We start from the raw sequence: 57130 nt of genomic DNA, 5'->3' as shown, positions 1-57130 counted from the left end.
GCGGCCGATCTGGGCGGTGCCGAAGCGGGCGTTGCCGCTCAGGTCCTCGCCGTCGATGACCAGACTGGTCGCCGTGACCTCGCCGGCCTCGCCGCCGGCGGTGAGCTTGAAGACGACCGTGCCGACCGGGGTGCCCACCTCGGCGGCCTGGCAGATGTCACTGAGCCGGGCGTTCCCGATGCCGAGCAGGGCGACCGGGTGGCCGCGGCCGTCGGCGGAGCGGTCGGTGTGGACGTAGGAGGCGAGCCCCTGGCTGGTCAGCTTTCCGGACGCGACCTGGAAGCTGGTGCCCGAGACGGCGAAGGAGGCGGCCAGCGCCCCCTCGGCCATCACGGAGGCCATGATCCCGACCGCCAGGACGGCCGGCGTCCCGATCACCGCGGTCTTCTTCCAGGACGTTCTGCCGGGCGCGGACGCCCCTGTCGATGCGCGCACGTGGACCCTCCCGAAGGTCTGCCATACTGCGGGCACTGTCCGTGGACGTCGGAGACTAGGGCTGAATTTGAATAATAGTCAACAGCGCGGAACGACCGAACGATCCCAGGTGCGGCGCTCCGAACTCCTCGCGGCCGGGCGGAAGTTGTTCGCGGACACCTCGTACGACGCGCTGTCCATGGACGACATCGCCCGGCACGCAGGCGTGGCGAAGGGCCTGATCTACTACTACTTCAAGAGCAAGCGCGGCTACTACCTCGCGATCGTCGAGGAGTCCGTCTCCGACCTCGTCGCCCGGGCCGCCTCCGACGCGGACCTCCCGCGCCGCGAGCGGGTGGAGCGCACCGTCGACGGCTACCTCCGCTACGCCCAGCACCACCAGGCGGCGTACCGCACGATCGTGACCGGCGGCGTCGGCTTCGACACCCAGGTCCAGGCGATCCGCGACAGCGTGCGCGAGGAGCTGATCGCGACGATCGCCGAGGGCGCCTACGGCCGCCGCGAGCTCCCGCGCCTCGCCCACCTCGCCCTTCTCGGCTGGCTGAGCAGCGTCGAGGGCATCACCCTCGCCTGGCTCACCGATCTCGATCCCGAGCGGGAGGCCGTCTGCGCGCTGCTGGTCCGTCTGCTCCGGGGCACGCTGGCGACGATCGAGGAGCAGGTCCCGGAGTGCCCGGCTCCGGAGCCGGGTCTTCTCTGACGAGATGGCGGGCCGGCGGGGTGGTGGGTCCGGGGACCCGTGGGCCCGCGGGAAGCGGACGGCGGCGGGCCATCGCCGCCCGGGCCGCGCGGCTTCCCGCGCCGGGTGAGGCGGGGCCGCCGAACGGGCATACTCCTCCCGCCACGGCCGTCGCTCGGCCCCCGGGGCGATCCGCCGGGGGCAGCATCGGCGCAGCAGTGACCACCGGCGGCCCGGCGCCATCCGCGCACACCGCCGCAGCGCCCGAGAGGGAGGAGTGCGCCGCCATGCCCGACCGCGCCCCGCAGACCGTGGAACGCCGGCTGCCGACCGAGGAGGCCGGGGACCTGTTCGCCCTGGTCCGTGAGATCACCGAACGGGAGATCGCGCCTCGCGCCGCCGAGGAGGAGGCCGCCGGCCACTTCCCCCGGGAGCTTTTCTCGCTGCTCTCCTCCTCCGGGCTGCTCGGACTCCCGTACGACTCCGAGTACGGCGGGGGCGACCAGCCCTACGCCGTGTACCTCCAGGTGCTCGAAGAGCTCGCCGCCGCCCGCCTCACCGTCGGGCTCGGTGTCAGCGTCCACTCGCTGTCCTGCCACGCCCTCGCCACGTTCGGCACCAAGGAGCAGCGAGCCGCGCAGCTCCCGGCGATGCTGGGCGGCGGCCTGCTCGGGGCGTACTGCCTCTCGGAGCCGGCCTCCGGCTCCGACGCGGCCTCGCTGCGCACGAAGGCTCTCCGGGACGGGGACGACTGGGTGCTCACCGGCACCAAGGCGTGGATCACCCATGGCGGGATCGCCGATTTCTACACGGTCATGGCGCGCACCGGCGGCGAGGGCCCGAAAGGGATCACCGCGTTCCTGGTCCCGGGCGACGCGGCGGGACTGAGCGCTGCCGCACCCGAGCGGAAGATGGGGATGAAGGGCTCGCCCACCGCCCAGATCCACCTTGACGGGGTGCGGATCCCCGACTCGCGCCGGATCGGCGAGGAGGGGCAGGGCTTCGCGATCGCGCTCTCCGCCCTCGACTCCGGGCGGCTCGGGATCGCGGCCTGCGCGGTCGGGGTCGCGCAGGCGGCCCTGGACGAGGCCGTCTCGTACGCGCGCGAGCGGCGTCAGTTCGGCCGCCCGATCGCCGACTTCCAGGGGCTCCGCTTCCTGCTCGCGGACATGGCGACGCAGATCGAGGCGGGCCGCGCGCTGTACCTCGAGGCGGCGCGGCTGCGGGACGAGGGCCGGGCCTTCGGGCGGCAGGCCGCGATGGCGAAGCTCTTCTGCACGGACGCGGCCATGCGGATCACCACGGACGCGGTGCAGGTGCTGGGTGGCTACGGGTACACCGCGGACTTCCCCGTCGAGCGGTACATGCGCGAGGCGAAGATGCTGCAGATCGTCGAGGGGACCAATCAGATCCAGCGGATGGTCATCGCACGCCACCTTGTCGGACCAGAGACCCGCTGACGAGTGTGCCGCTCACCCCGCTCACGCGCACGGTCCGGTCGGCCCACACGGGGGCAGCGGTCAGCCGGTTCCACTCCTGGTCGCTGCGGCCCGGCAGCGTCCGGCCATGGCTGGCCCACTGGCTGAGCAACGCCTTGTAGATGGGCGGGTCGGTGAGGTGCGCCGCATGCTGCGGAACCGATTCTTCAAGGCGCGGCTCGGCGAGGCGACGCCGCCCGCTGCCGACAGGAGTGGTGTACAGCGTGGTCATGCCTGTCCCAACGGGCCCGGCCGGGCGGGGGTCACCGTCGAGCGGAATCGAGCGGCAGTTCGGGAGCTACCCGGGATCGATCGGCCGCCGGACCGGGGCCGGGCGGGCCCGGACCGGGGTGGGGCGCGGCCGGACCAGGCCCGGACCAGGCCCGGACCGGGCCCGGATCAGGCCCGGACCGGGTCCGGCCCGGGATCGAATCGGGATCGAATCCGGGTCGAATCGGGCCCGGCCCGGCAGTCGATCGGATGGCGCACGACTCTGGCCCCCGGCCCACCTCCTGACTTACCGTCAGATCCCGCTCGCCGACCAGGAGGTCAGCCATGTCTGTGGATCGGCAGGATCGGCACGTCGACGACCGGCCCGTCGCGCTCGACGAATACCCGGTGCACCAGGCGCCGCTCTCGATGAAGCACCACGTCAGCGGCGACCGCAACGTCTACGACCGGTGCATCTTCCACGTCCTCGACCACCGGGGCCGCGCCCTGCTCGTCGCGGGGCTCGGCGTGTACCCCAACACCGGTGTCATCGACGCCTACGCCACCCTCCGCACCGGCGACCGGCTGCATGCCGTACGCGCCTCCGACGCCCTCGGCGAGGACCGCATGAACCTCGCCGTCGGCCCCCTGCGCATCACCGTCGACGAACCCCTGCGGGCCCTCACCCTGCACTGCGACCCCGATCCCGCCGACCCGGAAGGGCTCTCCTTCGACCTCACCTGGACCGGGGACTTCCCCGCCGTCTGGGAACCCCACCACACCCAGCGCCGCGGTGACCGGCTCACTCTCGAAGGCCGTCGCTTCGTCCAGGCCGGCCACTGCGCCGGGACCATCCGGGCAGGCGGCGAGGAGTTCGCCGTCACCCCGGGGGAGTGGACCGGCACCCGCGACCGGAGTTGGGGCGTCCGCCCCCTCCCGGGCGAAGAGCCGGGCCGGGCGGACGAGTTCCGACCCGAGGGCTTCCACTGGCTCTGGATCCCCATGCGCTTCGACGACCGCTTCCTCATGGTCATCGCGCAGGAGGACGCCGACGGTTACCGGACCCTCAACGAGGCCGTGGTCGTACGGAACGGGCAGCGCGACACCCAACTCGGCTGGTCCCGCACCGACATCACGTACCGCCCGGGCACCCGACGGCCCGAGCGGGCCGTCGTCCACCTCACCGACCCGACGGGCAAACCCCTGGATGTCCAGGTCGAGATCCTCGCCTCCTCCCCGCTCGCCGTCGGCGCCGGCTATCCGCCCGCGCCCGACTGGCAGCACGGCACCTGGCAGGGGCGTGACTGGACCGACCGCAGGATCTACGACCTCTCCGACCCGGCCGCCCACCCCATGGCCGCGTTCGGCGTCACCGACCACGCCGCCCGCTTCACCCTCGACGGGCGGACGGGATACGGGATCTTCGAGCACGGCTCCTTCGGCCGCCACGACCCCAGCGGCTTCACCGACCACTCGTCCGTCGCCCAGTAGAGGAGCTCGCGACCATGGCCACCGCGCCCCGCCCCCGCACCTCCACCCGCGACCCCGAGGAGCTCGGCCGTCGCCTGGCCGACTGGCTCGAACCCCGCCTGCCCGGCGCCCGGGTGACCGGACTCGCCGTGCCCGGCTCCAACGGCATGTCCAGCGAGACCCTGCTCTTCGACCTCGACCACCCCGACGCCCCCGTGCGCGGCTGCGCCCTGCGGCTGGCCGCCGACCCCGCCGCGTACACGATCTTCCCCGTGTACGACATGGAGCGGCAGCACCGGGTGATGCGTCTGGTCGGGGAGCACACCGATGTCCCCGTGCCGCGTGTGCTGTGGCTGGAGCGCGATCCGGAGCCGCTCGGCGCCCCGTTCTTCGTGATGGCCCGGGCCGAGGGGCGCGTCCCGCCGGACGTCATGCCCTACACGTACGAGGGAAACTGGCTCCACGCGGCCACCGACGCCGAACGCACCCGGCTGGAGGCCGAGACCGTCTCCGTGCTCGCCCGACTGCACGACCAGTTCCCGGCGAAGGAAGCGGAGTTCCTGCTCCCCGAGGGGACGGGAAGCCCGCTGCGACGGCACGTGGACGCCCAACGCGCCTACTACGCCTGGGTGGTGGAGGGTCTCGCGCCCTCACCGCTCATCGAGTCGGCCTTCGACCGGCTGGAGGCGCTCTGGCCCGCCGACGAGGGACCGGCCGTCCTGAACTGGGGCGACGCCCGCATCGGGAACATCGTCTACGACGGGTTCCGGCCCGCGGCCGTCCTCGACTGGGAGATGGCCGGCTTCGCCCCGCGCGAGGTCGACCTCGGCTGGACCGTGTACCTGCACCGCTTCTTCCAGGATCTGACCGTGAGCTTCGGCCAGCCGGGGCTGCCCGGCTTCCTGCGCAGGGACGCCGTCGAGCGGCGCTACGCCGGGCTGACCGGACACGCGCCGCGCGACATGGAGTTCCACACCCTCTACGCGGCGCTGCGGCACGCGATCGTGATGCTCAGGGTCGCGTACCGCCAGGCGCACTTCGGAGAGGTCGAACTGCCCGACACCCCGGACACTCTGATCCTGCACCACGCCACGCTCGCGGCGATGGTGCGGGGAAGCTACTGGTAGTCGTCGCTACGTCGTCGCTACGCCGCGCGCCGCATCTGCGGCACCTTGATCGGACGCGAGCCCGGACCGCCGACGTGCGAGAAGGGCTGCGTCCGCCAGTCGAGCCCCTGAGGGAGCGTCAGCAGAAGCGCGGTGTCCTGCTCCTGGACCTCGAGCGTCTCGTCCGCGGGGCGCGCCTCGGACGCCGCCCGGCCGGTGCCCGGGCAGACCGTCAGCACGAACGGGTTCCACGGAGTCGGGCACAGCGCGTGCTCGGGCAGCACGTCCTCGTCCGCGAGCAGCGCGATCGGCTGGACGCAGTCCGGGCAGATCACCCGGTACATCTCAAAGGTGTCGTAGGCGTCGAGCTCGTCGGTCGTCTCGACCGAATCAACAGGCTCCTGCATGGAGAATCTCCCCCTCGGGTGGGTCGACCAAGTACGTATGGCCTCGACCACAGCAAGCAATTCCCATACGGCCCGCCGCATAACCGTGAGGTGCGCAACGACCTGCCCGCAAACCTGTGGCGTTCGTCACATGCCTGCCGCAGGTGCCCCGAGGATGCCCATTGATGCCCTTGCGGATGCCTTCGCGGACGGTCCCCCGGCTGTGCCGATGGTGCCCCGGGGCAATAGGTTGACCGCATGGAGGAGCTGGATCGTCAGATCGTCGAGTTGCTCGTCAGGGACGGGCGCATGAGCTACACCGACCTGGGCAAGGCCACCGGCCTGTCCACCTCGGCCGTACATCAGCGCGTCCGCCGCCTCGAGCAGCGCGGGGTCATCCGCGGCTACGCCGCCGTCGTCGACCCGGAGGCCGTCGGGCTGCCGCTGACCGCCTTCATCTCGGTCAAACCCTTCGACCCCAGCGCCCCCGACGACACCCCGGACCGGCTCGCCGACATCCCGGAGATCGAGGCCTGCCACAGCGTCGCCGGCGACGAGAACTACATCCTCAAGGTGCGCGTCGCGACCCCGCTGGAGTTGGAGCACCTGCTCAGCCGCATCCGCTCCCAGGCCGGCGTCTCCAGCCGCACGACGGTCGTCCTGTCGACCCCGTACGAAGCCAGGCCGCCGCGCGTCTAGCGTCCCGGTCGATCCCGCCGCGGGCCCGGCGTTCGGCCGGGCCTCGCTCCGCATCTAGCCTGGTCGCATGAGCGAGACCCTCTCGGAGAACGAGCACCGCACCGTGCTGCTGCGCGGTGGAGAAGTCCACAGCCCCGCCGACCCCTTCGCCACCGCCATGGTGGTGGAGCGAGGACATGTCGCCTGGGTGGGCTCGGAGGGCGCCGCCGACGCCTTCGCCTCCGGGGTGGACGAGGTGATCGACCTCGAAGGCGCGCTCGTCACCCCCGCGTTCGTCGACGCGCACGTGCACACCACGGCGACCGGTCTCGCGCTGACCGGCCTCGACCTGTCCTCCGCCGCCTCGCTCGCCGAGGCGGCGGAGAAGATCCGTGCCTACGCCGCCGCCCGCCCCCAGGACCGGATCCTGATCGGACACGGCTGGGACGCCTCCCGCTGGCCCGAGCGCCGGCCCCCGCGCCGCGACGAGCTGGACGGGCTCACCGGCGGCCGCCCGCTCTACCTCACCCGGATCGACGTCCACTCCGCCGTCGCCACCACCGCCCTGCTCGACCTCGTGCCCGGCATCCGCGAGCTGACCGGCTTCCGCGACGGCGAGCCGCTGACCGCGGACGCCCACCACGCCGTCCGCCGCGCCGCCTATGCCGCCCTCTCGCCCGCGCAGCGCACGGAGGCCCAGCGCGCGGCCCGCGCGCACGCCGCCTCGCTCGGCATCGGCACGCTCCACGAGTGCGGCGGACCCGAGATCTCCTCCGAGGACGACTTCACCGGACTGCTCGACCTCGCCCGTGAGGAGGCCGGCCCGCGGGTCGTCGGCTACTGGGCCGACCTCGACGTCGAGCGGGCCCGTGCGCTCGGCGCCGTCGGCGCGGCCGGCGACCTCTTCGTCGACGGCTCGCTCGGCTCGCACACCGCCTGCCTCCACGACGCGTACGCCGACCACGCCGACGCCGCACACACCGGCATCGCCCACCTCGACGCCGGCGCGGTCGCCGCCCATGTCGTCGCCTGCACCGAGGCCGGTCTCCAGGCCGGTTTCCACGCCATCGGCGACGCCGCCGTCACCGCCGTGGTCGAGGGCCTGCGGGCCGCCTCCGAGAAGGTCGGCCTCGCCCGGATCCGCGCCGCCCGCCACCGCGTCGAGCACGCCGAGATGCTCACCCCCGAGACCATCGCCGCCTTCGCCGAACTCGGCCTCACCGCCTCGGTCCAGCCCGCCTTCGACGCGGCCTGGGGCGGCGAGGAGGGGATGTACGCCGAGCGCCTCGGCTCCGAGCGGGCCCGCACCCTCAACCCGTACGCCGCCCTGCTCCGCTCCGGGGTTCCGCTGGCCTTCGGCTCGGACAGCCCGGTCACCCCGCTGGACCCGTGGGGCACCGTCCGCGCGGCCGCCTTCCACCGCACCCCCGAGCACCGGATCTCCGTCCGCGCCGCCTTCACCGCCCACACCCGGGGCGGCTGGCGGGCCGTCGGCCGTGACGACGCCGGCACGCTGGTCCCCGGCGCCCCCGCCGACTACGCGATCTGGCGCGCCGAGGAGCTCGTGGTCCAGGCGCCCGACGACCGGGTGGCCCGCTGGTCGACCGATCCGCGCTCCGGAACGCCCGGTCTGCCCGATCTGACCCCCGGCCGCGAGCTCCCGGTCTGTCTGCGCACGGTGGTGTTCGGACAAACGGTCTTCGTACGGCCGAACGAGTGACGTAGGGACATTTCGTACGGCCGATGGATGCTCGACCGGCTCGGTCACGACCTGCGGATCCTCCCCGCTGACCTGGAAGGATTGGTCATCGTCGCAGGTCAAACGGGTGTTGACAGCGAGCGGCCACCGGCCGGTAGGTTCGGCGCGTCCACCACAGGACGTCCGACCGGTTTCTACCTCCATGCAGTCGTCGAACGCCGCTGGGTCAAGGAATGGTGTGCCGCACCGGCTCACCATCACCGGGAACCAGGTTCAGCGCCCGCGCCTCGGGGGCGAGGGAAGGTTTCTCCGGCGGAGGGTGCGACCCGGGTGGGGCCCGGACGTTCAGTAGACAACGGCTCTCGGTCGACCCGCAGCCAGCGGGTTCCAGGTCGGCCCGAAGGGCGCCGGGCCCCGATCCGCACGTCATGCGCGACGCCGGTGCGTACCGGCGCCCACCCCCCAACCTGCCCCGCCGCGCCCGAGCCGCGAGCGGGGCTCGCTATGGTGGGGGTTCGCGTATGTATCCGAAGGGGCAGCAGTGAACGACGGTGGCCAGAGGCGTTACGGCCCGCTCGGCAGAGCCTTGGTGATCATTCCGACCTACAACGAGGCGGAGAACATCAAGCCGATCGTCTCGCGCGTACGGGCGGCCGTACCGGAGGCGGACATCCTCGTCGCCGACGACAACAGCCCCGACGGCACGGGGAAGTTCGCCGACGAGATCGCGGCGGAGGACGACCAGGTCCACGTGCTGCACCGCAAGGGCAAGGAGGGGCTCGGCGCCGCCTACCTCGCGGGCTTCCGCTGGGGCATCGAGAACGGCTACGGCGTACTCGTCGAGATGGACGCCGACGGCTCCCACCAGCCCGAGGAGCTGCCCCGGCTGCTGACCGCCCTCAAGGGCGCCGACCTGGTGCTCGGCTCCCGCTGGGTGCCGGGCGGCCGGATCGTGAACTGGCCCAAGTCCCGCGAGTTCATCTCCCGCGGCGGCAGCCTCTACTCCCGCGTCCTGCTCGACGTGCCGATCCGAGACGTCACCGGCGGCTACCGGGCCTTCCGCAAGGAGACCCTGGAGGGCCTTGGCCTGGAGGACGTCGCCTCGGCCGGCTACTGCTTCCAGGTCGACCTGGCCCGCCGCGCCGTCGCCGCCGGTTACCACGTGGTGGAGGTCCCCATCACCTTCGTGGAGCGCGAGATCGGTGACTCCAAGATGAGCCGGGACATCCTGGTCGAGGCTCTCTGGCGGGTCACCGCCTGGGGTCTGACGGCCCGTGCGAACAAGGTCGGCAAGCTGCTCGGCCGCAAGTCCGCCGGTTGATCCCTTCCCACGCTGCCCCGGTCTCCCCTTTACGGCGTTCCTGCGACGCGCCAGGCACACTGGGGGGCATGACCAACGGCGCACCGCCTCCCCCCGCCCCCAAGCGCTCCCGCGCGCGTACGTTCCTCCCGCCGGCCCTCGCCGTGTGGCTGGTCCTCGAGATCTGGCTGCTCACGATCGTGGCGGGCGCGGCCGGCGGACTGACGGTCTTCGGCCTCCTGGTCGGCGGCGCCGTCCTCGGCACCGTGGTGATCAAGCGGGCCGGACGCCGCGCCTTCAAGAACCTCACTGAGACCTTCCAGCAGGCCCAGGCGGCGGCGCAGGCCGGCGTCGCGCCGACGGCGGCCGAGCGGGCCGGCGCGGGCGACCGCAACGGCTTCCTGATGCTCGGCGGTCTGCTGCTGATGATCCCCGGCCTGATCTCCGACGCGGCCGGCCTGCTGCTGCTCGTCCCTCCCGTGCGCTCCTTCCTCGGCCGGTACGCGGACCGAGTCGCCGAGCGCCGGATGAACGCGGCCCCTCCCGGCAGTCTCCAGGACGCCTTCCAGCAGGCTCGCATGCGTCGCCCCGACGGCAAGGTCGTCCAGGGCGAGGTCATCCGCGAGGACGCGCCCCAGGGGCCGCAGCGCCCCCAGGACCCCCGCCCGCCCCTGACGCCGTAGATCCGCTGACGCCGTAGATCCGCGAACGACGACAACGCCGCGGGGCCCGGTACACCAAGGTGTACCGGGCCCCGCGGCGTCGCTTCGGCCGTGCCGTCCGCCTAGGCGGACTTGCGGCTGTCTCGCGGATGTACGGCGATGTTCATGGCGCCGGAACGAAGGACCGCCAGCCTCTCGGCCAGGACCTCCTCCAGCTCCTCGCGGGTGCGCCGCTCCATGAGCATGTCCCAGTGCGTACGCGCCGGCTTGCCCTTCTTCTCCTCGGGGCCGTCCCCGTCCACCAGGAGTGCCTGGCTGCCGCAGACCTTGCACTCCCACTCCGGCGGAATTTCCGCTTCCACCGAGAAGGGCATCTCAAAACGATGGCCCTTCTCGCATGCGTACTCCACGGCCTGGCGCGGGGCCAGATCGATGCCGCGGTCGGTCTCGTAGCTGGTCACCACGAGGCGCGTGCCGCGAAGAGCTCGCTCACTCATGAATCGTGCCTCCCGGGCTTGTCGCCCACAGGACAGGTGTCGCTGTCGTCGTCATCCGGTCAACGTCCGGTCGGCGGTAAAGATTCCCGTTCCGGGTCATGCGTCGCCCGTCGTGCCGCCCCTTGTTCTACCCACCAGTGCCCGGTTTGTCACATCTGACAGTAGATGTCACCCAGCGTCTTCACTAAAGCAGCACGCAGTAACGGTCCGCCTGGCAGGCCAAAGGCGTACACTACCGGCCTTTTACTGCCGCGTCTAAATTCGCTCCGGAACCGGGTTGCCCGCGGCGGCCACGGCACGCCGCACCGGTACCCGCGCGAGCAGCACGAAACCGGCCGCGAAGAAGATCACCAGAGAGATGATGGCATCCCGGTAGCTCCCGGTCAGCTGATACGCGAGACCGAACACGAGTGGCCCAAGCCAGCTCAGGCCCCGGTCGCTCATCTCGTACGCCGAGAAGTACTCCGCCTCCTTGCCGCGCGGCACCAGATGGGAGAAGAGCGAGCGGGACAACGCCTGGCTCCCGCCGAGGACGAGACCGATCGCCGCCGCGAGACAGAAGAACGCCACCGGCGCGTCGGCCGGCAGGAAGTACCCGGCGGCCAGGATCAGCGTCCAGACGGCCAGGGACGCCAGGATCGTCCGCTTGGCGCCGTACGTACGCGCCATCCGGCCCATGCCGAGCGCCCCGACGACCGCGAGGACCTGGACCAGCAGCACCGCCGTGATCAGCGTCGTCTGCTCCAGGCCCAGCTCCTCCGAGCCGTAGATCGACGCCTGCGAGATCACCGTCTGCACCCCGTCGTTGTAGACGAGATACGCCAGCAGGAAGGAGAGCGTCAGCGGATGGCGCCGCATGTCCCGCAGGGTCTCCCGCAGCTGCCGCCAGCCGCTGCCGACCACACCCTCCCCGTGCGGCCGCACCCGGCGGTCGCGCAGCCGCCGCAGCGGTACGAGCGTGAAAGCGCCCCACCACAGCCCCGCCGAGGCCAGGCAGATCCGCACCGCCGCGCCCTCCGAGAGCCCGAAGGACTCGTGTCCTGAGTACAGGACCAGGTTCATGACCAGGACGAGGGCGCCGGAGGTGTAACCGAAGGCCCAGCCGCGCGAGGAGACCGCGTCCCGCTCGTCGGGCTCGGCGATCTGCGGCAGATACGCGTTGTAGAGCACCATCGAGACCGCAAGCGAGGCGTTCGCCACGATGAGCAGGAACGCCCCGAGCAGATACCGGTCACCGCCCAGGAAGAACATGCCCGCCGTCGCGGCGGCGCCGGTGTACGCGGAGACGGCGAGCAGCGGCTTCTTGCGGCCCGTACGGTCCGCCGCCGCGCCCACCAGCGGCATCACGAGCACCGCCACCACGATCGAGATCGAGACGGAGTAGGCGAAGAGCGAGCCCGCGCGGACCGGGATCCCCAGCGGGTGGACGAACCCCTCCGCGTCCGCCGCCGCCTTGGCGACCGACGTCAGGTAGGGCCCGAGGAACACCGTCAGCACGCTCGTCGAGTACACCGAGCAGGCGAAGTCGTAGAAGTACCAGCCGCGTTGCTCGCGCCTGCGGTCGGCCGGATCGGCGGTGTGCCCCTCCGGCTCGGTGGTGTCGGCAGTCACGGCCCCGGCCCCCTCGTTCGTCCCCGTGGTGGGACGCGCGTCAGACCCACGCGCCCCGGGCGGTCAGCACTGCGCGCAGCGCCTCCAGATGATCGGTCATGATGCCATCCACCCCCAGGTCCAGGAGGGCGTTCATCCGCTCCGGATCGTTGACGGTCCACACGTGCACCTGCAGACCGCGGGCATGGGCCTCACGGACGAAACGGCGGTCCACCACCGGGATGCCGCCCTGGCTCTCCGGGACCTGCGCGGCGACCGCGCCCACGCGCAGCGCCGCCGGGATGCCCCACGAGCGCAGCCGCAGGCCGAGGACCCCCTTCACGCCGTACGAGGTCGCCAGCCGCGCTCCCGCCAGGCGCTGCGCCCGGGCCACCCGGCCCTCGGTGAAGGAACCCACGCAGATCCGGTCCCACGCCCCGGTCCTGCGGATCAGGTCGACCAGCGGCACCAGGGACGACTCGGCCTTCAGGTCCACGTTCCAGCGCGCCTCGGGGAACTCCTCCAGGAGCTCCTCGAAGAGCGGCAGCGGCTCCTTGCCCGCCACGCGCGCCTCGCGGACGGCGTCCCACGGGAGGTCACGGATGCGGCCGGTGGCGTCCGTGACCCGGTCGAGCGTCGCGTCGTGGAAGGCGACCAGCGCCCCGTCCGCCGTGGTGTGCACATCGGTCTCGAAATAGCGGTAACCGGCCGCCGAGGCCTGACGGAAAGCGGCCGCGGTGTTCTCCAGGCCGTCCGCCGTGCCACCGCGATGGGCGAACGGAAGGGGGGACGGGTGGTCGAGGTAGGGGTGGCGTACGCGAGTCACCGCCGCAGTATCGCCTGCTCCGGTGTCCCCGAGGCGACCACGGTGCTGCGCACGTCCTGCTCGGGGATGGCGAAGCGGCGCAGGAAGAACTGCGCGAGCGGACCGATGCTCAGCGCGTACAGGACCGTGCCGACGCCGACCGAACCGCCGAGGAGGAAGCCGGTGGCGACCACCGCGACCTCGATGGCCGTGCGGACCAGGCGGATCGAGCCGCCCGTGAGCCGGTGCAGTCCGGTCATCAGACCGTCGCGCGGGCCGGGGCCGAACCGGGCGGCGATGTAGAGGCCGGTCGCCGCGCCGTTGACGACGATGCCGAGGACCAGCAGGACGATCCGCGCGGGCAGGCCGTGGACGTCCGGCACCAGCGCCAGGGTGCCGTCCATCGCCACACCGATGACGAAGACGTTCGAGACCGTGCCCAGACCCGGCTTCTGCCGGATCGGGATCCACAGGAGCAGCACCGCCGCCCCCACGACGATGGAGACGACGCCGATGGTCAGCCCCGTCCGCTCGGCGAGACCCTGGTGGAGGACGCCCCACGGCTCCAGCCCGAGCCCGCCGCGCACCAGCAGCGCCGAGCTGATCCCGTACAGCGCCAGTCCGACATACAGCTGCGCGAGCCGACGGCTCAGATGACGACCGGTGAGCCGGCCGCGGAGGCCGGAGGCGATGGACAAGGTGATGCCCCCTGTGTGTGGTGGGAGTGGACTGACTCATGACACTCTGTGGCGGGGGAACGTATGCCAACCATGGCCAATTCGATGAAGGCGGACTGACTTACATGGCTCAGTGGACCTCGGCCGTCGGGCCTGCCCAGCTGGCCCGGCAGCTTCAGGCGCAGCAGCCGCGCCCCGCCGGACCCGGCACGCGCAAGCCGCCCGCCTACCGCGCGCTGGCCGACGGCATCCGTCTCCTGGTCCTGGAGGGCCGCGTGCCCGTGGCGGCCCGGCTGCCCGCCGAGCGGGAGCTCGCCGTGGCGCTCACCGTCAGCCGTACGACGGTGGCGGCGGCGTACGAGGCGCTGCGCGCGGAGGGCTTCCTGGAGTCCCGCCGCGGGGCCGGCAGCTGGACCGCCGTACCGGCCGGGAACCCGCTGCCCGCGCGCGGGCTCGAACCCCTGCCGCCGGAGTCGCTCGGCTCGATGATCGACCTCGGCTGCGCGGCGCTGCCCGCGCCCGAGCCGTGGCTGACCCGGAGCGTCCAGGGCGCCCTGGAGGAGCTGCCGCCGTACGCCCACACGCACGGGGACTACCCGGCCGGCCTGCCCGCGCTGCGGCAGACACTCGCCGACCGGTACACCGAGCGGGGCATCCCGACGATGCCCGAACAGATCATGGTCACCACCGGCGCGATGGGTGCCATCGACGCGATCTGCCATCTCTTCGCCGGGCGCGGCGAGCGGATCGCCGTCGAGTCGCCGTCGTACGCCAACATCCTCCAGCTCATGCGGTCGGCGGGCGCCCGGCTCGTGCCCGTCGCGATGGCCGACGGGCTGACCGGCTGGGACCTGGGCCGTTGGCGGCAGGTGATGCGGGATGCGGCGCCGCGGCTCGCGTACGTCGTCGCCGACTTCCACAACCCGACGGGCGCCCTGGCCGACGACGACCAGCGGCGGCAGCTCGTCGACGCGGCCCGCTCGGCCGGCACGGTCCTCGTCGTCGACGAGACGATGTCCGAGCTGTACCTGGAGGACGACCTGGAGATGCCGCGGCCCGTCTGCGCCTTCGACCCGGCGGGTGCGACGGTGCTGACGGTCGGCTCGGCGAGCAAGGCGTTCTGGGCGGGCATGCGGATCGGCTGGGTGCGGGCCGCGCCCGACGTGATCCGCTCGCTGGTGGCGGCGCGGGCCTACGCGGACCTGGGCACCCCCGTCCTGGAGCAGCTCGGCGTCAACTGGCTGATGAACACCGGCGGCTGGGAGCAGGCCGTCACCATCCGCCGTACCCAGGCGCGGGAGAACCGCGACGCGCTGGTCGCGGCGGTACGGGCCGAGCTCCCGGAGTGGGAGTTCGAGGTCCCGCGCGGGGGCCTGACGCTCTGGGTCCGCACGGGCGGCCTCTCCGGCTCGCGGATCGCCGAGGTCGGCGAGCGGGTGGGCGTACGGGTGCCGTCGGGACCGCGATTCGGCGTGGACGGCGCCTTCGAGGGGTACGTCCGGCTGCCGTTCACGGTGGGCGGCCCGGTCGCGGAGGAGGCGGCGGCGCGCCTGGCGGCGGCGGCCCGCCTGGTGGAATCGGGCGCGGGGGCGGGCGTGGAGCCCTCACGGGCGTTCGTGGCGTAGGACGTCCCCGCCGCGTCGGCTGACGTCCCGCAGGACAGACCACCCGCCTGCCCCCCGGTGTGGGCACCCGCCCCCGTTCCTCCCCCCTGTTGTGGGCATTCGTTCCGCTGGGGCGATGGGGGTCCCCCCGGACGGAGTCTGGGGGAGGGTGGGCACAACGGACGGCGCCCTTGCGGGCGCCTCCGCCCCGAGCACCCACGCCCACCCCGAGGGCCCTGCACGCGTAACGGCCCCGGGGTGCGGGGACCCACGAGCGGAACGCGCCCGCAAAGGCGCCGTCCCGTGTACCCACCCGTCCCTCCCCCTAGGGCTTCGCCCTGGGGGGACCCCCATGCGGGACGAATGCCCACACGGAGGGGGTGGGCACGTGGGTGGTCAGCCCTCCGCTGGGACCGGGGTGTGGCGTGGGGGCGGTCCGTGACCCGCTTCGGGGGCGGGGGCGGGGTGTGCCACCGCGGCGCGGCCGGAGACGAGGTCCGTGACCGGAACCGGCACCGTTGCCGGGCCGGGGCCGGGGTCCGGGGCCGAGCCGGGGGCCGGCTCCACCGCAGTCGCCGTGGCGGTCTGCCGCTCCGGCAGCAGCGCCAGGACGGCCTGACGGTGCGCCTCGCTCGTCGCGTCGTCGTACGGATCGGGCGTCGCCGGCACCTGCAGGCGAAGCACCTGGCCGGTACCGAGCCGGGCGTAGCCACGGCCGGGCGGGACGACCGGCACCGGAGTGGTGTGCGGCCCGACGCCCAGCACCGACGCGATCTGCTCCGAGGAGGCCGGGCCCAGCACGACCCGGGCGCGGGTGTGCGTCCGTACCGTCTCGCTCAGCGCGTCCACGCTGTCGAACTGCTCCGCCACCACCACCGTGACCTGCGCGGCCCTGCCGTGCCGCAGCGGCACCTGCAGGAGGTCCTGGGGGTCGGGACGGCCGGCCGCCGCCGCCAGGTGGCCGAGGACGCTCGGCCGGTCGAGCAGGATCCACAGCGGGCGCCTGGTGTCGTCGGGCGCGGGACGGCCCGCCTGACGGGCCCGGTTCGCGGCGATCAGCCGCCGCTCGGTCTCGTGCGCCGCCCACTCCAGGCTCGCCAGTGCCCCCGTGAGGCCGCACTCGACGGCCAGCACGCCGGCGCGGCCGGTCAGACAGGCGTACTCGCCCGTGCCGCTGCCCTCGACGATCAGCACGTCGCCGTGCGGCAGGGCCTGCAGCGCGATGGAGCGCAGGAGGGAGGTCGTGCCGCTGCCGGGCTGGCCTACGGCGAGCAGATGCGGCTCCGTCGAGCGCGGACCGGTGCGCCAGACCACCGGAGGCGCGTCCTCCGCCCCGTCGGCGGCCTGGACCGGCACCGTCCGCTGCACGGCGTCGGCGTCGGTGAAGCCGAGGACCGTCTCACCCGGCACGGTGACGAAGCGCTGCGCGGCGATCGTCGTCGGGAGGGCGGGCAGCACGGTCATGACGAGCTGGTTGGCCTCCTCGTCCCAGTCGAAGAGGTACTCGCGGCCGCGACCGGACTTGGCGTGCAGCAACTGCTCGATCCGGGCGCGGGAGGCCGCCTCCCCGTCGGTGAAGTACGCGGGGTACGTGATGCGCAGGCGGGTGAGCCGCCCGCTGTCGTCGAAGGCGTGGTCCCCGAACGCGCCGCTCCAGTCGCCGCCGTGGGCGAAGAGCGGGGCCGGGTCCTCGGGGACGGAGAAATACGGCACCAGCGCCTCGTAGAGGCCCTTGAGCCGCTCGATCTCGGCGTCGTCGGGCCCGGTCCTCGCGACCGGGCGCTCCCGCCCCTTCCACGCTGCCGCGCCCATCACCGCGACCATGGCCAGCAGCGGGCCGTACGGGACGAGGGCGACGACGAGGACGCAGGCCGCGACCAGGAACAGCGTGGGACCGCGCCGCTCCTTGGGTGTCGCGGCCCACCTGGCGCGCGCGGTCGCGGCCAGCTTCCGCAGACCACGCGTGATGGTGATCAGCGGATGGAGCACATCGGTGGCGCTGTCGGCGGCCGTGCGCGCGATCTCTCGACTGCGAGCGATCCGGTCGCTGCCGCTGCTCAGAATGCGGGGGAGTGGTCGCCGGGCCACGTCGTACTCCTGAAGTTGTGGAAGGGGCTGAAGAGCGTCAGAACTTGATCCCGCCCAGAAGGCTGGCGAGGCTCTGGCCGCCCGCGGTGATGCTCGGGGCGATGGCGGTGCCGGCGAGGTAGAAGCCGAACAGCGCGCTGACGAGGGCGTGGGAGGCCTTCATCCCGTCCTTCTTGAAGAACAGGAAGGAGATGATGCCGAGCAGGACGACCATGGAGATGGACATGATCATGAGGAGTTCTCCTGGTTGAGGGGACAGTCACCATGAGTCCTTCCAGGTTCACAGGAAGTATCTATGCGATTAAAGGTGCAATAGGGTGAAAGACGGGCGATTTCACTTGACTGGCGGATGTGGGGGGCTTGTCCGAGTGGCGAAATGCGCGGAGCGCGCTAGGTGATCTTTGCCGTGGACGCGCCCCGTCATGTCGCGGGACGGGCAGTACCCTGTCGATTCACTCGTACGGCCTCGGCTGCCGTGCGCAGGTCACAGGCACGACGTACAGGTCGCGTGCACGAGGCATACGTCACGTGCGCGATGGAACGGAAAGGCGGACACGTCCGATGAGCGAGACTCCGGACCCCGAGGTCATCGAGCTGGCGAGCAAGGTCTTCGACCTCGCGCGTACAGGGGACGCCGAGACGCTGGCCGCATACGTCGACGCCGGCGTGCCGGCCAACCTGACCAACGACAAGGGCGACTCCCTCGTCATGCTCGCCGCCTACCACGGGCACGCGGAGGCGGTCGCCGCCCTGCTGGCCCGGGGCGCCGACGCGGACCGCGCCAACGACCGCGGTCAGACCCCGCTCGCCGGCGCGGTCTTCAAGGGCGAGGACGCCATCGTCCGCGCGCTGCTCGCCGGCGGCGCAAATCCGGAAGCGGGGACTCCGTCTGCCGTGGATACTGCTCGGATGTTTGGGAAGGCAGAACTCCTGGAGCTGTTCGGCACCCGGTGAAGATCCAGGTGAACGGGCACTGAACCCCAGGTGAGAGCGGTGTCGTAAATGTGGTCGCGGTGGCGAAATGGCTGGGTCATCATGACGTCGGGCCCGCAAGGGGTCACCGACGAGAGGCAGAGGAAGATGGTCAACACCAAGCGAAGGACGACGGGCGGCCCTCCATGTTGCTGCGCGGCCTAGGCGATCACCACTCCCCGGTACTCCCCGGTCGTGTCGACAGCTTGATGTGAGGCATCTTCCATGTTCGAACCAGTCATAGCGCCGAGCGGCACCCTGCTCGGCCTGTTGCAGAGGGGCCGCGGCGACGGCACCCTGCACGCACTCGCCGCGCCACGCGCCGAGGCCCTCGCGGCCCTCAACCACTGCGTTCTCCACGACCCCCGCCAGGACTGGCAGGTCGAGAACCGCTCCCTCTACTACGCACGCCTGTACCTCGATCTGCACGGCGGGCTCACCGAGATCGAGACCCACCTCTTCGGGGCCGAGGACCACTTCGACACCGAGGAGAACAGGACCGGGCTCGCGCTCGCCGTCCTGGGGCACCTCGCCTCCTACGGCCGCCAGGACGCCCTGGTACTGCTCCGGCGGTACGCCGCGACCGGCACCAACTGGGCGTGGGCGCTCGACGAGCTCGCCCTGCGCGACGACGACGCAGGACTGCGCGCGCTCGCCGTCCCGGTCCTCGCCCGATTCCCGGCCACCCCGGAGGGCGACGCCGAGCTGGCGAGCACCGTACGGGACGCCTTCGAGCCCCGGCCGTGGCGGCTGTGGGCCGAGGACCAGCGGGACGCCGTCGGTGCCCGCGTCAGGGCCGCCCAGGAACAGGGCTCCTTCGACCGCTGGCAGCGCCAGATGCGACCGAGCGGGCCCCGGCCCGGCTGGAGCGTCCAGGCGGTCTTCGACTGGGCCCAGGAGGGTCTGGAGCGCGGCGCCGTGCTGCACGGGCCCGCCGCCCGCTGCCTGACCGCCGTCGCCGGACCCGAGGACCGGCCCGTCATCGTCGAGGCCGCCCGCAGCGGACCCGACGGGGCGCGCTGTGCCGCCCTGCACTACCTCGCCGAATCGCGCGACCCCGTCGTGCTCGACCTCGTCGAGGCAGCCGCCGGCAGCGGCTCCCGTACCGTCGCCGAGGCCGCCGTCGCCGCGTTCGAGCGCATGTGCGGCGAGGCCGCCGTCGACCGGGCCCGCGGCTGGGTCCACCGGCCCGACGCGCTCGGCGCTGCCGCCGCGGGCGTCCTCGCCTCCCGGGGCGGCGCCCAGGACGCCATGCTCGTGCTCGGCGCCCTGCGTGAGACGGTCCGGGCCGAAGGCCCGGACGCGACCGCTCTGTACACGCTCGTCGACGGCGCCGGCCGCCTCGGCATCGCCTGCGCCGCCCCTGTGCTGCGCCACGTCTACCGAGAGACGGCCTCCTCCCAACTGCGCGGCCGCACGGCCCGCGCCCTCGCGGCCACCGACCCGACTTTTCCGACGGGTTTCGCCGTCGAATGCCTCTGGGACTGCGAGGAGACCACGCGCGAGGTCGCGGCGTTGCACGCCGAGACCGGTGACGTACGGGTCGCGGAGCGACTGCGCCGCCTGGCGGCCGACCCGGCCGAGGAGGCCGAGGTCCAGACGGCGGTCCGCAACCGCATAGGGCCGGACCTTCAGGTCTGAGCGAAGCTGCCCCGCCCCGCGCCACCGGGGGGGCGGGGCGGGCGCGTGGCGCCCCGTGGCGAGAGGTGTGGCGGGGTCTCCACCTCACCGACCCGCTCTGGACCGACGACCGGTCCCTGTGGAGCGCCGACCGGCTCCACCCCGGCGAGCGCGGCCACCGAGCCGTCGCCACACGATTCCACGCGCTCCTGACCGCCCGAGGCCTCGCCCACGGCACGGCTCCCACTCCCGAACCCGAGCAGCCCCCGCCGACCCGTACGGAGGCGCTGCGGTGGCTCGCCGCCGCAGGGACCGGCTGGGTCGCCCGGCGCTGCCACGACCTGTTGCCGCAGCTGCTGCACCTGGCGACCGCCGAGCTGCGCCACTGGGCGGGCGGCACCGGTGCCCGGCTCGACCGGCGGGCCGAACACGCCCTGGCCGCCGCCCTCGCGGCGGTGTCGCTGGAGGCTCCGGTGGCCACAATGGGGGAATGACCGGGCGCTGGGAGTTCTGGATCGACCGCGGCGGAACCTTCACCGACATCGTGGGCCGGCGGCCCGACGGGCGGCTCGTCACCCGCAAGCTCCTCTCGCACGACCCGGCCCGCCCCCACGACGCCGCCGTCGCGGGGATACGCCTCCTCCTCGGGCTCGGTGCCGACGAGCCGGTCCCCGCCGACCGGATCGACGTCGTCAAGATGGGCACCACCGTCGCCACCAACGCCCTCCTGGAGCGGCGCGGCGAGCCGACCGTCCTCCTCGTCACCGAGGGCTTCCGCGACGCCCTGCGCATCGCCTACCAGAACCGTCCCCGGCTCTTCGACCGCCACATCGTGCTCCCCGAGGCCGTCTACGAACGAGTGATCGAGGTCCCCGAGCGGGTCGACGCCCACGGCCGCGTCGTCAGGCCGCTCGACGAGGACGCCGTCGCCGAGGAGCTGCGGGCGGCCCACCGCGACGGCTACCGCTCCGCGGCGGTCGTCCTCCTGCACGGCTACCGGCACCCCGCCCACGAGACCCGGATCGGCGACCGCGCCCGCGCGCTGGGCTTCACCCAGGTCAGCTGCTCCCACGAGGTCAGCCCGCTCATCAAGCTCGTGCCCCGAGGCGACACCACCGTCGTCGACGCCTACCTCTCCCCGATCCTGCGCCGGTACGTCGACGAGGTGGCCCGCGAACTCGCCGGAATCCGGCTGATGTTCATGCAGTCCAACGGGGGCCTGCGCGAGGCCGCCCATTTCCGGGGCAAGGACGCCGTCCTGTCCGGACCGGCCGGCGGTGTCGTCGGGATGGCCCGCACCTCGGAACAGGCGGGGTTCGACCGGGTCATCGGCTTCGACATGGGCGGCACATCCACCGATGTGTCGCACTACGCGGGCGCGTTCGAACGTGAACTGGGCACACAGGTCGCCGGCGTGCGGATGCGCGCCCCGATGATGAACATCCACACCGTCGCCGCGGGCGGCGGCTCCGTCCTCCACTACGACGGGCAGCGCTACCGCGTCGGCCCCGACTCCGCGGGCGCCGTTCCGGGCCCCGCCTGCTACCGCCGCGGCGGACCGCTCACCGTCACGGACGCCAATCTGATGCTCGGCCGCGTCCAGCCCGACCACTTCCCGGCCGTCTTCGGGCCGGACGGCGACCAGCCGCTCGACGCCACCGTCGTCCGCGAGAAGTTCACCGCCCTCGCCGAGGAGATCGGCGGCGGACGCACCCCCGAGGAGGTCGCGGCCGGCTTCCTGGAGATCGCCGTGCTCAACATGGCCAACGCCGTCAAGAAGATCTCCGTCCAGCGAGGCCACGACATCACCCGCTACGCCCTCACCAGCTTCGGCGGCGCGGGCGGCCAGCACGCCTGTGCCGTCGCCGACGCCCTGGGCGTGGACACCGTCCTCGTACCGCCGCTGGCCGGCGTGCTCTCCGCGTACGGCATCGGCCTCGCCGACGCCACCGCCATGCGTGAGCAGTCGGTCGAGGCGGAGCTCGACGCGCCCGGGACGCACGCGCGCGTGACGGAGCTCTGCACCGAACTCGCCGGGAGGACCAGGGGAGAGCTGCGCGCCGACGGACTGCTCGACGGCGCGATCACCGCCCACGCGCGCGTGCTGCTGCGCTACGCCGGCACGGACGCGAGCCTCCAGGTCGACCTCGCCGGCGCCGAGGAGATGACGCGCGCGTTCACGGCCCTCCACCGCGCGCGATATGCCTTCACCATGGACAAGCCGCTCGTCGTCGAGGCCGTCTCCGTGGAGGCCGTGGGCACCACCGGGCCGCACGGTCCGGTGGCCGTCGAGGCGGGTGCACGCGAAGGCGCGCTCGCACCCCGGGCGACGGTACGGATGCACGGCGCGGGCCCGGGCAGCGACACGGTCACCGGCCCCGGCAGCGGCCCCAGCCCCGCCCCCGCCCCCGCCCCCGCCAACGACACCCCGCTGTACCGGCGTGAGGACCTTCGTCCCGGCGACACCGTCACCGGCCCCGCGATCCTCGCCGAGGCCGACGCCACCACCGTCGTCGACCCCGGCTGGCAGGCCACGGCGGGCGACGGCGGACACCTCGTCCTCACCCGCGCACGACCCCGCCCCGCGCGGGTCGCGGTCGGCACGGACGTCGACCCGGTCCTCCTGGAGGTCTTCAACAACCTCTTCATGTCGATCGCCGAGCAGATGGGCGTCCGCCTGGAGAACACCGCCCACTCCGTCAACATCAAGGAGCGACTCGACTTCTCCTGCGCCCTGTTCGATGCCGAGGGCAACCTCATCGCCAACGCCCCGCACATCCCCGTCCACCTCGGTTCCATGGGCGAGTCCATCAAGGAGGTGCTGCGGCGCGGCGGGGACTCCCTCCGACCCGGTGACGTCTACGCGATCAACGACCCCTACCACGGCGGCACCCACCTCCCGGACGTCACGGTGGTGACACCGGTCTTCGACGACGCCGGCGCCGACCTGCTGTTCCTCGTCGCCTCGCGCGGGCATCACGCCGAGATCGGCGGCATCACCCCCGGCTCCATGCCGGCGTTCAGCCGGACCGTCCACGAGGAGGGCGTCCTCTTCGACAACTGGCTGCTCGTACGGGACGGGCGGCTGCGGGAGGACGAGACGCGGGCCCTGCTGACCGGAGCGCGCCACCCCTCCCGCGACCCGGCCACCAACCTCGCCGACCTGCGCGCCCAGATCGCCGCCAACGAGAAGGGCATCGAGGAACTGCGCGCCATGGTCCGACAGTTCGGCATCGATGTCGTCCACGCCTACATGCGGCACGTGCGCGCCAACGCGGAGGAGTCCGTGCGGCGGATCGTGGCCGGGCTCAGGGACGGCTCGTACCGCTACGAGACCGACGGCGGCGCGATCGTCCAGGTGGCGGTCCGCGTCGACCACGAACGGCGTTCCGCGGTCCTCGACTTCGCCGGAACGTCCCCCCAGCAGCCGGGCAACGCCAACGCGCCGACCTCCGTCGTGACGGCCGCCGTCCTGTACGTCTTCCGCACCCTCGTCGACGACGACATCCCCCTCAACAGCGGTTGCCTGGAACCCCTGGAGGTGCGCGTGCCGCCCGGCTCCATGCTCGCCCCCACCTATCCGGCCGCCACGGTCGCCGGCAACGTGGAGACCTCCCAGGCGGTCACCGGCGCCCTGTACGCGGCCCTCGGCGTCCAGGCCGAGGGCTCGGGCACGATGAACAACGTGACCTTCGGCAACGCGCGCGTGCAGTACTACGAGACGGTCGCCAGCGGCTCGGGCGCGGGGAACGGCTTCGACGGGGCCGACGCCGTGCAGACCCACATGACCAACTCCCGGCTCACCGACCCCGAGATCCTGGAGTGGCGCCACCCGGTCCGGGTGGACTCCTTCGCCGTACGCCGGGACAGCGGTGGGGCCGGCCGATGGCACGGCGGCAACGGCGTCGAACGCCGCATCCGCTTCCTGGAACCGATGACCGTGACGCTGCTGACCGGCCACCGCAGGGTGCCGCCCTACGGCATGGCCGGCGGGCGGCCCGGGGTCCTGGGGGAGAACCTGGTCGAACGCGCCGACGGCACCGTCGAGCACCTCGGCGGCGTCGACACGACCGAGGTGGGCCCGGACGACGTCCTGGTCCTGCGGACCCCGGGCGGGGGAGGCTACGGCCCCGCCCGGGGTCCGCACACGGTCTAGCCCAGCGGCACGAATCGCACCGCGGTCCCCGGCACCGCCTGCGCCGCCGCCGCCAGGTCGGACTCCCGCACCACCGCCACCACCGGATAGCCGCCGGTCGTCGGATGGTCCGCGAGGAAGACCACCGGCCGGCCGTCCGGCGGCACCTGGAGCGCGCCCAGGACCATGCCCTCGCTGGGGAGTTCGCCGGTGAGGGCCCGCTCCAGGGGCGGGCCCTCGGTGCGCAGACCGATCCGGTTGCTCGACGGGGAGACGCGGTACGCGCGCGTGGCGAGGGTGTGGAGCGCCGCACTCGTGAACCAGTCGTGCCGCGGCCCGAGCCGGACCCGCAGGACGAGTTCGTCCGGCGGGCCCGGCCAGGGCGGAGCGTCGACCGGCACCCGTACGCCCGATTCCACGCCCAGCGGGAGCACGGCCCCGTCGGCCAACGGCGCCGGGCCGAGCCCGGACAGCAGGTCGGTGGAGCGGCTGCCGAGGACGGGATCGACGGCGATCCCGCCGCCGAACCCCACGTACGCGCGCAGGCCGCGCACCGCCGCGCCGACCTCGAGGAGCGCCCCGGCCGGGACCCGTACCGCCGTGCCCCAGGCGACCGCGCGCCCGTCGACGGAGACCGGGCACGGCGCGCCGCCCACCGCGACGGTCACCGCGCACCGGGGCCGCACCGCGCACCCGTTGACCGTGGTCTCCAGGACGGCCGCGCCCTCCGGATTGCCGACCAGTCGGTTCACGAGCCGCGCCGCCCCCGGGTCCAGCGCCCCGGAGCGGGGCACGCCCAGATGCGCGTGTCCGGTCCGCCCCAGGTCCTGCACGGTCGTCAGCGCCCCGGCCCGGACGACGGCGACAGCACGATCGGTCACCGGCTCCCCGCGCTCTCCACCACGAAACGCACCCGCGAGCCGGGCGTCAGCAGCGCGGCGGGCTCACGGCCCGCGTCCCACAGCACCGCGTCCGTGGAACCGATCAGCTGCCAGCCGCCGGGTGACGAGCGCGGGTACACGCCCGTGTACGGCCCCGCCAGCGCCACCGACCCTGCCGGGACGGCCGTGCGCGGGGTGGCCCTGCGGGGCACCTGGTACTGCTCGCCGAGCCCGGTCAGATAGCCGAAGCCCGGCGCGAACCCGCAGAAGGCGACCCGGAACTCGGTGCCCGAGTGGATCCGGACCGCCGTCTCCACGGACACCCCCCACCGCGCGGCGACCTCGGCCAGATCAGGACCGTCGTAGCGGACCGGCACCTCGACGGCCCGCTCCACGCGCGCGTGGAGGGGCGGAATCGACCATTCCCGCAGCTGCCCGGCCAGCAGGTCGGGCGCGTCGACCCCGTCGAGCAGCACCGTCCGCGCCGCCGGCACGATCTCCCGTACGGAGGGCAGCGCACCGCCCGCCCGCCGGCGCAGCAGCTCGGCGTGGAACGCCTCCGTCTCGCTCCCGCTCGTCAGCTCGACGAGCAGCGCCCGCTCGCCCACCCGGAACACCCGCCGCGCCTTCATACGAACGCCTCCACGCTCACACCGCTCGCCTCCAGCCGGGCGCGGACCCGACGGGCGAGGCCGACCGCGCCCGGGGTGTCGCCGTGCAGGCAGAGCGACCGCGGCCGTACGGCGACGGACCGCCCGCAGTGCGCGGTCACGACCCCGAAGCGGGCCATGGACACCGACCGTTCGACGACCTCCGCCGGATCGGTGACGACGGCCCCCTCCTGCCCCCGTGGCAGCAGGGAGCCGTCCGCCTTGTACGCCCGGTCGCCGAACGCCTCGGCGACGACGGGCAGCCCCGCCTTCTCGGCGGCCTCGTGGAGCCGAGAGCCCGGAAGGCCGAGCACGGGGAGCCCGCCGCCCGCGAGGAGCACCCCGTCCACGACGGCGGCGGCCTGCTCCTCGTCGCGGACCACCCGGTTGTACAGGGCGCCGTGCGGCTTGACGTACGAGACCGCCGAGCCGGCGGCCCGGGCGAAGACGCCGAGCGCGCCGATCTGGTACGCGACCTCGGCCGCCAGCTCGTCGGCCGGCACGTCCATGGAGCGCCGGCCGAAGCCGGCCAGGTCCCGGTACGAGACCTGAGCCCCGATCCGTACACCTCTCGCGGCCGCCAGCTCGCAGACGCGCCGCATGGTGACCGCGTCCCCTGCGTGAAAGCCGCAGGCCACGTTGGCGCTGGTGACCACGGAGAGCAGCTCCTCGTCGTCGGTCAGCGTCCAGCGGCCGAAGCCCTCTCCGAGGTCGGCGTTGAGATCGATCGAGGCCCAGGTCATGGTGACGGTTCCTTCCTTCCCGGGACGTGCGGTGGTGCGGACGTGCGGTGGTGCGGATGTGCGGTGGTGCGGATGTGCCGTGGTGCGGACGTGCCGTGGTGCGGCGGTGCGGGTCAGGCCGCGACGCGGTACTCGACGTCGCGCACATCGGTGACGAGCATCCGCCCCGGCGCGTGGGTGATCGCGAACGGCGGGCGCGACGCCATCACGGCGGCCTGCGGGGTGACCCCGCACGCCCAGAAGACCGGTACGTCCCCGGGCTCCGCCACGACCGCGTCCCCGAAGTCGGGGCGGCCCAGGTCGCCGATGCCCAGCGCCGCCGGGTCCCCCACGTGCACGGGCGCCCCGTGCACGGCGGGCAGCAGTCCGCTGAGCCGCCGCGCCGTGGGGACGAGGTCCGCCGGTACGGGGCGCATCGAGACCACCATCGGCCCGTGCAGCCGCCCGGCGGGCCGGCACGCCCGGTCGGTGACGTACATGGACACGTTCCGGCCCTGGTCGACATGGCGCAGCGGAACTCCGGCCTCCGCGAGCAGGCCCTCGAAGGTGAAGCTGCAGCCGATGAGGAACGAGACCAGGTCGCCGCGCCAGTACGGCGTCACCTCGGTCGGTTCGTCGACGAGTCGCCCGTGCTCCCACACGCGGTAGCGCGGGATGTCCGTCCGGAGGTCGGCGCCGGGAGCGAGCTCCGTGGTCCACGACCCGGCGTCGGTGACGTCGAGGACGGGGCAGGGCTTGGGGTTGCGCGTGCAGAACAGCAGCACGTCGTACGCCCACTCCGCGGGCACCGAGATGAGGTTGGCCTGGGCGTGGCCCGGAGCCCAGCCGGCCGTCGGGGCGGTGGATCCGGCTCGGGCACGCGCGCGTGCCGCCCGTGGGTCGAGAACGGTCGGGGAGGTCATACCAGTTCCTTTCCGCGGGTCTCCGGAAGTCCGAGGAGCGCGAGCACCGCCAGGCCGTAACCGATCGCCCCGAAGACCAGCGCGCCACCGACGCCCCAGCTCTCGGCGAGGAAGCCCACCAGCGTGGGGAAGACGGCGCCCACCGCGCGCCCGGTGTTGTACGTGAAGCCCTGCCCCGTGCCCCGTACCGCCGTCGGGTACAGCTCCGCGAGGAAGGATCCGAAGCCGCTGAAGATGGCCGACATGCAGAAGCCGAGGGGGAAACCGAGGACGAGGAGGAGCGTGTTCGCCCCGGAGGGGATGTTCGTGTAGGCGAGGACGGAGAGCGCGGACAGCGCGGCGAAGAGGGCGATGTTCTTCTTCCGGCCGAGCCGGTCCGTGAGGTAGCCCCCGGTCAGATAGCCGATGAACGCCCCGGAGATCAGGAAGGTCAGATAGCCGCCGGTGCCGACCACCGTGAGTCCGCGTTCCGTCTTCAGGAAGGTCGGGACCCAGGTGGCGAGGGTGTAGTAGCCGCCCTGCACGCCGGTCGACAGGAGCACCGCGTAGAGCGTCGTGCGCAGCAGCGGCCCCTTGAAGATGCTGGTGAACGAGCCGCGTTCGGCGGAGGTGCGCCGGACCTCGGCGGCCTGCGGCGCGTCCTCGACGTTCCGCCGGACGTAGACCACGAGGAGCGCCGGCAGGGCGCCCGTCCAGAACATGACCCGCCACGCGGTGTCGGCGTCGACGAACTGGAAGACCAGGGTGTAGACGATCACCGCGAGCCCCCAGCCGGCCGCCCAGGCGCTCTGGATGCCGCCGAGGGTACGGCCCCGGTGCTTGGCGGAGGCGTACTCGGCGACCAGGATCGCGCCGACGGCCCACTCGCCGCCGAATCCGAGGCCCTGGAGAGCCCGGAAGACCAGCAGGGTCTCGTAGTTGGGCGCGAAGCCGCACAGCACGGTGAAGAGCGCGTAGGTGATGACCGTGATCATCAGCGCCTTCACCCGGCCGATGCGGTCGGCGAGGATGCCGGCCAGCGCGCCGCCGATCGCCGAGACGACCAGGGTGACCGTGGTCAGCAGGCCGGTCTGGCCCTTGTCGAGACTGAAGTAGGCGGCGATGGCCACCATCGAGAGCGGCAGGGTGAAGAAGTCGTAGGAATCCAGGGCGTATCCGCCGAACGCGCCGCCGAAGGCGCGGCGGCCGCGCGGCCCGAGGGCCCGCAGCCAGGCGAACGCGCCCGTGTCGTCGGGCCGTTCGCCCTGGGTCTGCTGCTGGGTCTGTGTCGTGCTCATGTGCACCTCGCAGAGGGGGAGGAGCGTGCCTGAGAGACGTACCGAAGGACCGTGCGGTGTCGACAACGTAGAGGATCGTTGAACGATCCGACAAGAGGTATGTCGTCACGTTCTTGTTTCCGCGAGGCACCTGCGATTGACTCGGCCGCGGACGACGGAGGGAACGAAGCGCAGTGGGCGACATCGACGAACTGGCGGACGACCGGGCGCTGCTCGGGCGTACCAGCACGGCGGAACGGGTGGCGGACATCCTGCGCACCCGGATCGCCGAGGGCTTCTTCCCGCCCGGCACCCGGCTGTCCGAGGACAGCATCGGCGGAGCCCTCGGCGTGTCCCGCAACACCCTGCGCGAGGCGTTCCGGCTGCTCACCCACGAGCGGCTGCTCGTCCACCGGCTCAACCGGGGCGTCTTCGTCCGGGTCCTCACGGTCGAGGACGTCGCCGACATCTACCGCACCCGCCGCCTCGTCGAATGCGCGGTCGTCCACGACCTGGGGCAGCCGCCGTTCGCCGTCGACGGCCTCGCCGCCGCCGTCGAGGAGGGCGAGCGGGCGGCCCGCGCGGCGGACTGGAAGGGTGTCTCCACCGCCAACATCCACTTCCACCGCGAACTGGTCGCCCTGGCCGGCAGCGCGCGCACGGACGAGCTGATGCGGAGCGTCTTCGCCGAACTCCGTCTCGCCTTCCACGTCGTGGGCGACCCCCGCGGCCTGCACGAGCCGTATCTCGTACGAAACCGGGAGATTCTGAAAGCGCTGCTCGCCGGCGAACGCGCGACGGCGGAACGCCTCCTCGCTCGCTATCTCGACGACTCCCGCACCCGGATCGTGGAGGTCTACGCGAAGGCGGTCGACGAGCCGGAGTCCCCGGAGCCGCCTGAGGCCTGAGCGGGCCGGTCGCATCTGCGCCGTTTCGACCGTTGTCGGTGCGAGGACCTAATCTGTGCAGCGTGACTTCGCCTGCCTCGACGGACCTCGTTCCGCCCCAGCTCAGCGCGGGGCCGCGGCCCGCGCAGGGCCCGGCCGCCGACGAAGGGCTCGCGCGGCGCCTCCGCGCGCTCGCGTGCACCGCGCCGCTGCACGACCTGGACACCCGCAAGGCGAACCTGGCGGGCGAGTACTCGGTCTACGCGATGGCCGAGGTCGCCCTCGCCGCCATCGACCTCGTCACGCTCAACATGGACTTCGACACCGGCGCCGACCACGAGCAGATCGTCGCCCGTCTCCTGCCCCGCGTCGCCGCCCAGGCGCCCACCCGCCCGGCCGCCGAGCACGAGCGGGTCGCCCGCTGGGTCCTCGAGAACCTGATCAACGTCGGCAGCGTCGACCGCGGCTTCCGCGCCGTCTACGGCACCTTCGGCGCCGACGGCGTCTACACCCGCCGCGACTACGACTTCAAGCTGGTCGAAGAGGTCCCCGGCTACGGCGGAGGCGTCTACCTCCGGACCACCGACGAGGCGGTCAACGTCCTCGTCGGCGCCCTCGACACCGACGTCACCAGCGCCCAGATCGCGGCCGAGGTGAAGCTCGAGGTCCTCATCAGCCGCGGCCGGCTCGCCGACGCCCAGCTCGCCGCCGAGCAGGCGCGGTACCGGACCGTGCAGTACGCAGAGAGCCTCCGCAAGACCCTGGAGGCGACCCGGCGCAACGTCCGCGCGGTGGACTGGCTGCGGGCCGTCCCGGACATGATCGCCGAGGCACTCGACCACGTCGCCGACCGCTACCGCCATGAGAACGCGATCCTCACCAACATCCGCAAGGCGCGCGACGAGGCCGAGGAGCCGGAGCACAAGCGCCGCGCCGCCGAGCTCGTCGACATCGTCAAGGACTGCATCCGCCGCCATACGCAGCTCCAGTCCCGCCTTCTGGAGGCCGGACCGCTCTTCCGCGCCGAGCAGGACCGGCAGGCCTTCGCCGCCCCCACCTCGTACACCGGGATAGACCTGTACGGGCAGCTCGTGGCACCGATCCTGCCGCTCCCCGTCGAGCAGGCGATCAAGGTCACGGACGCCTTCTTCGCCCGGGGCACGGGACTGCGCACCCCTGCCTCCGTGCGCGTCGGCGACCTGGTCGAGATGCTGCTCACGCCGCCGGTCGAGCGGGAGCACCTCGGCGCGGAGATGCCCGAGCCGGATCTGATCGCGACGCCCGACGACAGCCGCTTCAGCGAGGAGCAGCTGGCGAGCGCGATGGAGCTGCTCGACCTGGAGCACGACGCGCCCCGCCGGCTCTCCGGCCTCCTCGCCGACGCCCGCCGCCGCGACCCCGACCTCCCGTACCTGGTCGCCCTCCTCGCCGTCCACGCCGCGAGCCCACCGGTCGGCACCGCGTACCGCCAGGGCGAGGAGCGCCTGCTCTTCGCCGTCGACGACGGCACCCCGCTCGACGACCCGGAATTCGGCGGCGCCGACCTGATAGTGGGTACGGCGTTGCTGGACGCGCTCGGCATGGCGGCGGACCGCTCGGAGGCCTCATGACCACGGACCAGCCGCCCACCACGGCCATCTCCCGGCCGTCCCGGGCGCCGGCGGCGGGCGGGGCCGCGGTCCCCGGCGGCGCGTCGACGGAGACGGAGACCTCGGTCGAGGGCGCGATGGAGGCCATTTCCTCGGGCGAGGCCGAGGCGCTGGGCGGCTCATCGGCCGAGGACGAGACCTCGGTGCCCGGCGAGGCGCCGGCCGCAGATGGGAGCGAATCGCCCGTCGAGCCTCCGCCGACGGGCGAGGCCGAGGCCCTGGGCGGCTCATCGGCCGAGGACGAGACCTCGGTGCCCGGCGAGGCGCCGGCCGCGGCCACGCGTGGCTCGTCCGGCGGCGGCGAGCCTGCCGCCCCGGGGCAGGGCCCCGCTGCGGGCGGGAACCCCGCCGAGGCCGGGCCCTCGCCGCGGCGGATGGCGGTCGGGGTCGTGGTCACGTCCGCGCCGGCCCGTCGCGGTCCCGCGCCCTACGTGCGGGCCGTCCGGCTGACGGCCGTCGCGGACGCGCCGGGCGACTCCGCCGAGGTCCCCGCCCGGCGGGCGCCGGTAAGCGTCACACCCGTCCGCCTGCCCCTGACACCCCCCGTCCCCAGCGCCCCACCGACCAGCCGTACCGAGGAGCCCCAGCCGTGAGCGAACACCACGCCGAGCACGCCGACGCGTGGAGCGAGCCGGAGCCCCCGCTCACCCCCGCCGCACCCGCCGCCGTCACCCCCGCGGACGCCGCCGACGCCGCACGGCTCGTCTCGTTCGGGCTCCAGCCCAAGCTGATGCCCGCCCGCGACGCCGAGTACGCCGAACTGCTCCGGCGCTACCGCGAGGACCCCGCCTTCGCGCGCCTCGCCGACGCCGTCGCCACCGGCCTCGGACTCATCGTCCTGGAGGTCTCCCCGCGCGCGGGCATGGCCGTCACCGCCGACGAGGACTCCGTCTTCGCCGTCCGCATGGGCGACTACGCCCGCCGCGCCTCGACCGACTCCGCCGACCGGTTCCTGCACGGCCTCGCCCACCTCGCCGTCGCCGCCATGGCCTTCCCCCGCCCCGAGGACCTCGCCGACGACGGCTACATCGGCCGCCTCACCGTCAACGGCGTCGACGCCTTCGTACGCCAGGCGTGCCGCCGCCTCGAGGAGCGCGCCGAGGAGCAGGGCGAGAACACCGACCCCACCTCCGACGCCCCCGGCCTGGAGGCCGCCTGGCGGATCTACGCCCGCCGCAGCTCCACCGGCGCCACCAAGGACGCCCGCCGCCTCGCCGGTTCCACCACCGGCATCGTCGGCAAGGCCGTCGCCTTCCTCACCGACTCCGGTTTCCTCCAGCGCACCGGTGACGACGCCGGCGGCGCCTACCGCACCACCGCCCGCTACCAGCTCCAGGTGCGTGACATGGCCGGCAGCGCCGCCATGGCCGAGCTCCTCGACCTCGGCGTCGTCCCCGTCAGTGACGGCACCGCGACGCTCCTGCCGCCGCCCGAGGGCGACGACCTGGAGCTCGCCGCCGACGCCGGCCTGCCCTTCCACGCCTGATCCACGAACGAGACGACGAGAGTCCGCCGCCATGTACGAGCTGTCCCGGGTCCGCCTCTACTCCATCGGCCCCGCCGGTGCGCGCTACGCCGACACCGTCCTGGACCTGCGCGGAGTCGGCGCCCCGGTGCCCCATCCCGCCCCCACCCAGGCGGAGTTCTTCGAGGAGGAGCCGGTCGGGCCGCCCCGCCGCCCCGCGCCCGCGGGCGTGCTCTTCCTGGAGAACGGCGGCGGCAAGTCCGTCCTCCTCAAGCTGATCTTCTCGGTCATGCTCCCCGGCCACCGCAACACCCTCGGCGGCGCCAGCTCCGGCGTCCTGCGCAAGTTCCTGCTCGCCGACGACTGCGGGCATGTCGCCCTGGAGTGGCAGCACACCCTCACCGGCGAGCTCGTCGTCGTCGGCAAGGCCAGCGAGTGGCGCGGCCGCCAGGTCTCCAACGACCCGCGGAAGTTCGCCGAGGCCTGGTACTCCTTCCGCCCCGGACCCGGTCTGAGCCTGGACAACCTCCCGGTCGCCGAGTCCACCGCCGTGCGCCCGCCCGTCGAGGGCGCCTCCGGAGCGCAGGGCCGACGCCGCACCATGAAGGGCTTCCGGGACGCCATCACCGAGGCCGGCAAGGCGTACCCGCACCTGGAGGTGTACTGGGAGGAGATCCACGACCGCTGGAACGAACACCTCGGCGACCTCGGTCTCGACCCCGAACTCTTCCGCTACCAGCGGGAGATGAACGCCGACGAGGGCGAGGCCGCCGGCCTCTTCGCGGTCAAGAAGGACTCCGACTTCACCGACCTGCTCCTGCGGGCCGTCACCGACACCCGCGACACCGACGGCCTCGCCGATCTCGTCGCCGGCTTCGGCAACAAGCTCGGCCGGCGCGCCGAACTCACCGCCGAGCGGGACTTCACCGCCGGCTCCGTCGACCTCCTCCGCCGCATCGTCGACGCAGCCGAGACCCGGGCACGCGCGCGTGACGTGCATGCCGGATCCGAGCGCCGCACCCGTACGCTCGCCCGCCGCCTCTCCGCCCGCGCCACCGAGGAACGCGGCCGCGCCGCCGAACTCGCCCAGCAGGTCACCTCCGCCGCGCACGCCGTCTCCGAGGCCGAGACCGCCCGCGGCCGCAGCTCCCTCATCGCCGCCGAACTGGCCTACCGGCACGCCTCCCTCGCCCTGACCGTCGCCGAGAAGGGCGCCGCCTCCCAGCGCCGCGAGCTCACCGACGCCCGCACCCTGCACTCCGCCTGGCAGGCCACCGAGACCGTCCTGCGCCACCGTGCCGCGAGCGACCGCTCCGCGCGCGTGGCCGCCGCCATCCGCGAGGCCGAGCGCGACGCCGCACCCGCGCTCGCCGCGCGCGCCAAGGCCGCCGCCGATCTCGTACGGGCCCTGCACGCCGCCGCCGAGGACGGCGAACGGCACGCCGCCGAGGAGGAGGAGCGCTCCGCCGCCCTCCAGGAGGTCGGCGAGACCGCCCACCGCGACGCCACCGCCGCCGCCACCGACGCCCAGCGCGCCCGCAGCGAGGCCGGTCACCTGCGCCAGCGCCTCGCCGAGGTCGAGCAGGAGACCGCCGAGGCGGTACGGGCGGGCTGGCTCGACGACACCGCCCCGGACGCCGACCCCGCGCGCGCGGCGCTCGCCGCGAGCGACGCCGAGAAGACCACGGTCGCCGCCTGGGACGCGGCCCGCGACGCCGCCAAGGCCGCCGCCGACCACGCCCGTGAGACCGCCGCCGCCGAGTCCCGCGCCGAACTGGCCGCCGCCCGCGCCGCGGACGCGGCCGAGGCCGCCGAGAACGCCTACGACGCAGAGCGCCGCGCCGCGGAGTCCCTCGCCTCCGAGGAACGCCTGGCCGAACTCCTGTCCCTGCCGGGCACGACCACCTCGGACATGGCCGCGCCGGGCGCTGGACAGCCGGGCGGTGGCTCCTCGCTGCCGGGTCAGCGCGGCGGCGAGCCCGGCACCGTCTCCCGTACCGCCCCGGGCACCGCCACGCCCGGCGCGCCCGGCGCGGCGGGCGGACCCGGCCGGCTCGCCGGCCGCGCCGGAGGCTCCGCCACCCCGGACCCGGCCGACTCGGCCGCCGGCGGACAAGGACCCTCCGCCGCGGACGGACACCCACCCTCCGCCCCCGGCGCCGCCTTCGGCCCCGCCGCGACCGGGGCTGCAAGCGCCGGCGGCCCCCTCACCGTCACCGAGTTCGACCGGTACGCCGACGAGCTCCGGCGACTGCTCGACCAGTCCATCGCCTCCGCCGAGCGTCAGCTCTTCGACCTGCGCACCGCCGCCGCCGACGACTCCCGCATCCTCGGCGCCCTCGGCGACGGCGGGCTGCTGCCGCCCGGCCCGGACGTCCTCGCCACCGTCGAGTACCTCGGCGAGCAGGGCATCCCGGCGCTCCCGGGCTGGCGCTACCTCGCCCAGGCGGTCGACCCCGCCGACCACGCCGCCGTGCTCGCCGCCCGCCCCGAGCTGGTCGACGGCGTCGTGATCACCGACCCCGTCTCGTACGCACGCGCGCGTGAGGTGCTGAGCACGGCCGCCCTGCTGCCGCGCTCCACCGTCGCCGTCGGCACCGCGGCCGCGCTGCTCGCTCCCGTCCCCAGCCCCGAGTCCGGCGAGGACGCGGGCGTGTTCCTCGTCCCGCCGAACCCGGCCATGCACGACGAGCACGCCGCCGACCAGGAGCGGCACGCCCTGCGCGCCCGCGCGGCAGCCCGCGACGAGGAGATCCGTACGCTCGCGGCCCGGCTCACCGGCGACCGTTCGCTCGCCGCCCGGATCGGCTCGTGGCGCGCCGACTGCCCGCCCGGCATGCTCGCCGAACTGGCCGCCGTCGCCGCCACCGCGCGCGAGACCGCCGAGGCGGCCGCGGCCACGCTCGCCGAGGCCCGGACGGTACGGGCGGAGGCCGACGAGGCCGCCGCCGACGCCGCCCGCGTACGGGACGAACGCCAGGAGGCCGCCCAGCGCGCCCGTCGCGTCGCCGACGCCCTCGCGGGCCTGGCGTTCCGGCTGCGCGAGCGGTCCGCCTGGCAGGCCAAGCTCCGCGAACTGGCCGACGACGCCGCTGAGTTCGAGGCCCGTGCCCAGACCTGCCTGGAGCGCGCCCGCGCCGCCGACGAGGACCGCCGCGCCGCCCAGCGGGCCGCCGACGACGCCCACCGCACCGCCCGCGCCCTGCGCGCCGAGCGTGCCGAGATCGCCGGCGCCCCCGACCAGCTCCCCGAGGAGGACCCGGCCGCCCCGCGCGCCGCGCTCCCCACACTCCGCGAGGCCTACCGGGCCGCGTCCCAGCTCTACGAGAAGGTCGGCGTCGGCGCCGACCTGCGCGCCGAGCAGGCCCGCGCCGAGAGCGACGAGTCCGCCGCCCTCGCCGAGCTCGACCGCCTCACCAACAAGGTCCGCACCCGCGCCGAGCAGCTCCTGGAGTCCACCGACGGCGCCGACGGCCCATCCCGCCAGGCCGCCGCGGCCCGTGCCGAAGCGCTGGTCCAGATGCTGGAGACCCGTGCCTCCGAGGCGAGCGAGAAGCTCGGCCGGCTCCGCGGCGAGGCCGAACGACTGGCACCCGAGGACGGCGCGTCGCACACCGAGCTGCCCGAGGACCTGGTCCCCGCTGACGCCGAGCAGGCCCAGACCCTGCTCCGTACCGCCACCTCCGAACTCGCCTCCCGCAGCGACGCCCTGGAAGCCGCGCGCGCCGCGCACGCCGGCCTGCTGCGGGCCCACCACGCCGCCGAGGACGCCGCCGGCGGATTCCACGAGACCGCGGCGCTCCTGCGCGACCAGATGCGCGACCACACGGAGGACGAGGAGGACGGCCCGGAGACGTACCCCGGGACGCTGGAGGAGGCCCGGCACACCGCCGCCGAGGCCCGTCGCTCTCTGCGCGCCTGCGCCGCCGAGCTCTCCGCGGCCGACGCCGCCGTACGCGAGGCCAGTGACATCCTCGTCCGGCACGCCAACTCCACCCGGTACGAGCAGGTCCGCACCCCCGCCCGGCAGCAGATCCGCGAACTGCCCGCGGCGGCGCTGCCCGAGCACGCGGCGAAGTGGGCCGAGGCGTTCGCGCCCCGGCTCAGGGTGCTCACCGACGAGCTGGAGCAGCTGGAGCGCAACCGCGACTCCATCGTCGACCGGCTGCGCGGTCTGGTCGAGTCCGCGCTGACCACGCTCCGTTCCGCGCAGCGCCTGTCGCGGCTGCCCGAGGGGCTCGGCGAGTGGTCGGGGCAGGAGTTCCTGCGCATCCGCTTCGAGGAACCGGACCAGGCCACGCTCACCGAGAGGCTCGGGGAGGTCGTCGACGAGGCGACCCGGGCCGCCGTCAAGAAGAACTCCGACCTGCGCCGGGACGGCATGTCCCTGCTGCTGCGGGGCGTTCAGGCGGCGCTGGAGCCGCGCGGCATCGCGGTCGAGATCCTCAAGCCGGACGCGGTGCTGCGGGCCGAGCGCGTCCCGGTCGGGCAGATGGGCGACGTGTTCTCGGGCGGCCAGCTCCTCACCGCCGCCATCGCGCTGTACTGCACGATGGCCGCGCTGCGCTCCAACGACCAGGGCCGGGACAAGCACCGCCACGCGGGCACCCTGTTCCTCGACAACCCGATCGGCCGCGCCAACGCCACGTACCTGCTGGAGCTCCAGCGGGCCGTGTCGGACGCCCTCGGCGTCCAGCTGCTGTACACCACCGGTCTGTTCGACACGACCGCGCTCGCGGAGTTCCCGCTGGTCATCCGGTTGCGCAACGACGCGGACCTGCGGGCCGGGCTGAAGTACATCAGCGTGGAGGAGCACCTGCGCCCGGGTCTGCCGCAGCCGAGCGCGGAGGGTGAGGCCATCCACGGCGAGATCACCGCGACCCGGATGTTCCGTCGTACACCGGCGGAGGAGCCCGCGCGGCAGTGAGAACGCAGTGAGACGACGAACGGCCCGGACCCCGCGAAGGGTCCGGGCCGTTCCTCGACGCTCCTACCGCGGCGCCCGCCGCCCGGCTCCGGCCAACCCGGCTCCGGCCACCCCGGCTACCGCCTCAGGCGGCATCGGACAGCGCGTGCGCCTCCGTCCGCTTGGGCGCCTCAGCCCGCGCCGGCTGCTCGCCTCGCGCCGGGCGTTCGTCCCGCGCCGCCTCCGCGCCCTGTCGTATGCCCGCCGCCCCCGGAGCCGGATCGCCGCCCGGAACCTGCGCGGCCTTCCGCGCCCGGCGCCGCTCGCGCCGCAGCTGGCGCGCCGTACTGCTCGGCTCCGACACCACACCGTTCCGCTGCCGCCACACCTGACGCGTCACCCACACATCGAGCACACTCCACGTCGCCACGACCGTGCTGCCCACCGAGGTGAGCAGCAGCGGAAACGCCAGCCAGGAGTTCGTGACCGCGAAGAAGAAGGCCATCGTCGCCTGTATGAGCGTCACCGACGTGAGCAGCACGGCCCGCACGGCGGCGGCGCGCACCGGGTCCGGCATCCGGCGCCGGCCCCTCTCGTCCTCCACCCACAACTGCCGTGCCGGTCGCGCCTCGTGCACCATCGTTCGTCACTCCCCACCGCAGACCCGTCCTCAGGGGCGGTTGCCCGTCTTGAGCGGCTTTACACGGACACACCCCTCCCCGCACACAATGACGCTCGACGGAGCGAAAAGGTTTCCCCATGTTCGTACCGGAACGAACAGTTCAGGCCATCCGCCGTAGCCGCAGGCCCGGGGCACCGCCAGGTGTCCTGCGCCACAGTGGCGAATGCCAACTCCGCGAATACCAGGACATCTCATGATCAAGGCTCACTCGACAGGCTGAAAATCGTCCGGATGTGCCTTCGAGTTGGCTGTGATGCAGTAGTAGGCTCGCGCCGCCGTTTGTTGAAACTGTCCGTCGAAGCCGTTTGTCGAAGCTGATGGTTGACGCCATGTGTTGACGCTGTGTGTTGACGCCACGCGTCGCAAAGGAGGACCTCCGCGCCGGGTGGAGGCCGAACTGGGGGAGGCCATGCGCTTTCGCGGGAAGTCCATCCGCCGGAAGATCGTGGCGTTGCTGCTGGTACCGCTCGTTTCCCTCACCGGTCTCTGGGGCTTCGCGACGGTCCTCACCGGCCGCGAGGCCGACCAACTCCTCGACGTCGGCTACATCGTCGAGAAGGTCGGCTACCCCATCGAGGACACCGCCCGTGTCATCCAGAAGGAACGCCGCCAGTCGCTGATCTATCTGGCCGATCCTCGCGCCTCGGACTCCCTCACCACCCTCCGCGAGCAACGCGAGGCCACCGACCGCCAGATCGCCCTCATCCGCCGGAACGCCGCGGACTCCGGGGTACGGGACGAGATGCGGCCCCTCGCCTCGCAGCGACTCGAATCGCTGCTGACCGCACTGGACGGCCTCGACGCGCTCCGGCGCTCCGTGGAGAACCGCAGCATCGGCCGCATGCAGGCCCTCGACTTCTACAACCGCCTGGTCGATCCCTGCTACAGCTTCCTCATGACCCTCCACGCGCTCGAGAACGTGGAGATGGACAAGCAGGGCCGTGCCCTCGTCGGCATCGTCCGCGGCCGCGAGATGCTCTCCCGCGAGGACGCCCTGGTCGTCTCCGCGCTCATCTCCGGACGCGTCACGGCCCAGGAGCTCCGCGCGGTCACCGACCTCGTCGCCCACCGCAAGCAGTTCTACGAGGTGAACCTCGAGGTCCTGCCCACCGTCGAGCGCGAGAAGTTCGAGAAGTACTGGGGCAGCCCCGACACCGAGCCGCTGCGCCGTGCCGAGGAAGCCCTGATCGCCGCGGGTCCCACCAAGAACCCGCGCGCGATCACCGCGGAGCGCTGGGAGGAGCGGGCCGACCCGGTCCTCGACGACCTCGCGCGGGAGAACACCGCCGCGGGCGACCGCTACCAGGAGCGCGTCCAGCCCGCCGCCTACAGCGTGCTGCTCAAGGCCGGCGTCGCCGGTGTCCTCGGCTTCCTCGCCCTGCTCGTCTCCCTGATCGTCTCCGTCCGCGTCGGCCGGGAACTCGTCCGTGACCTGAGCCGGCTCCGCAAAGAGGCCCAGGAGGTCTCCGGCGTACGCCTGCCCAGCGTCATGCGCCGCCTCGCCGCCGGCGAACACGTCGACGTCGAGACCGAGGTGCCGCACCTGCGGTACGAGGAGGACGAGGTCGGCCAGGTCGGCCAGGCCCTCAACACCTTGCAGCGGGCCGCCGTCGAGGCCGCCGTGAAGCAGGCCGACATGCGACGCGGCGTCTCCGAGGTCTTCGTCAACCTGGCCCGCCGCAACCAGGTGCTGCTGCACCGCCAGCTCACCCTCCTCGACACCATGGAACGGCGTACCGAGGACACCGAGGAGCTGGCCGACCTCTTCCGGCTCGACCACATGACCACGCGCATGCGCCGCCACGCCGAGGGCCTCGTGATCCTCTCCGGCGCCGCCCCCTCTCGCCAGTGGCGCAAGCCCGTCCAGCTCATGGACGTCGTCCGGGCGGCGGTCGCCGAGGTCGAGGACTACGAGCGGATCGAGGTGCGCCGCCTGCCCCGCCTCGGCGTGGGCGGCCCCGCCGTCGCCGACCTCACCCACCTCATCGCGGAACTCCTGGAGAACGCCACGGTGTTCTCGCCCCCGCACACCGCGGTCCAGGTGCTCGGCGAGCGGGTCGCCAACGGCTTCACCCTCGAGATCCACGACCGGGGCCTCGGCATGAACCCCGACGCGCTGCTCGACGCCAACCTCCGGCTCGCGGAGACCCCGGAGTTCGAGCTCTCCGACACCGACCGCCTCGGCCTCTTCGTGGTCAGCCGGCTCGCCCAGCGCCAGAATGTCCGCGTCTCGCTGCAGCCCTCGCCGTACGGGGGGACCACCGCGGTCGTCTTCATCCCGGCCGCCTTGCTCACCGACGCGCCCGAGACGCAGGGCGCGGGCTTCCGCCTGGACCGCAAGACCCTGGACCGCGGGCTCGCGGAGCGGGAGAGGGGCGCCGCCGAGCAGCCGGGTCGCCGTCCCGCTCTCACCAAGGTGCCGGGCGGCGCGCCCCGGGGCACCGGATCCACGCGTTCCGCGGTCTCCTCGCTCCTCGACGGACCGCTCGACGGGCCCGTCGAGCTCGAACCGCCCCTCGGCACCTCCGGCTTCGAGTCCCTGCTCGGCCCGCTCGGTCCGTCCGCCGGGGACCTGGAGGACACCGAGAGCGAACGAGGAGGCCTGTTCCGCCCCCGTGGCCGCCGCCGCGGGCTCGCGTCGGCCCCCGGCGCCGAGCCGCACCAGCAGATGCCGGACCCGACGCACGACGAGACGCGCGACCAGGCCCTCGACCAAGGTCTCGACCGTGAGTCCGAGCGCGGCCCCGTGCCGCTGCCCCGGCGCCGCCCGCCGACGCTCGTCGTCGACCACGGCCGCCGGATCGACGAGCCGGGGCGTGCCCACCCCTCCGCCGCGCGGGGGCGCGAGGACCGGAAGCCGACGCCGCCCACGCTCGTACCCGTACCGCCCGAAGGACCCTTCCCCGCCGACGGCCCGGCCCGGTCGGACGGTCCGGCCCCGGCCGACGGTCGCGTACCGCCGCACAGCCCCGCGGAGTTCGGCGGGCTGCCCCGCCGGGTGCGGCAGGCGAGCCTCGCGCCCCAGCTTCGGGAGACGGGCGAACGCGCCGGCGACAAGGCGTCCACGGGCTCCACCGCCGCCGACACGGACTTCGAGCGCGATGCCGAGGAGGTGCGCAGTCGCATGGCGTCCATGCAGCGCGGCTGGCAGCGCGGACGACGGCAGAACGCCGAGACGACAGCACCAGGAACGACACCCGAGGGGGACGGTCGATGACCGCACCGAACGCCGCAGCACTCAACACCTCCGGAAACGGCAACGGCGAGCTGAACTGGCTCCTCGACGAGCTGGTCCAGCGGGTCGCGTCCATCCGCAAGGCTCTGGTGCTCTCCAGCGACGGACTCCCCACCGGTGCCTCCGCGGAGCTGACCCGTGAGGACGGCGAGCACCTCGCCGCCGTCGCCTCCGGCTTCCACAGCCTCGCCAAGGGCGTCGGCCGCCACTTCGAGGCGGGAGGGGTCCGGCAGACCGTCGTGGAGCTGGAGGACGCGTTCCTCTTCGTCACGGCGGCGGGGGACGGGAGCTGCCTCGCCGTCCTCGCGGACGCCGACTCGGACGTCGGCCAGGTCGCCTACGAGATGACACTGATGGTCAAGAGGGTCGGCGCCCACCTCGCGACGGCCCCGCGCTCCGGACCGTCCGCCGGAGGGTGAGTGGGGGGACACCATGAGAGAAGGCACTGACGGCACGACCGACCGCAGGACCGACCGCACGTCCGTCGGCCTGACCGACGCAACGACCGACGCAACGACCGACCGCACGTCCGACGGCCTGACCGACGCAACGACCGACGGCATGACCGACGCCCACCCGCGAGACCGCGGGCCGGGCCCGGCCCACCACTGGTTCGACGACGAGGCCGGGCCGGTGGTCCGTCCGTACGCGATGACCCGCGGCCGGACCAGCGCCGCCACCCGTCATCGCCTTGACCTGATCGCCGTGGTGGTCCCCGAGCCCGCCGCGGACGATCCCGGCCGTGACCAGACCCTCTCCCCGGAACACGTGGAGATCGTCGAACGCTGCTCGGACACACCCCAGTCCATCGCCGAACTCGCCGCCGGACTCGACCTCCCCGTCGGCGTCGTCCGCGTCCTCGTCGGCGATCTCGTCGAGGACGAACTCGTCCATGTGACCCGCCCCGTTCCGCCGGCCGAGCTGCCGGACGTGAGCATTCTCCGCGAGGTGATCAATGGCCTTCGGGCGCTCTAGCCGCAAGAAGCCGCTCGTCGAACCGGTGACCCTGAAGATCCTGGTCGCGGGTGGCTTCGGAGTGGGCAAGACGACGCTGGTCGGCGCCGTCAGCGAGATCAGACCGCTGCGCACCGAGGAGATCCTGAGCGAGGCCGGCCGGCCCGTCGACGATCTCCACGGGGTCGAGACCAAGTCGACCACCACGGTCGCGATGGACTTCGGGCGGATCACCCTCCGCGAGGACCTGGTCCTGTACCTCTTCGGCACGCCGGGCCAGGACCGCTTCTGGTTCCTCTGGGACGAACTGGCCCAGGGGGCGCTCGGGGCGATCGTGCTGGCGGACACCCGTCGCCTGGAGGACAGCTTCGCGGCGATCGACTACTTCGAGCGGCGCGGCATCCCGTTCACGGTGGCGGTCAACTGCTTCGAAGGCGCCCGCCGGTTCCCGGCCGAGACCGTGCGCGGGGCACTCGACCTCGACCCCGAGGTCGAACTGCTGATGTGCGACGCGCGTGACCGGGAGTCCGTGAAGAACGTCCTCGTGGCCGTCGTGGAGCACGCGCTGGTCCTGGCGGACCAGCGCCGCCCCGCCCCCGTCCCCACCTGACACCGGGCGCCATCAGCCGGGGCGGGCCCCGCCCCGGCTGGCACACGGGCTGGCGGGCGCCCGTCAGCGCACCGCCACCACCGCCGACCCGTGCCCGAACAACCCCTGGTTCGCGGTGATCCCGGCCCGCGCCCCGGGCACCTGGCGGCCGCCGGCCGTGCCCCGCAACTGCCAGGTGAGCTCGCAGACCTGCGCGACGGCCTGGGCGGGCACGGCCTCGCCGAAGGATCCCAGGCCCCCACTGGTGTTGACCGGGAGGCGGCCCCCGAGCGCCGTGACCCCCTCCCGTACCAGCTTCGCGCCCTCGCCGGCGGCGCACAGACCGATGTCCTCGTACCACTCCAGTTCCAGCGCGGTCGACAGGTCGTACACCTCCGCCAGTGACAGATCCTCGGGCCCCAGCCCCGCCTCCTCGTAGGCGGCCCGCGCGATCGACGCACGGAAGGTGTGCGGCGCGGGGGAGGCGGCGAGCGCGGAGTCCGTCGCGATGTCGGGAAGGTCGAGGACCGCCTTCGGGTACGTCGGTGTGACAGTGGAGACCGCCCGGATACGGACCGGGTCCGGGCGCCCGTGCCGGCGGGCGAACTCCATGCTGGAGAGCACCAGCGCCGCGCCCCCGTCCGAGGTGGCGCAGATGTCGAGCAGCCGCAGCGGGTCGGCGACGACGGTCGAGGCCGCGACCTCCTCGGCGCTGACCGCCGTGCGGTAGCGCGCGAGCGGATTGAGCGCTCCGGCCGCCGCGTTCTTCACCTTGACCTGGGCGAAGTCCTCCACCGTGTCCCCGTACAGGGCCATCCGGCGGCGGGCGTAGAGCGCGAAGTACGCCGGATTGGTCGCCCCGACGACCCGGAACCGCAGCCAGTCCGGATCGTCGGGCCGCTCCCCGCCCGCCGGGGCGAAGAAGCCCTTGGGCGCCGAGTCCGCGCCGACCACGAGCACCACGTCCGCCAGTCCGGCGAGGATCTGGGCCCGCGCGGTGCTGACCGCCTGCGCCCCGGAGGCACAGGCCGCGTACACGCTGGTGACGCGCGCCCCCTGCCACCCCAGCGCCTGGGCGAACGTCGCCCCCGCCACGTAACCCGGATATCCGCACCGCACGGTGTCGGCCCCGACCACCGAACCGACGTCCCGCCAGCTCAGCCCGGCGTCCGCGAGAGCCGCCCGGGCCGCCACGGTCCCGTACTCGACGAAACTGCGCCCCCACTTGCCCCACGGGTGCATCCCGGCCCCCAGGACGGCGATGTCGTTCATGACCGCTCCTCCGCCACGCGCGCGTGGACCGGCCGCCAGTGCCAGGTGGTCCAGATGTGCGCGTCGTCCTCGTTCAGGACTCCCGGCACCACCTCCACCTCCATACCGACGGCGAGGTCCGCGGTCCGCACCCCGGGCGCCGCCTGCCCCAGCACCACCATCGCCTCGGCCGCCAGCTCCACCGCCACCAGCGTGTACGGCTCCCAGGGCGCGTCCGGGTCGGAGACGTAGGGCGCGGGCGGACGGTAGCGGCCGTCGGTGTACGACCACACGCGGCCACGCCGGGAGAGCGGGGCCTCGACGAGCTCTCCGCCGCCCGGGCACCCGGGGTTGCGGCACCAGGAGTCCTCGCGGGGGAAGAAGACCGAGGCGCAGGCCGTGCACCGGGTCCCGAGGAGCCGGAAGTCCCCTTCCTCACTGTCGTCCGTGAACCATCCGGCCACCACCGGCCTGCGCGTCCGTGTCACGACACCCCCTCACACCGAGATCGACAGAACCTGACGAAGCGTCAGGAGTCTGCCACGGATCCCGTGCGCTGAGAACCGTCAGGGCCTTTACCGCGTCCCTACGTACGGAACGGACGGCCGGGACCCACGGGGGTGGCCCCGGCCGCCCGTCACCTCGCGCCCGTCAGTGACCGGCCACCGACCGCCGCGCCACCGGGAAGTCGAAGAAGGTGCCCGGGAACGGCTCCGGCTTGAACGTGAAGTGCCACCACTCCTCGGGCAGGTTCACGAATCCCTGCTCCGCCAGCGTCCCCTTCAGAAGCTGCCGGTTCGCCCGCTGCGCGCCCTGGATCCGCGGATCCTCGGTGTGCGACAGCGTGTCGAAGCAGTCGAAGCCCGTGCCCATGTCGACGGAGTTGTCGGGGAAGCGCTCGGCCCGCGGGGCGTAGCACTCCACCAGTTCCTCGCCCGGCACGTAGGGCCGGGTCGGCGCGGCCGGCAGCCGCACGATTGTCACGTCGACCGTCGAACCGCGGCTGTGCCCCGACTTCTCCGCGATGTAACCGTCCGCGAACAGCCTCGACTTGTCGACCAGTGGATAGAACTCCTTCTTCATCCGCTCGTCCTCGAGGTCCTTCGCCCAGCGGACGAAGTGGTCGACGGCCCGCTGCGGCCGGTAGCAGTCGTAGACCTTCAGCGAATAGCCGCGCGCGAGCAGCTTCACCTGGGCGCGATGCAACGCCTCGGCGGCGGGACGCGTCAGGATGCACAGCGGCTGGCGGTAGCCGTCGACCGCCTCGCCCACGAAGTTGTGCTCCGTGGTGTAGCGCATCTCCTGAATGATCGTCCGGTCCACCGAGCTCAGCGCCACGAACTCCTTCGGGGCCTTCGGCTCCGGCGTGGCCCGCGCGGACGGTACGGCCGCGGTGGCGGCGAGCAGACCGGCGGCCGCGAGCACACCGAGCGTACGGAAAACGGAAGCAAGTCCTGTCATGTGCACCGTCTATCAGTTCCGGGAGGCGCGGGAAAGGGTGATCGCATACGGTCCTGCCCGTGAAGGACACCTACTGCTCCGCCTGCGGCACCCGTTACGCCGAGCCCGCCGCCTGGCCCCGCCGGTGCACCACCTGCGGCTCCGTCGCCTACCGCAACCCGCTGCCCGTCGCCGTCGCCCTGCTCCCCGTGACGGACGTACGGGGAACCGGACTTGTCGTCATCACCCGCTCGATCGAACCCGCCAAGGGCGGCGTCGCGCTGCCCGGAGGCTTCATCGACCACACCGAGGACTGGCGCGACGCCGTCGTCCGCGAGCTGCGCGAGGAGACGGGGATCGAGGCGCCGGCGGAGGACGTGCGCCTCGCCGACGCGCTCAGCTCCCCGGCCGGGCACCTTCTCCTCTTCGGCCTGCTCCCGCACCGCCCGGCCGCCGAACTGCCGCCGTCCGTCGCGACGGACGAGACCACCGGCCGGCACCTCCTCCACGCCCCGGAGGAACTGGCCTTCCCCCTGCACACAGAGGCGGTACGACGCTGGTTCGACGGACGGTACGCCTCCGCCCGCTGAGGCCGGTCACTCCGACGTCCCCCGCAGCCGCACGGGAAGCGGAGACCGTCACCCCGACAGCCCCCGCACCCGCACCGGAAGCGCCGCCTGCTCCGCCCCCGCGTCCGTCAGCCGCTCCACCACCACCCGGCCGTCCACGAGCCGCGACGCGTACCGCTCGATCTCGGCCGGTTCCCACCCGTCCCCGGTGTCCCGTACGACGAGGCCGCCACCCGTCCGTCCGGCCGCAGGCGCCCACACCTCCAGCTCCAGACCCCCGTCCGCACCCCGCACCGGAATCACCGATCCCGCACGCGCCAGCACCGGGATGCGGGACGGGGGCGCGTCGAGGAGGACCTGCCCCGGCCCCTCGTACGCCTGCCCTGTCGCCGTGTCGTACCAGCGCCCGCGCGGCAGCCGTACCGCGCGCCGGTCGGCGCCCCGGGCGAGCACCGGCGCCACGAGCAGCGCGTCGCCGAGCAGGAACGCGTCCTCGCAGTCCCGCAGAGCCCGGTCCTCCGGAGCGCCCCACCACACCGGCCGGACGTACGGCGCCCCGGTCAGCCGGGCGAGCTGGGCCAGCGTGACGAAGTACGGCCGCATCCGCTCCCGCTCGGCGAGCGCCACGCGCGCGTGCTCCAGGACCTCGGGCCCGAACTCCCACGGCTCACGCCGCCCCGCGTCGATCGCCGCGTGCGTACGGAACAGCGGCAGCCACGCCCCCAGCTGGAACCACCGCAGGAACAGCTCCGGCGACGGACTCCCGTCGAAGCCACCGACGTCCGGCCCCGAGTACGGCACCCCGCACAGACCGAGCCCCAGAACCAGCGACAGCGACGCCCGCAGCCCCGGCCACCCGGTCGACACGTCGCCGGACCAGGTCCCGCCGTACCGCTGCATCCCCGCCCAGCCCGAGCGGGAGAAGAGGAACGGCCGCTCGTCCGGCCGCAGCCGGCGCAGCCCCTCGTACCCGGCCCGCGCCATCGTCAGCCCGTACACGTTGTGCGCCTCGCGGTGGTCGCCGCCCCGCCCGTCGAGCGCGTGCCGGGACGAGCGCGGCAGCGTCGGGTCCCCGAAGGGGGAGAAGGAGACCGGCTCGTTCATGTCGTGCCAGAACCCGGAGAAGCCTTGCGCGAGCCGCTCCTCGTAGAGTCCGCCCCACCACTCCCGTACCGCCGGATCGGTGAAGTCCGGATAGGCGCACTCGCCCGGCCAGACCACGCCCTGGACCTCCTTCCCGCGCGCGTCGCGGACGAACGCGCCGACCGCCGTCCCGCTGTCGTACACCGCGTTCCCCGGCTCCGCCCGCACCGCGGGATTCACGATCGACACCAGCCGTACGCCCTGCTCGCGCAGCTCGGCCGCGAGCCCCGGCAGATCGGGGAACCGTTCGCGGTCCACCGTGAACACCTGGTGCGCGTCGTGGTGGTCGATGTCCAGATGCAGCACGGACAGCGGGAGTCCCCGCTCGCGGTAGCCGGCCACCACCCGCCGCACCTCCCGCTCGCTGCCGAACCCCCAGCGCGCGTGCTGCGGACCCAGGGCCCAGGACGGCGGCAGCGCGGGCGCCCCCGTCAGCGCCGCCCAGCCGTGCAGCACGCGCGCGGGGGTGGTGCCGGCCACCACCCAGCAGCGAAGGGGCCCGCCCCCCATCCGTACCTCGCTGGTCCCCGGCCGGTCGTGCCCGGAACCCGCGCCCTCCTCACCTTCGGTGAGCGTGACCCGGCCGTCCCAGGAGTTGTCGTGGAAGGCCAGATGCGTGCCCGCGTCCGCGACGACGAACTGCACCGGCATCGTGATGTACAGCGGATCGTCGCCGGGGGAGAAGCTGCCCCTCGGGTCGGTGTTCCACAGCCGGTACGAACCGTCGCGCAGCCGCGGCCCCGACGCCCGCCCGCCGAGCCCGAAGAACCGCGCGTCCGGGGGCACCTCGCTGCGCTGCACCCAGCGCGCGGGCCCGCCCGCGACCGGCTCCCACCAGCGCGGCGGCAGATCCCGGCGCAGCATCACGCCACCAGGGGTGCGGACCTCCACCGCCCCGTGCCGGGACACCGCGACCGTCACCCGTTCCGACACCACCCGCCAGCCGCCGTCGGTGTCCGGCTCGAGAAAGGCCCGCGGGTCCGGCTCGGGCGGCTCACCGGCCACCGCGTACGACGGGAGCGGCCCGGCGCCGTCCCAGCCCCAGAAGACCGTCCCTCCCGCCGACACGCTGATCCGCAGCTCGGAACGGGCGAACCGGACGATCCCCCCGCCCGGCATCGGCTCCGCCGCGTCGACCTGGCCCGGCACCCGGGCCCGCTCCGTCCCTCTCGGCGGCAGCCCCCACGCGTCCGCCCGGCGCTGCCGCCACGCCGCACGCACCGCCCGCAATCCCTGCACCGATCCGAACACCCTCACCGAACGCACCAGCTCACGACCGTCCATGCTGCTCAGCCTGCCATTCGGCAGGCCGCGCGCGAGGTTCGTTCAACTGCCGTTCACCCGTGGTGGGACCACATATTCAGCTGCCCGACCATGGGCGGGGAACCCTGGTGCGAAAGCCGCTCCCATGGCATCGTCCCTGTCAGCCGCGTCACGCGCACACCCCGCACGTGCGCGTGACACACGCAGACCCCGCGTACGCCCAGGAGCCGCCCCATGACATCAGCGCACACCGAGCCGCTTTGGCAGCCGGACGAGGAACGCATCGCCGCCGCGGCGGTCACCCGTTTCCAGTCCTGGGCCGCCGAGCGCCACGGAGCCCCGGCCGAGGGGGGATACCCGGCCCTGCACCGCTGGTCGGTGGACGAGCTGGAGTCGTTCTGGCAGGCCGTCGCCGAGTGGTTCGACATCCGCTTCTCCACCCCGTACGAGCGCGTCCTCGGCGACCGCTCGATGCCCGGCGCCGAGTGGTTCCCGGGAGCCACCCTCAACTACGCCGAGCACGCCCTGCGCGCCGCGGCCGAGCGTCCCCACGAGCCTGCCCTGCTCCATGTGGACGAGACACATGAGCCACGCCCGATCACCTGGGCCGCGCTGCGCCGGCAGGTCGGCTCGCTCGCCGCCGAGCTCCGCGCCCTGGGGGTCCGCCCCGGCGACCGCGTCAGCGGCTATCTCCCCAACATCCCCGAGGCCGTCACCGCCCTCCTCGCCACGGCCGCCGTCGGCGCGGTGTGGACCTCCTGCGCCCCCGACTTCGGCGCACGCAGCGTCCTCGACCGCTTCCAGCAGGTGGAACCGGTCGTCCTGTTCACCGTCGACGGCTACCGCTACGGCGGCAAGGAGCACGACCGCCGCGAGACCGTCGCCGAACTGCGCGCCGAACTCCCCACCCTCCGTGCCGTCGTCCACATCCCGCTGCTCGGCACCGAGCCCCCCGAGGGAGCGCTCGCCTGGTCGGACCTCACGACGGCCGACGTGGAGCCGGTCTTCGAGCAGGTGCCGTTCTCCCACCCGCTGTGGGTGCTGTACTCCTCCGGCACGACGGGCCTGCCCAAGGCGATCGTGCAGTCCCAGGGCGGCATCCTGATCGAGCACGTCAAGCAGCTCGGCCTGCACTGCGATCTGGGCCCCGAGGACGTGTTCTTCTGGTACACCTCCACCGGCTGGATGATGTGGAACTTCCTCGTCTCCGGCCTGCTCACCGGCACCACCGTCGTCATCTACGACGGCAGCCCCGGCTACCCCGACACCGGCGCCCAGTGGCGGGTCGCCGAACGGACCGGGGCGACGCTGTACGGCACCTCCGCCGCGTACGTCATGGCCTGCTCCAAGGCCGACGTCCACCCGGCCCGGGACTTCGACCTCTCGGCGATCAGGTGCGTCGCCACCACCGGCTCGCCGCTCCCGCCCGACGGTTTCCAGTGGCTGCACGACGAGGTCCGCGAAGATCTCTGGATCGCCTCCGTCAGCGGCGGCACGGACGTCTGCTCCTGCTTCGCGGGAGCCGTCCCGACCCTCCCCGTCCACATCGGCGAGCTCCAGGCCGCCGGACTCGGCACGGACCTGCAGTCCTGGGACCCCTCCGGCAAGCCGCTGATCGGCGAGGTCGGCGAACTGATCGTCACCAACCCGATGCCGTCCATGCCGATCCACTTCTGGAACGACCCCGACGGCAGCCGCTACCGCGACAGCTACTTCGAGATGTTCCCGGGCGTCTGGCGCCACGGCGACTGGATCACGATCACGGACCGCGGCTCGGTCGTCATCCACGGCCGCTCGGACTCCACCCTGAACCGCCAGGGCGTACGGATGGGCAGCGCGGACATCTACGAGGCCGTCGAACGCCTCCCGGAGATCCGCGAATCCCTCGTCATCGGCATCGAGGAGCCGGACGGCGGGTACTGGATGCCGCTCTTCGTCCACCTCGCGGAGGGCGCGACCCTGGACGACGCGCTGATCGCCCGCATCAAGCGGACGATCCGCACCGAACTCTCCCCGCGCCATGTCCCCGACGACATCATCGAGGTCCCCGGCGTCCCCCACACCCTCACGGGCAAGCGCATCGAGGTCCCGGTCAAGCGCCTCCTCCAGGGCACCCCGATGTCCAAGGCGGTCAACCCGGGCTCGGTCGACAACCTCGAGCTGCTCGCCTTCTACGAGAAGCTGGCCAGGAACCGGGCCACGTGACGTGAACCGGCGGGGGGCGGGGGAGTCCCCCTACCCCCCGTACGTCGCCTGGGACTCGCCCAGCACCTCCGCGAAGTCCGCCGCCAACCGCCCCGACGCCTCCGCCCCCAGCGTCGCCGTCGTGATCCGCACCGCCGTCGGCGACGCGATACGGAACCGCGCCCCGGCCGCGAGCCACCAGCCGCGCGTCCGCAGCCCGTTGACCACCGCCGACTCGTCCCGCACCGGCACCCACACGTTCAGCCCGCTCGCCCCCGTCGCCGCGACGCCGTGGCCCGCCAGCGCGTCGATCAGCGCCGTACGCCGCGAGGTGTACGCCGCCGCGCCCGCGGCCACCAGCTCCGCCACCGCCCGGTCCCCGAGCAAGTCGGCCACCGTCTCCTGCAGGACGTGACTGACCCAGCCGGACGTCATCAGCATCCGGCCGTCGTGCCGGGCCAGCGTCGCCGCGTCACACGCGAGCCCGGCCCACCTCAGGTCGATGCCCAGATGCTTCGACACGGTCCGCACCTGCGCCCACCGCTCGAGGCCGGCCGCCGCCAGCGTATGCGCCGGAGCCCCCGCGACGTCCGCGTTGTGGTCGTCCTCGACGACGAGGACCTCCGGGAACTCCCGCAGCACCGCGACCAGTTCGTCCCGCCGCGCCCCGCTGACGTACGCACCCGTCGGACACTGTCCCCGCGGGCTGCACACCACCGCCCGCACCCCGGCCCGCAGCGCCGACCGCAGGGCATCCGGTACGAGGCCATGGCCGTCCACGGCGACCGGCACCATGCGCAGCCCCAAGGCCGGCACCAGGTCCAACAGATGGTGGAACCCCGGGTCCTCCACCGCCACCGCGTCCCCCGGCCGCAGCTCCGTCGAGAGCAGGCGCGCGATGCAGTCCAGCGCCCCGTGCGCGAACGTCACATGCTCGGCCGGCACCCCGTCCCGCTCGAACCAGGCCCGGGTCAGCTCCTCCAGCGCCGCCAGGCGGGGCGCCGCGCGATGGGACCCGTACACCGGTCTCACCAGCGTCGGCGGCCGCAGATCCGGCAGGAACGCCGGGTCCGGATGACCACCCGCCAGATCCACCAGACCGGCCGGGACCCGCGGTGGCCGGCGCGAGGCCACCGACGGCATCGCCGCGACCACCGTCCCGCCCCGGCCGCGCGTCATCACGACGCCACGCTGCCGCAGCTCCTTGTACGCGGTGGCGACCGTGCCCGGACTGACTCCGAGCTCGTCCGCGAGCCGCCGCACCGGAGGCAGCGCGTCCCCCGGCCCGAGCCCGCCCTCGGCCACACCCTGCTCCACGGACGCGGCAATTCCCTTGGCCGTCGTCCCCACGATCGAATATTGTGTTGCCACGTACTGAACTATGTATCAATACAAAAGTGAAGTCAAGGGGGACCGAGTGAGCCGCTCATCGTGGAAGAAACGCATCCCGGGAGGTGTCGACGGCCGCCGGATGCTCGTCATCGGCTTCATCGACAAGTGCGGCACCGGCCTCTGGGCCACCTCGATCGCCCTCTACTTCACCTACGTCTCCGGCCTCGGCATCGCCCAGGTCGGCCTCCTCGTCGGCATCTCCGGAGGCGTCGGCATCGCCGGCGCACCCCTCGCCGGATGCCTCGCCGACCGCTTCCCCCTCACCCGCGTTCTTATTGGCACCCAACTCCTGCGCGCCGCGGCCCTCCTCGCCCTCCTCACCACCGACCACTACGCCCTCCTGGTCCTCTACTCGGCCATCGGCGCCCTCCCCGACCGCGCGACCAACGTCCTCACCAAGCTCTACGCCGCCCGCGTCGCCGGCTCCGAACGCGTCCGCTACCAGGCCATCAACCGGACCGTCTCCAACCTCGGATGGGCCTTCGGCGGCCTCGGCGCCGCGGCCGCCCTCTCCGTCGCCACCAGCACCGCCTTCCAGCTCCTGCTTCTCGGCAACGTCCTCACGTACGTCGTGATGGCCGCCCTCACCCTGCGCTGCGCCGAACCACCGGCGCCCTCCCGCATCGCGGCCGACTCCACCACCGAGGGGCCCACCGGCAAGCCCGCCAACCCCTGGCGCGACCGCACCTACCTGCTCTTCACCGCCACCGAGGCCGGACTCGGCCTCCACGACACGATCCTCCAGGTCGCCATGCCGCTCTGGATCGTCCACGCCACCGACGCCCCCGTCGGCCTCGCCCCCCTGCTGCTCGTCCTCAACAGCGTCCTCGTCGTCCTCTTCCAGGTCCCCCTGGCCCGCTTCGGCGCCACCACAGCCGCCGCCCGTCGCCTCCTCGTCCCCCTCGCCTGCCTCTTCGTCGCCGGCACCCTCGCCCTCGCCGCATCGGCCGTCGACGGACCGGCCGTCGCCATCACCGCCCTGGTCATGGCGGCCATCGCCCTCACCTTCGCCGAGATCATCCACGCCACGGCCTCCTGGGAACTCTCCGTCGCCCTCGCCGCCGACGAGGCCCAAGGCGCCTACCTCGGCGTCCACGGCCTCGCCGCCGCCACCCAGCGCTTCGCCGGCCCCCTCCTGCTCACCGGGGTCATCGCGGCAGGCCCCCTCGCCTGGCCCCTCCTCGGCGTCGGGCTCGTCGCCACCTGCGCCGGCCAGCACCGCCTCGTCCGCCACCACCTCACCAAACGGTCACTGTCAGTGGCGCCGGTTACGGTGAGTGAGCACTGATCGACAGAGCTCAGGGGGAGACATGACACGACCCGGCACCACCACATCCCTGCGCCGCGCCCTGCGGCGCGAAGTCCCCAGCACCGTCGGCCTCCTCGCCGACGAGGACGACTTCACCGCCATGCGCCGGTACGACACCTTCGCCTTCGACGACCACCCGGCCTACCTCCGCCAGATCGAGGGCCTGCTCAAGGCACTCGCCGCCCAGGGCGGCCACACCACCGTCGCCCTGTTCGACCCCGAGGAGTACGCCCAGTTCTGCGAGGACACCGGCCTCGACCCCGACCGACCGGCCAGCCGAAGCCGCTACACCGCCGAACTGGCCGCCACCAGCCCCCGCATCGCCTACACCGGCCAGCCCATGACCACCCTCGTCCCCACCCTCATCGACACGGCGGTCCGCCACGCCACCTGGGAGTACGCCACGATGCTCCTCACCGACACCGGCACCTGCGCCGACTGTGGACAGGACATCGGCCGGGCCGCCTTCGACCAGGCGTCCCACCTGCTCACGCGCCTCCTCGAAGCAGCCGGCCCGGGCACCCACCACCTCGTCTGCAGCGTCGCCGCGGCCGACGAACAACTCCTCGCGGTCCTCCACGCCACCCGCGACGGATACGGGCCGGCCCACCTCGACAGCGACGCGGCAGCCGAATTCGCGACCGTCCTCGCCGCCGGCATCGCCCTCGACAGCCCCGGAGGAGTCGTCCTGCGCACCTCGAACCCCGGGGCACGCGACCGCCTCCACGGCTGGCGCCTCACCCATGGCACCCTGCACGCCCTCACCGAAGCCGAGGTCTTCAGCGCCTACTGCACCGACGCCCGCACCGGAGAACCCCTCCCACCCGAACCCCATGTCGACTACCGCGCCGGCTTCGCCCTCGCCCCCGAGGACGACGACCGACCCACCCACCACTGACGACGAAGGGGCTCCCCGCCACCTTCGTGACGGGGAGCCCCTTGGCACCCTCAAAGCGACCCGGGATCACTCCCCGGACAGCACCGCCTGCGCGGCCACGCGGGCCTCGTCGGCCGTGTCCGCCGCGCGAGCCGCAGCCGCGGCCCGCTCGCACTGCGCCAGTGTGTACTTCGCGAGCGTCGCCCGCACATACGGAATCGACGCGGCACCCATCGACAGGGAGGTGACACCCAGACCCGTCAGCACACAGGCCAGCAGCGGATCCGCAGCAGCCTCACCACAGACACCACAGCTCTTGCCCTCGGCCTTGGCCGCCTCGGCGGACAGCGCCACGAGGTCGAGCAGCGCCGGCTGCCACGGGTCCTGCAGCCGCGACACCGCGCCCACCTGACGGTCGGCGGCGAAGGTGTACTGAGCCAGGTCATTGGTGCCCAGCGACAGGAACTCCACCTCCTGCAGGATCGAACGCGCCCGCAGAGCCGCGGAGGGAATCTCCACCATCGCGCCGAACTTCGCCTGCAGCCCCGCCTCACGGCACGCGTCGGCGAACGCCTTTGCGTCCGTACGGTCCGCCACCATCGGCGCCATGACCTCGAGGTACACCGGCAGACCCGCGGCTGCCTTCGCCAGCGCGGTCAGCTGGGTCCGCAGCACCTCCGGGTGGTCGAGCAGCGTCCGCAGCCCGCGCACACCCAGAGCCGGGTTCGGCTCGTCCGCCGGCGTCAGGAAGTCGAGCGGCTTGTCCGCACCGGCATCCAGCACCCGCACGACCACACGACCCTCGGGGAACGCCTCGAGAACCTTGCGGTACGCCTCGATCTGCTTCTCCTCCGACGGAGCCTTCCTGCTGTCGTCCAGGAAGAGGAACTCCGTACGGAACAGACCGACACCCTCGGCCCCGGCCTCCACCGCGGCCGGCACGTCCGCCGGACCGCCGACATTGGCGAGCAGCGGCACCTTGTGCCCGTCCGAGGTCGCACCCGGACCACTGGACGCGGCGAGCGCGGCCTTGCGCTCGGCAGCGGCCGCCGCCAGCTGCGCCTTCCTCTCCTGCGTCGGGTTCACGAAGATCTCCCCGGTGGAACCGTCCACCGCGATCACCGTGCCCTCACCGATCTCGCCCGCACCCGGCAGAGCCACCACGGCCGGCACACCGAGCGCCCGCGCGAGAATCGCGCTGTGGCTGGTCGGCCCGCCCTCCTCGGTCACGAAGCCGAGGACCAGCGTCGGGTCGAGCAGCGCCGTGTCCGCGGGAGCGAGATCCCGCGCGATCAGTACGTACGGCTCGTCGCTGTCCGGCACACCCGGCATCGGCACGCCCAGCAGGCGGGCGACGATACGGTTCCGCACGTCGTCGAGGTCGGCGACGCGCCCGGCCATGTACTCGCCGGCGCCCGCGAGCAGCTCGCGATAGTGGGAGAACGCGTCGTAGATACCGCGCTCGGCCGTGCTGCCGACCGCGATCCGACGGTCGACATCGGCGATGAGCTCCGGGTCCTGGGCGATCATCGCCTGGGCCTCCAGCACATGCTGGGCCTCGCCCCCGGCCAGATTGCCGCGCGCAATCAGGTCGGCAGCCACAGCTTCCACGGCCTGGCGGGCGCGCCCCTGTTCGCGCTCCGCCTCCTCGGCGGGAATCTGCTTGGCCGGCGGCTCGAGAACCGCCGTACCCATGTGCCGAACCTCGCCGATCGCCACTCCGTGGCTGACGCCGACGCCTCGCAGCGTTGTCTCCATCTCACCCGTCTCCGATAGAGCGGCGGCACCTGGCCGCCGCGTTGAATGTCGAACTCGTGGTCGTCACGAGGACGACGCCGACGTCAGCGCCAGCTGAAGAGCGGGTCGCCGCACTTCACGTCGCCGTCCTCGCGGACGTCGCCGAGGGCGTCGGCCGTGGCCTCCAGGGCTACGACGGGGCAAATGGGGGACTTGCCCGCGGCCTCGACATCGACCGGGTTCCAGCGCACGACGGCCTGTCCGCACGTCACGGTGTCGCCCTTGTTGACGAGCAGCTCGAAGCCCTGCCCGTTGAGCTGAACGGTGTCGATCCCGAGGTGGGTCAGCACACCGTGCCCCAAGGCGTCGACGACGACGAACGCGTGCGGGTGCAGAGAGACGATGACGCCGTCGACCGGAGACACGGCCTCCGACGGCTCACGTACGGGATCGATGGCGGTACCGGGACCGACCATCGCGCCGGAGAAGACCGGGTCGGGTACAGCGGCGAGACCGATGGCGCGTCCAGCAAGCGGCGACGTCACGGTGGTCATGGGAAGCCTCCCAGGGGCGGAGATTGTGTGGCGCCGTCACTACCTGTCCTGGACGGCGTACTGTTGAGAAGCGTAAGTCATGAGAAGTCCTAGTTCCGCATGAGACGTACCAGTTGGCGGACCTAGGGACTACACGGAAACGGTTTGCCTCTACTGACGGTGGGATGTACTGTCGTACTCCTGCCTGACCCCAACGCGGCTTTGAGTCGCGGTCGGCAGCACCTATCAAGCCAGATCCTAACCCCAGTGGTCTACACCTCTGCATGCCTGCGGAGGGGTGGTCGGGGGGAGCGAAAAAGCCTGGTAGTGTTTGACCCCGCCGCAAGGGAAAGCGAAAAGCAAATTCCTGAAACGGCAAGCCCGCTCCAGCGGGTGGCAGAAACGGAAAACGGATCTGCTAAGCTGGAAACACGAAAGACCGAAGGGAAGCCCGGAGGAAAGCCCGAGAGGGTGAGTACAAAGGAAGCGTCCGTTCCTTGAGAACTCAACAGCGTGCCAAAAATCAACGCCAGATTAGTTGA

General features: G+C 73.1%; 48 protein-coding genes and 1 pseudogene (1 of these 49 cut by a window edge). 26 read left to right on the top strand and 23 right to left on the bottom strand.

Annotated features, from left to right (window positions below):
• On the bottom strand, nt 1–342 hold the 5' portion of the coding sequence (locus ACFYV5_RS22710) for a DUF6230 family protein (protein WP_389171930.1). The gene continues 180 nt to the left of window position 1, outside the view; the window shows 342 of its 522 coding nt (coding positions 1–342); its start codon is at nt 340–342; the stop codon falls past the left edge of the window.
• Nucleotides 343–502: 160 nt separating this feature from the next.
• Between ACFYV5_RS22710 and ACFYV5_RS22705 the strand changes: the two genes are divergently transcribed.
• Together ACFYV5_RS22705 and ACFYV5_RS22700 are read left to right on the top strand one after the other, a co-directional pair.
• Nucleotides 503–1135 (top strand): TetR/AcrR family transcriptional regulator, encoded by a 633-nt coding sequence (locus ACFYV5_RS22705; protein WP_355111663.1) that lies wholly within the window; start codon nt 503–505, stop codon nt 1133–1135.
• A gap of 266 nt (nt 1136–1401) precedes the next feature.
• Nucleotides 1402–2574 (top strand): acyl-CoA dehydrogenase family protein, encoded by a 1173-nt coding sequence (locus tag ACFYV5_RS22700; protein ID WP_355111661.1) that lies wholly within the window; start codon nt 1402–1404, stop codon nt 2572–2574.
• Here ACFYV5_RS22700 and ACFYV5_RS22695 read toward each other — a convergent pair.
• Nucleotides 2537–2824: a hypothetical protein gene (locus tag ACFYV5_RS22695; protein ID WP_389171243.1), complete on the bottom strand. Its 288-nt coding sequence runs from the start codon at nt 2822–2824 to the stop codon at nt 2537–2539. The genes ACFYV5_RS22700 and ACFYV5_RS22695 overlap by 38 nt on opposite strands.
• Nucleotides 2825–3147: 323 nt before the next feature.
• Between ACFYV5_RS22695 and ACFYV5_RS22690 the strand changes: the two genes are divergently transcribed.
• Both ACFYV5_RS22690 and ACFYV5_RS22685 read left to right on the top strand, forming a co-directional pair.
• Nucleotides 3148–4293 carry a hypothetical protein gene (locus ACFYV5_RS22690; protein WP_389171240.1) on the top strand — a complete coding sequence of 382 codons (1146 nt, stop codon included), beginning with the start codon at nt 3148–3150 and terminating at the stop codon, nt 4291–4293.
• Nucleotides 4294–4307: 14 nt separating this feature from the next.
• Nucleotides 4308–5399 (top strand): phosphotransferase family protein, encoded by a 1092-nt coding sequence (locus ACFYV5_RS22685; protein ID WP_389171237.1) that lies wholly within the window; start codon nt 4308–4310, stop codon nt 5397–5399.
• Between the two features lie 17 nt (nt 5400–5416).
• Here the strand turns inward: ACFYV5_RS22685 and ACFYV5_RS22680 are convergent, their stop codons facing one another.
• The gene (locus ACFYV5_RS22680) at nt 5417–5785 is read right to left on the bottom strand and encodes a hypothetical protein (RefSeq protein ID WP_355111655.1); all 369 of its coding nucleotides are present in this window, start codon (nt 5783–5785) and stop codon (nt 5417–5419) included.
• A gap of 237 nt (nt 5786–6022) precedes the next feature.
• Between ACFYV5_RS22680 and ACFYV5_RS22675 the strand changes: the two genes are divergently transcribed.
• The 4 genes from ACFYV5_RS22675 to fxsA all read left to right on the top strand — a co-directional run bounded on the left by ACFYV5_RS22675 (nt 6023) and on the right by fxsA (nt 10124).
• Nucleotides 6023–6463: an Lrp/AsnC family transcriptional regulator gene (locus ACFYV5_RS22675; RefSeq protein WP_137990589.1), complete on the top strand. Its 441-nt coding sequence runs from the start codon at nt 6023–6025 to the stop codon at nt 6461–6463.
• Between the two features lie 67 nt (nt 6464–6530).
• The gene (locus ACFYV5_RS22670) at nt 6531–8162 is read left to right on the top strand and encodes an amidohydrolase (protein ID WP_389171232.1); all 1632 of its coding nucleotides are present in this window, start codon (nt 6531–6533) and stop codon (nt 8160–8162) included.
• A 520-nt stretch (nt 8163–8682) separates the two neighbouring features.
• Nucleotides 8683–9462: a polyprenol monophosphomannose synthase gene (locus ACFYV5_RS22665; RefSeq protein WP_355111652.1), complete on the top strand. Its 780-nt coding sequence runs from the start codon at nt 8683–8685 to the stop codon at nt 9460–9462.
• Between the two features lie 68 nt (nt 9463–9530).
• A complete protein-coding gene (fxsA, locus tag ACFYV5_RS22660; protein ID WP_389171228.1) occupies nt 9531–10124 on the top strand; it encodes an FxsA family membrane protein in 594 nt (197 codons plus the stop codon).
• 101 nt (nt 10125–10225) lie between these two features.
• Here fxsA and ACFYV5_RS22655 read toward each other — a convergent pair whose 3' ends face one another.
• The 4 genes from ACFYV5_RS22655 to ACFYV5_RS22640 all read right to left on the bottom strand — a co-directional run bounded on the left by ACFYV5_RS22655 (nt 10226) and on the right by ACFYV5_RS22640 (nt 13693).
• The gene (locus ACFYV5_RS22655) at nt 10226–10600 is read right to left on the bottom strand and encodes an RNA polymerase-binding protein RbpA (RefSeq protein WP_026278069.1); all 375 of its coding nucleotides are present in this window, start codon (nt 10598–10600) and stop codon (nt 10226–10228) included.
• Nucleotides 10601–10855: 255 nt separating this feature from the next.
• The gene (locus ACFYV5_RS22650) at nt 10856–12211 is read right to left on the bottom strand and encodes an MFS transporter (RefSeq protein WP_389171226.1); all 1356 of its coding nucleotides are present in this window, start codon (nt 12209–12211) and stop codon (nt 10856–10858) included.
• A 40-nt stretch (nt 12212–12251) separates the two neighbouring features.
• Nucleotides 12252–13016 (bottom strand): glycerophosphodiester phosphodiesterase family protein, encoded by a 765-nt coding sequence (locus ACFYV5_RS22645; protein ID WP_389171224.1) that lies wholly within the window; start codon nt 13014–13016, stop codon nt 12252–12254.
• On the bottom strand, nt 13013–13693 hold the full coding sequence (locus tag ACFYV5_RS22640) for a YitT family protein (protein ID WP_389171221.1): 681 nt from the start codon (nt 13691–13693) through the stop codon (nt 13013–13015). The genes ACFYV5_RS22645 and ACFYV5_RS22640 overlap by 4 nt, the downstream gene beginning before the upstream one ends.
• A 104-nt stretch (nt 13694–13797) precedes the next feature.
• On the opposite strand from ACFYV5_RS22640, the gene ACFYV5_RS22635 reads away from it, so the two are divergent.
• Nucleotides 13798–15297: a PLP-dependent aminotransferase family protein gene (locus tag ACFYV5_RS22635; protein WP_389171218.1), complete on the top strand. Its 1500-nt coding sequence runs from the start codon at nt 13798–13800 to the stop codon at nt 15295–15297.
• Nucleotides 15298–15672: 375 nt separating this feature from the next.
• Here ACFYV5_RS22635 and ACFYV5_RS22630 read toward each other — a convergent pair whose 3' ends face one another.
• Both ACFYV5_RS22630 and ACFYV5_RS22625 read right to left on the bottom strand, forming a co-directional pair.
• On the bottom strand, nt 15673–17364 hold the full coding sequence (locus ACFYV5_RS22630; RefSeq protein WP_389171215.1) for a hypothetical protein: 1692 nt from the start codon (nt 17362–17364) through the stop codon (nt 15673–15675).
• A gap of 37 nt (nt 17365–17401) precedes the next feature.
• Nucleotides 17402–17596, bottom strand: coding sequence for a hypothetical protein (locus ACFYV5_RS22625; RefSeq protein ID WP_355111640.1), 195 nt, complete (start codon nt 17594–17596; stop codon nt 17402–17404).
• Nucleotides 17597–17925: 329 nt separating this feature from the next.
• Here ACFYV5_RS22625 and ACFYV5_RS22620 point away from each other — a divergent pair, with 329 nt between their 5' ends.
• The 4 genes and pseudogenes from ACFYV5_RS22620 (at nt 17926) to ACFYV5_RS22605 (ending at nt 24112) form a co-directional block, all read left to right on the top strand.
• Entirely contained in the window at nt 17926–18318 is a 393-nt protein-coding gene (locus tag ACFYV5_RS22620; RefSeq protein WP_389171211.1) for an ankyrin repeat domain-containing protein, read from the top strand.
• Between the two features lie 243 nt (nt 18319–18561).
• Complete coding sequence (locus ACFYV5_RS22615) at nt 18562–19977, top strand: HEAT repeat domain-containing protein (protein ID WP_389171208.1); 1416 nt, start codon at nt 18562–18564, stop codon at nt 19975–19977.
• Nucleotides 19978–20054: 77 nt separating this feature from the next.
• Nucleotides 20055–20450 (top strand): annotated as a pseudogene (locus tag ACFYV5_RS22610) (SGNH/GDSL hydrolase family protein); the annotation flags it as partial.
• Nucleotides 20447–24112 (top strand): hydantoinase B/oxoprolinase family protein, encoded by a 3666-nt coding sequence (locus ACFYV5_RS22605; RefSeq protein ID WP_389171205.1) that lies wholly within the window; start codon nt 20447–20449, stop codon nt 24110–24112. The pseudogene ACFYV5_RS22610 and the gene ACFYV5_RS22605, both read left to right, overlap by 4 nt.
• Here the strand turns inward: ACFYV5_RS22605 and ACFYV5_RS22600 are convergent.
• The 5 genes from ACFYV5_RS22600 to ACFYV5_RS22580 all read right to left on the bottom strand — a co-directional run bounded on the left by ACFYV5_RS22600 (nt 24109) and on the right by ACFYV5_RS22580 (nt 28544).
• On the bottom strand, nt 24109–24972 hold the full coding sequence (locus ACFYV5_RS22600) for a biotin-dependent carboxyltransferase family protein (RefSeq protein WP_389171202.1): 864 nt from the start codon (nt 24970–24972) through the stop codon (nt 24109–24111). The two genes, ACFYV5_RS22605 and ACFYV5_RS22600, sit on opposite strands and share 4 nt — an antisense overlap.
• Nucleotides 24969–25604 carry a 5-oxoprolinase subunit PxpB gene (pxpB, locus tag ACFYV5_RS22595; RefSeq protein ID WP_355111633.1) on the bottom strand — a complete coding sequence of 212 codons (636 nt, stop codon included), beginning with the start codon at nt 25602–25604 and terminating at the stop codon, nt 24969–24971. The genes ACFYV5_RS22600 and pxpB overlap by 4 nt, the downstream gene beginning before the upstream one ends.
• Nucleotides 25601–26365, bottom strand: coding sequence for a LamB/YcsF family protein (locus ACFYV5_RS22590; protein WP_389171197.1), 765 nt, complete (start codon nt 26363–26365; stop codon nt 25601–25603). Before ACFYV5_RS22590 ends, pxpB begins: the two co-directional genes overlap by 4 nt.
• Nucleotides 26366–26478: 113 nt before the next feature.
• The gene (locus ACFYV5_RS22585) at nt 26479–27267 is read right to left on the bottom strand and encodes a putative hydro-lyase (protein ID WP_389171194.1); all 789 of its coding nucleotides are present in this window, start codon (nt 27265–27267) and stop codon (nt 26479–26481) included.
• The gene (locus ACFYV5_RS22580; protein WP_389171192.1) at nt 27264–28544 is read right to left on the bottom strand and encodes an MFS transporter; all 1281 of its coding nucleotides are present in this window, start codon (nt 28542–28544) and stop codon (nt 27264–27266) included. Before ACFYV5_RS22580 ends, ACFYV5_RS22585 begins: the two co-directional genes overlap by 4 nt.
• 173 nt (nt 28545–28717) lie before the next feature.
• On the opposite strand from ACFYV5_RS22580, the gene ACFYV5_RS22575 reads away from it, so the two are divergent.
• The 5 genes from ACFYV5_RS22575 (at nt 28718) to ACFYV5_RS22555 (ending at nt 37451) form a co-directional block, all read left to right on the top strand.
• On the top strand, nt 28718–29431 hold the full coding sequence (locus ACFYV5_RS22575) for a GntR family transcriptional regulator (protein ID WP_389171189.1): 714 nt from the start codon (nt 28718–28720) through the stop codon (nt 29429–29431).
• Between the two features lie 62 nt (nt 29432–29493).
• The gene (locus tag ACFYV5_RS22570; RefSeq protein WP_355111625.1) at nt 29494–31020 is read left to right on the top strand and encodes a hypothetical protein; all 1527 of its coding nucleotides are present in this window, start codon (nt 29494–29496) and stop codon (nt 31018–31020) included.
• Nucleotides 31017–31652 carry a hypothetical protein gene (locus tag ACFYV5_RS22565; protein WP_389171186.1) on the top strand — a complete coding sequence of 212 codons (636 nt, stop codon included), beginning with the start codon at nt 31017–31019 and terminating at the stop codon, nt 31650–31652. The genes ACFYV5_RS22570 and ACFYV5_RS22565 overlap by 4 nt, the downstream gene beginning before the upstream one ends.
• Nucleotides 31649–32545: a hypothetical protein gene (locus ACFYV5_RS22560; RefSeq protein ID WP_389171183.1), complete on the top strand. Its 897-nt coding sequence runs from the start codon at nt 31649–31651 to the stop codon at nt 32543–32545. Before ACFYV5_RS22565 ends, ACFYV5_RS22560 begins: the two co-directional genes overlap by 4 nt.
• A gap of 31 nt (nt 32546–32576) precedes the next feature.
• The gene (locus ACFYV5_RS22555; protein WP_389171180.1) at nt 32577–37451 is read left to right on the top strand and encodes a hypothetical protein; all 4875 of its coding nucleotides are present in this window, start codon (nt 32577–32579) and stop codon (nt 37449–37451) included.
• 124 nt (nt 37452–37575) lie between these two features.
• Here the strand turns inward: ACFYV5_RS22555 and ACFYV5_RS22550 are convergent, their stop codons facing one another.
• Nucleotides 37576–38070, bottom strand: a complete 495-nt coding sequence (locus ACFYV5_RS22550) for a hypothetical protein (protein WP_389171177.1) — start codon at nt 38068–38070, stop codon at nt 37576–37578.
• A 451-nt stretch (nt 38071–38521) separates the two neighbouring features.
• On the opposite strand from ACFYV5_RS22550, the gene ACFYV5_RS22545 reads away from it, so the two are divergent.
• From ACFYV5_RS22545 to ACFYV5_RS22530, 4 genes are all read left to right on the top strand, one after another.
• Nucleotides 38522–41329: a nitrate- and nitrite sensing domain-containing protein gene (locus ACFYV5_RS22545; protein WP_389171927.1), complete on the top strand. Its 2808-nt coding sequence runs from the start codon at nt 38522–38524 to the stop codon at nt 41327–41329.
• Nucleotides 41326–41766, top strand: coding sequence for a roadblock/LC7 domain-containing protein (locus ACFYV5_RS22540; RefSeq protein WP_355111615.1), 441 nt, complete (start codon nt 41326–41328; stop codon nt 41764–41766). The genes ACFYV5_RS22545 and ACFYV5_RS22540 overlap by 4 nt, the downstream gene beginning before the upstream one ends.
• Before the next feature lie 142 nt (nt 41767–41908).
• The gene (locus ACFYV5_RS22535) at nt 41909–42322 is read left to right on the top strand and encodes a DUF742 domain-containing protein (protein WP_389171924.1); all 414 of its coding nucleotides are present in this window, start codon (nt 41909–41911) and stop codon (nt 42320–42322) included.
• Nucleotides 42303–42911: an ATP/GTP-binding protein gene (locus ACFYV5_RS22530; RefSeq protein ID WP_355111614.1), complete on the top strand. Its 609-nt coding sequence runs from the start codon at nt 42303–42305 to the stop codon at nt 42909–42911. The genes ACFYV5_RS22535 and ACFYV5_RS22530 overlap by 20 nt, the downstream gene beginning before the upstream one ends.
• A 63-nt stretch (nt 42912–42974) precedes the next feature.
• Here the strand turns inward: ACFYV5_RS22530 and ACFYV5_RS22525 are convergent, their stop codons facing one another.
• From ACFYV5_RS22525 to ACFYV5_RS22515, 3 genes are all read right to left on the bottom strand, one after another.
• Complete coding sequence (locus ACFYV5_RS22525) at nt 42975–44162, bottom strand: lipid-transfer protein (RefSeq protein WP_389171173.1); 1188 nt, start codon at nt 44160–44162, stop codon at nt 42975–42977.
• Nucleotides 44159–44629: a zinc ribbon domain-containing protein gene (locus ACFYV5_RS22520; RefSeq protein ID WP_355111610.1), complete on the bottom strand. Its 471-nt coding sequence runs from the start codon at nt 44627–44629 to the stop codon at nt 44159–44161. The genes ACFYV5_RS22525 and ACFYV5_RS22520 overlap by 4 nt, the downstream gene beginning before the upstream one ends.
• A gap of 163 nt (nt 44630–44792) precedes the next feature.
• Nucleotides 44793–45602, bottom strand: coding sequence for a M15 family metallopeptidase (locus tag ACFYV5_RS22515; protein ID WP_389171170.1), 810 nt, complete (start codon nt 45600–45602; stop codon nt 44793–44795).
• A 59-nt stretch (nt 45603–45661) separates the two neighbouring features.
• Here ACFYV5_RS22515 and ACFYV5_RS22510 point away from each other — a divergent pair, with 59 nt between their 5' ends.
• Nucleotides 45662–46171: an NUDIX domain-containing protein gene (locus ACFYV5_RS22510; protein ID WP_389171167.1), complete on the top strand. Its 510-nt coding sequence runs from the start codon at nt 45662–45664 to the stop codon at nt 46169–46171.
• Between the two features lie 48 nt (nt 46172–46219).
• On the opposite strand, the gene ACFYV5_RS22505 is transcribed toward ACFYV5_RS22510, so the two are convergent.
• Complete coding sequence (locus ACFYV5_RS22505; protein WP_389171164.1) at nt 46220–48577, bottom strand: glycoside hydrolase family 31 protein; 2358 nt, start codon at nt 48575–48577, stop codon at nt 46220–46222.
• 213 nt (nt 48578–48790) lie between these two features.
• Between ACFYV5_RS22505 and ACFYV5_RS22500 the strand changes: the two genes are divergently transcribed.
• The gene (locus ACFYV5_RS22500; RefSeq protein ID WP_389171161.1) at nt 48791–50761 is read left to right on the top strand and encodes an acetoacetate--CoA ligase; all 1971 of its coding nucleotides are present in this window, start codon (nt 48791–48793) and stop codon (nt 50759–50761) included.
• A 30-nt stretch (nt 50762–50791) separates the two neighbouring features.
• Here ACFYV5_RS22500 and ACFYV5_RS22495 read toward each other — a convergent pair whose 3' ends face one another.
• Nucleotides 50792–52111 (bottom strand): aminotransferase class I/II-fold pyridoxal phosphate-dependent enzyme, encoded by a 1320-nt coding sequence (locus ACFYV5_RS22495; protein ID WP_389171158.1) that lies wholly within the window; start codon nt 52109–52111, stop codon nt 50792–50794.
• Between the two features lie 46 nt (nt 52112–52157).
• Between ACFYV5_RS22495 and ACFYV5_RS22490 the strand changes: the two genes are divergently transcribed.
• Both ACFYV5_RS22490 and ACFYV5_RS22485 read left to right on the top strand, forming a co-directional pair.
• Entirely contained in the window at nt 52158–53420 is a 1263-nt protein-coding gene (locus ACFYV5_RS22490; protein WP_389171155.1) for an MFS transporter, read from the top strand.
• A gap of 22 nt (nt 53421–53442) precedes the next feature.
• Nucleotides 53443–54339: a hypothetical protein gene (locus ACFYV5_RS22485; RefSeq protein WP_389171152.1), complete on the top strand. Its 897-nt coding sequence runs from the start codon at nt 53443–53445 to the stop codon at nt 54337–54339.
• 66 nt (nt 54340–54405) lie between these two features.
• On the opposite strand, the gene ptsP is transcribed toward ACFYV5_RS22485, so the two are convergent.
• From ptsP to ACFYV5_RS22470, 3 genes are all read right to left on the bottom strand, one after another.
• Nucleotides 54406–56076 (bottom strand): phosphoenolpyruvate--protein phosphotransferase, encoded by a 1671-nt coding sequence (ptsP, locus tag ACFYV5_RS22480; RefSeq protein WP_389171149.1) that lies wholly within the window; start codon nt 56074–56076, stop codon nt 54406–54408.
• A gap of 83 nt (nt 56077–56159) precedes the next feature.
• Nucleotides 56160–56609: a PTS glucose transporter subunit IIA gene (locus tag ACFYV5_RS22475; protein WP_389171146.1), complete on the bottom strand. Its 450-nt coding sequence runs from the start codon at nt 56607–56609 to the stop codon at nt 56160–56162.
• A gap of 251 nt (nt 56610–56860) precedes the next feature.
• Nucleotides 56861–57130 (bottom strand): hypothetical protein (locus ACFYV5_RS22470; protein ID WP_355111597.1); only part of this gene is annotated, 270 nt, incomplete at its 5' end.

This window comes from Streptomyces sp. NPDC003035 (assembly GCF_042888285.1).
Classification (GTDB): domain Bacteria; phylum Actinomycetota; class Actinomycetes; order Streptomycetales; family Streptomycetaceae; genus Streptomyces.
The sequence above is the reverse complement of the archived record's forward strand: the minus strand, read 5'-3'. Positions and strand labels throughout refer to the sequence as shown.

Coding starts and splice junctions, on each gene's coding strand:
- fxsA (WP_389171228.1), top strand. CDS start 9,531: ATGACCAACGGCGCACCGCCTCCCCCCGCCCCCAAGCGCTCCCGCGCG.
- ACFYV5_RS22550 (WP_389171177.1), bottom strand. CDS start 38,070: ATGGTGCACGAGGCGCGACCGGCACGGCAGTTGTGGGTGGAGGACGAG.
- ACFYV5_RS22615 (WP_389171208.1), top strand. CDS start 18,562: ATGTTCGAACCAGTCATAGCGCCGAGCGGCACCCTGCTCGGCCTGTTG.
- ACFYV5_RS22580 (WP_389171192.1), bottom strand. CDS start 28,544: ATGAGCACGACACAGACCCAGCAGCAGACCCAGGGCGAACGGCCCGAC.
- ACFYV5_RS22590 (WP_389171197.1), bottom strand. CDS start 26,365: ATGACCTGGGCCTCGATCGATCTCAACGCCGACCTCGGAGAGGGCTTC.
- ACFYV5_RS22475 (WP_389171146.1), bottom strand. CDS start 56,609: ATGACCACCGTGACGTCGCCGCTTGCTGGACGCGCCATCGGTCTCGCC.
- ACFYV5_RS22565 (WP_389171186.1), top strand. CDS start 31,017: ATGACCACGGACCAGCCGCCCACCACGGCCATCTCCCGGCCGTCCCGG.
- ACFYV5_RS22555 (WP_389171180.1), top strand. CDS start 32,577: ATGTACGAGCTGTCCCGGGTCCGCCTCTACTCCATCGGCCCCGCCGGT.
- ACFYV5_RS22545 (WP_389171927.1), top strand. CDS start 38,522: ATGCGCTTTCGCGGGAAGTCCATCCGCCGGAAGATCGTGGCGTTGCTG.
- ACFYV5_RS22655 (WP_026278069.1), bottom strand. CDS start 10,600: ATGAGTGAGCGAGCTCTTCGCGGCACGCGCCTCGTGGTGACCAGCTAC.
- pxpB (WP_355111633.1), bottom strand. CDS start 25,604: ATGAAGGCGCGGCGGGTGTTCCGGGTGGGCGAGCGGGCGCTGCTCGTC.
- ACFYV5_RS22675 (WP_137990589.1), top strand. CDS start 6,023: ATGGAGGAGCTGGATCGTCAGATCGTCGAGTTGCTCGTCAGGGACGGG.
- ACFYV5_RS22700 (WP_355111661.1), top strand. CDS start 1,402: ATGCCCGACCGCGCCCCGCAGACCGTGGAACGCCGGCTGCCGACCGAG.
- ACFYV5_RS22690 (WP_389171240.1), top strand. CDS start 3,148: ATGTCTGTGGATCGGCAGGATCGGCACGTCGACGACCGGCCCGTCGCG.
- ACFYV5_RS22635 (WP_389171218.1), top strand. CDS start 13,798: ATGGCTCAGTGGACCTCGGCCGTCGGGCCTGCCCAGCTGGCCCGGCAG.
- ACFYV5_RS22530 (WP_355111614.1), top strand. CDS start 42,303: ATGGCCTTCGGGCGCTCTAGCCGCAAGAAGCCGCTCGTCGAACCGGTG.
- ACFYV5_RS22515 (WP_389171170.1), bottom strand. CDS start 45,602: ATGACAGGACTTGCTTCCGTTTTCCGTACGCTCGGTGTGCTCGCGGCC.
- ACFYV5_RS22500 (WP_389171161.1), top strand. CDS start 48,791: ATGACATCAGCGCACACCGAGCCGCTTTGGCAGCCGGACGAGGAACGC.
- ACFYV5_RS22670 (WP_389171232.1), top strand. CDS start 6,531: ATGAGCGAGACCCTCTCGGAGAACGAGCACCGCACCGTGCTGCTGCGC.
- ACFYV5_RS22695 (WP_389171243.1), bottom strand. CDS start 2,824: ATGACCACGCTGTACACCACTCCTGTCGGCAGCGGGCGGCGTCGCCTC.
- ACFYV5_RS22535 (WP_389171924.1), top strand. CDS start 41,909: ATGACCGACGCCCACCCGCGAGACCGCGGGCCGGGCCCGGCCCACCAC.
- ACFYV5_RS22625 (WP_355111640.1), bottom strand. CDS start 17,596: ATGATCATGTCCATCTCCATGGTCGTCCTGCTCGGCATCATCTCCTTC.
- ACFYV5_RS22605 (WP_389171205.1), top strand. CDS start 20,447: ATGACCGGGCGCTGGGAGTTCTGGATCGACCGCGGCGGAACCTTCACC.
- ACFYV5_RS22485 (WP_389171152.1), top strand. CDS start 53,443: ATGACACGACCCGGCACCACCACATCCCTGCGCCGCGCCCTGCGGCGC.
- ACFYV5_RS22505 (WP_389171164.1), bottom strand. CDS start 48,577: ATGGACGGTCGTGAGCTGGTGCGTTCGGTGAGGGTGTTCGGATCGGTG.
- ACFYV5_RS22620 (WP_389171211.1), top strand. CDS start 17,926: ATGAGCGAGACTCCGGACCCCGAGGTCATCGAGCTGGCGAGCAAGGTC.
- ACFYV5_RS22540 (WP_355111615.1), top strand. CDS start 41,326: ATGACCGCACCGAACGCCGCAGCACTCAACACCTCCGGAAACGGCAAC.
- ACFYV5_RS22680 (WP_355111655.1), bottom strand. CDS start 5,785: ATGCAGGAGCCTGTTGATTCGGTCGAGACGACCGACGAGCTCGACGCC.
- ACFYV5_RS22525 (WP_389171173.1), bottom strand. CDS start 44,162: ATGAACGACATCGCCGTCCTGGGGGCCGGGATGCACCCGTGGGGCAAG.
- ptsP (WP_389171149.1), bottom strand. CDS start 56,076: ATGGAGACAACGCTGCGAGGCGTCGGCGTCAGCCACGGAGTGGCGATC.
- ACFYV5_RS22685 (WP_389171237.1), top strand. CDS start 4,308: ATGGCCACCGCGCCCCGCCCCCGCACCTCCACCCGCGACCCCGAGGAG.
- ACFYV5_RS22585 (WP_389171194.1), bottom strand. CDS start 27,267: ATGACCTCCCCGACCGTTCTCGACCCACGGGCGGCACGCGCGCGTGCC.